47 protein-coding genes (2 of these 47 only partly in view) are annotated in these 56,829 nt (G+C 72.0%); 30 read left to right on the top strand and 17 right to left on the bottom strand.

Annotated features, from left to right (window positions below; all coding sequences use genetic code 11):
* Positions 1-661: the end of a class II fumarate hydratase gene (gene fumC / locus D466_RS0109685; protein WP_018913521.1), read on the top strand. Its footprint begins 794 nt before the window's first position; only the last 661 of its 1,455 coding nucleotides appear in the window; the start codon falls outside the window, past its left edge; its stop codon occupies positions 659-661.
* Between the two features lie 37 nt (positions 662-698).
* Here fumC and D466_RS0109680 read toward each other — a convergent pair whose 3' ends face one another.
* On the bottom strand, positions 699-1,520 hold the full coding sequence (locus tag D466_RS0109680) for an EAL domain-containing protein (RefSeq protein WP_026285101.1): 822 nt from the start codon (positions 1,518-1,520) through the stop codon (positions 699-701).
* Between the two features lie 92 nt (positions 1,521-1,612).
* Complete coding sequence (locus D466_RS0109675) at positions 1,613-2,842, bottom strand: HD-GYP domain-containing protein (protein ID WP_026285100.1); 1,230 nt, start codon at positions 2,840-2,842, stop codon at positions 1,613-1,615.
* 235 nt (positions 2,843-3,077) lie between these two features.
* On the opposite strand from D466_RS0109675, the gene D466_RS0109670 reads away from it, so the two are divergent.
* Positions 3,078-4,526: an MFS transporter gene (locus D466_RS0109670; protein WP_018913518.1), complete on the top strand. Its 1,449-nt coding sequence runs from the start codon at positions 3,078-3,080 to the stop codon at positions 4,524-4,526.
* 4 nt (positions 4,527-4,530) lie between these two features.
* Here D466_RS0109670 and D466_RS21310 read toward each other — a convergent pair whose 3' ends face one another.
* Positions 4,531-5,487, bottom strand: a complete 957-nt coding sequence (locus D466_RS21310) for a LysR family transcriptional regulator (RefSeq protein ID WP_018913517.1) — start codon at positions 5,485-5,487, stop codon at positions 4,531-4,533.
* Between the two features lie 153 nt (positions 5,488-5,640).
* Here D466_RS21310 and tcuA point away from each other — a divergent pair, with 153 nt between their 5' ends.
* The 4 genes from tcuA to D466_RS0109645 all read left to right on the top strand — a co-directional run bounded on the left by tcuA (position 5,641) and on the right by D466_RS0109645 (position 11,068).
* The gene (gene tcuA / locus D466_RS0109660; RefSeq protein WP_018913516.1) at positions 5,641-7,044 is read left to right on the top strand and encodes an FAD-dependent tricarballylate dehydrogenase TcuA; all 1,404 of its coding nucleotides are present in this window, start codon (positions 5,641-5,643) and stop codon (positions 7,042-7,044) included.
* Positions 7,031-8,212, top strand: a complete 1,182-nt coding sequence (gene tcuB / locus D466_RS0109655) for a tricarballylate utilization 4Fe-4S protein TcuB (protein ID WP_018913515.1) — start codon at positions 7,031-7,033, stop codon at positions 8,210-8,212. Before tcuA ends, tcuB begins: the two co-directional genes overlap by 14 nt.
* A gap of 122 nt (positions 8,213-8,334) precedes the next feature.
* Complete coding sequence (locus tag D466_RS0109650) at positions 8,335-9,648, top strand: MFS transporter (protein ID WP_026285099.1); 1,314 nt, start codon at positions 8,335-8,337, stop codon at positions 9,646-9,648.
* Between the two features lie 31 nt (positions 9,649-9,679).
* Positions 9,680-11,068: a CoA transferase gene (locus D466_RS0109645; RefSeq protein WP_018913513.1), complete on the top strand. Its 1,389-nt coding sequence runs from the start codon at positions 9,680-9,682 to the stop codon at positions 11,066-11,068.
* A 37-nt stretch (positions 11,069-11,105) separates the two neighbouring features.
* On the opposite strand, the gene D466_RS0109640 is transcribed toward D466_RS0109645, so the two are convergent.
* Positions 11,106-12,665 carry an acyl-CoA synthetase gene (locus D466_RS0109640; RefSeq protein WP_018913512.1) on the bottom strand — a complete coding sequence of 520 codons (1,560 nt, stop codon included), beginning with the start codon at positions 12,663-12,665 and terminating at the stop codon, positions 11,106-11,108.
* Between the two features lie 205 nt (positions 12,666-12,870).
* Here D466_RS0109640 and D466_RS0109635 point away from each other — a divergent pair, with 205 nt between their 5' ends.
* From D466_RS0109635 to D466_RS0109625, 3 genes are all read left to right on the top strand, one after another.
* Positions 12,871-14,550 (top strand): AMP-binding protein, encoded by a 1,680-nt coding sequence (locus D466_RS0109635; protein ID WP_018913511.1) that lies wholly within the window; start codon positions 12,871-12,873, stop codon positions 14,548-14,550.
* Positions 14,551-14,647: 97 nt separating this feature from the next.
* Positions 14,648-15,475, top strand: coding sequence for a DUF4197 domain-containing protein (locus tag D466_RS0109630; protein WP_038165855.1), 828 nt, complete (start codon positions 14,648-14,650; stop codon positions 15,473-15,475).
* Between the two features lie 6 nt (positions 15,476-15,481).
* A complete protein-coding gene (locus tag D466_RS0109625) occupies positions 15,482-16,342 on the top strand; it encodes an urease accessory protein UreD (protein ID WP_018913509.1) in 861 nt (286 codons plus the stop codon).
* 113 nt (positions 16,343-16,455) lie between these two features.
* Here the strand turns inward: D466_RS0109625 and ureG are convergent, their stop codons facing one another.
* From ureG to D466_RS0109595, 6 genes are read right to left on the bottom strand one after another with little or no spacing between them, the layout of a single operon-like run.
* Entirely contained in the window at positions 16,456-17,199 is a 744-nt protein-coding gene (gene ureG, locus D466_RS0109620) for an urease accessory protein UreG (protein ID WP_018913508.1), read from the bottom strand.
* 8 nt (positions 17,200-17,207) lie between these two features.
* The gene (locus D466_RS0109615) at positions 17,208-17,996 is read right to left on the bottom strand and encodes an urease accessory UreF family protein (protein ID WP_018913507.1); all 789 of its coding nucleotides are present in this window, start codon (positions 17,994-17,996) and stop codon (positions 17,208-17,210) included.
* Positions 17,997-18,000: 4 nt separating this feature from the next.
* Complete coding sequence (gene ureE, locus D466_RS0109610) at positions 18,001-18,621, bottom strand: urease accessory protein UreE (protein ID WP_018913506.1); 621 nt, start codon at positions 18,619-18,621, stop codon at positions 18,001-18,003.
* A 10-nt stretch (positions 18,622-18,631) separates the two neighbouring features.
* A complete protein-coding gene (locus D466_RS0109605; protein ID WP_018913505.1) occupies positions 18,632-20,380 on the bottom strand; it encodes an urease subunit alpha in 1,749 nt (582 codons plus the stop codon).
* A complete protein-coding gene (locus D466_RS0109600; RefSeq protein ID WP_018913504.1) occupies positions 20,377-20,685 on the bottom strand; it encodes an urease subunit beta in 309 nt (102 codons plus the stop codon). The genes D466_RS0109605 and D466_RS0109600 overlap by 4 nt, the downstream gene beginning before the upstream one ends.
* Before the next feature lie 29 nt (positions 20,686-20,714).
* Positions 20,715-21,017, bottom strand: a complete 303-nt coding sequence (locus tag D466_RS0109595; RefSeq protein WP_026285095.1) for an urease subunit gamma — start codon at positions 21,015-21,017, stop codon at positions 20,715-20,717.
* A 339-nt stretch (positions 21,018-21,356) separates the two neighbouring features.
* On the opposite strand from D466_RS0109595, the gene urtA reads away from it, so the two are divergent.
* The 7 genes from urtA (at position 21,357) to D466_RS23295 (ending at position 29,419) form a co-directional block, all read left to right on the top strand.
* A complete protein-coding gene (urtA, locus tag D466_RS0109590; protein WP_038165903.1) occupies positions 21,357-22,598 on the top strand; it encodes an urea ABC transporter substrate-binding protein in 1,242 nt (413 codons plus the stop codon).
* Between the two features lie 36 nt (positions 22,599-22,634).
* A complete protein-coding gene (urtB, locus tag D466_RS0109585; RefSeq protein WP_018913501.1) occupies positions 22,635-24,266 on the top strand; it encodes an urea ABC transporter permease subunit UrtB in 1,632 nt (543 codons plus the stop codon).
* Between the two features lie 4 nt (positions 24,267-24,270).
* Positions 24,271-25,443: an urea ABC transporter permease subunit UrtC gene (gene urtC, locus D466_RS0109580; protein WP_018913500.1), complete on the top strand. Its 1,173-nt coding sequence runs from the start codon at positions 24,271-24,273 to the stop codon at positions 25,441-25,443.
* Between the two features lie 124 nt (positions 25,444-25,567).
* Positions 25,568-26,332, top strand: a complete 765-nt coding sequence (urtD, locus tag D466_RS0109575; RefSeq protein ID WP_156004163.1) for an urea ABC transporter ATP-binding protein UrtD — start codon at positions 25,568-25,570, stop codon at positions 26,330-26,332.
* A gap of 21 nt (positions 26,333-26,353) precedes the next feature.
* Entirely contained in the window at positions 26,354-27,046 is a 693-nt protein-coding gene (urtE, locus tag D466_RS0109570) for an urea ABC transporter ATP-binding subunit UrtE (protein ID WP_018913498.1), read from the top strand.
* 704 nt (positions 27,047-27,750) lie between these two features.
* Positions 27,751-28,227, top strand: coding sequence for a carbamoyltransferase C-terminal domain-containing protein (locus tag D466_RS23300; RefSeq protein WP_081629906.1), 477 nt, complete (start codon positions 27,751-27,753; stop codon positions 28,225-28,227).
* Positions 28,220-29,419, top strand: coding sequence for an MFS transporter (locus D466_RS23295; protein ID WP_081629905.1), 1,200 nt, complete (start codon positions 28,220-28,222; stop codon positions 29,417-29,419). The genes D466_RS23300 and D466_RS23295 overlap by 8 nt, the downstream gene beginning before the upstream one ends.
* A gap of 90 nt (positions 29,420-29,509) precedes the next feature.
* Here the strand turns inward: D466_RS23295 and D466_RS0109560 are convergent, their stop codons facing one another.
* Positions 29,510-30,661: a helix-turn-helix domain-containing protein gene (locus D466_RS0109560; RefSeq protein WP_018913496.1), complete on the bottom strand. Its 1,152-nt coding sequence runs from the start codon at positions 30,659-30,661 to the stop codon at positions 29,510-29,512.
* A 174-nt stretch (positions 30,662-30,835) separates the two neighbouring features.
* Between D466_RS0109560 and D466_RS0109555 the strand changes: the two genes are divergently transcribed.
* From D466_RS0109555 to D466_RS0109535, 5 genes are read left to right on the top strand one after another with little or no spacing between them, the layout of a single operon-like run.
* The gene (locus D466_RS0109555; RefSeq protein WP_026285089.1) at positions 30,836-31,306 is read left to right on the top strand and encodes a (2Fe-2S)-binding protein; all 471 of its coding nucleotides are present in this window, start codon (positions 30,836-30,838) and stop codon (positions 31,304-31,306) included.
* 45 nt (positions 31,307-31,351) lie between these two features.
* Positions 31,352-33,736, top strand: a complete 2,385-nt coding sequence (locus tag D466_RS0109550; RefSeq protein ID WP_018913494.1) for a xanthine dehydrogenase family protein molybdopterin-binding subunit — start codon at positions 31,352-31,354, stop codon at positions 33,734-33,736.
* Between the two features lie 11 nt (positions 33,737-33,747).
* On the top strand, positions 33,748-34,542 hold the full coding sequence (locus tag D466_RS0109545) for a xanthine dehydrogenase family protein subunit M (protein ID WP_018913493.1): 795 nt from the start codon (positions 33,748-33,750) through the stop codon (positions 34,540-34,542).
* A complete protein-coding gene (locus tag D466_RS0109540) occupies positions 34,543-35,442 on the top strand; it encodes a MoxR family ATPase (RefSeq protein WP_018913492.1) in 900 nt (299 codons plus the stop codon). It abuts the gene before it with no gap.
* Positions 35,443-35,450: 8 nt separating this feature from the next.
* Positions 35,451-36,632, top strand: a complete 1,182-nt coding sequence (locus tag D466_RS0109535; RefSeq protein WP_018913491.1) for a VWA domain-containing protein — start codon at positions 35,451-35,453, stop codon at positions 36,630-36,632.
* Positions 36,633-36,654: 22 nt separating this feature from the next.
* Here D466_RS0109535 and D466_RS0109530 read toward each other — a convergent pair whose 3' ends face one another.
* The 4 genes from D466_RS0109530 to D466_RS21295 form a co-directional block, all read right to left on the bottom strand.
* A complete protein-coding gene (locus tag D466_RS0109530) occupies positions 36,655-37,251 on the bottom strand; it encodes an NTP transferase domain-containing protein (protein ID WP_038165895.1) in 597 nt (198 codons plus the stop codon).
* A gap of 105 nt (positions 37,252-37,356) precedes the next feature.
* The gene (locus tag D466_RS0109525) at positions 37,357-38,283 is read right to left on the bottom strand and encodes a DmsC/YnfH family molybdoenzyme membrane anchor subunit (protein ID WP_018913489.1); all 927 of its coding nucleotides are present in this window, start codon (positions 38,281-38,283) and stop codon (positions 37,357-37,359) included.
* A 37-nt stretch (positions 38,284-38,320) separates the two neighbouring features.
* Complete coding sequence (locus tag D466_RS21300; RefSeq protein WP_018913488.1) at positions 38,321-39,103, bottom strand: 4Fe-4S dicluster domain-containing protein; 783 nt, start codon at positions 39,101-39,103, stop codon at positions 38,321-38,323.
* Positions 39,100-42,171, bottom strand: a complete 3,072-nt coding sequence (locus D466_RS21295) for a molybdopterin oxidoreductase family protein (RefSeq protein WP_018913487.1) — start codon at positions 42,169-42,171, stop codon at positions 39,100-39,102. The genes D466_RS21300 and D466_RS21295 overlap by 4 nt, the downstream gene beginning before the upstream one ends.
* A 189-nt stretch (positions 42,172-42,360) precedes the next feature.
* Between D466_RS21295 and recC the strand changes: the two genes are divergently transcribed.
* The 9 genes from recC (at position 42,361) to ypfH (ending at position 55,487) form a co-directional block, all read left to right on the top strand.
* A complete protein-coding gene (recC, locus tag D466_RS0109510) occupies positions 42,361-45,897 on the top strand; it encodes an exodeoxyribonuclease V subunit gamma (protein WP_018913486.1) in 3,537 nt (1,178 codons plus the stop codon).
* Between the two features lie 6 nt (positions 45,898-45,903).
* A complete protein-coding gene (gene recB / locus D466_RS0109505; RefSeq protein ID WP_018913485.1) occupies positions 45,904-49,536 on the top strand; it encodes an exodeoxyribonuclease V subunit beta in 3,633 nt (1,210 codons plus the stop codon).
* The gene (recD, locus tag D466_RS0109500; protein ID WP_018913484.1) at positions 49,533-51,584 is read left to right on the top strand and encodes an exodeoxyribonuclease V subunit alpha; all 2,052 of its coding nucleotides are present in this window, start codon (positions 49,533-49,535) and stop codon (positions 51,582-51,584) included. The genes recB and recD overlap by 4 nt, the downstream gene beginning before the upstream one ends.
* Before the next feature lie 110 nt (positions 51,585-51,694).
* Positions 51,695-52,171: a MarR family winged helix-turn-helix transcriptional regulator gene (locus D466_RS0109495; RefSeq protein WP_018913483.1), complete on the top strand. Its 477-nt coding sequence runs from the start codon at positions 51,695-51,697 to the stop codon at positions 52,169-52,171.
* Between the two features lie 2 nt (positions 52,172-52,173).
* Positions 52,174-52,722: a cytochrome b gene (locus D466_RS0109490; RefSeq protein WP_018913482.1), complete on the top strand. Its 549-nt coding sequence runs from the start codon at positions 52,174-52,176 to the stop codon at positions 52,720-52,722.
* Between the two features lie 4 nt (positions 52,723-52,726).
* Entirely contained in the window at positions 52,727-53,320 is a 594-nt protein-coding gene (locus tag D466_RS0109485; protein ID WP_018913481.1) for a YceI family protein, read from the top strand.
* Between the two features lie 34 nt (positions 53,321-53,354).
* A complete protein-coding gene (locus D466_RS0109480) occupies positions 53,355-54,014 on the top strand; it encodes a YceI family protein (protein WP_018913480.1) in 660 nt (219 codons plus the stop codon).
* Positions 54,015-54,026: 12 nt separating this feature from the next.
* On the top strand, positions 54,027-54,641 hold the full coding sequence (gene gstA, locus D466_RS0109475; protein ID WP_018913479.1) for a glutathione transferase GstA: 615 nt from the start codon (positions 54,027-54,029) through the stop codon (positions 54,639-54,641).
* 96 nt (positions 54,642-54,737) lie between these two features.
* Positions 54,738-55,487, top strand: coding sequence for an esterase (gene ypfH / locus D466_RS21290; RefSeq protein WP_018913478.1), 750 nt, complete (start codon positions 54,738-54,740; stop codon positions 55,485-55,487).
* Positions 55,488-55,560: 73 nt separating this feature from the next.
* On the opposite strand, the gene D466_RS0109465 is transcribed toward ypfH, so the two are convergent.
* The gene (locus D466_RS0109465) at positions 55,561-56,364 is read right to left on the bottom strand and encodes an enoyl-CoA hydratase-related protein (RefSeq protein WP_018913477.1); all 804 of its coding nucleotides are present in this window, start codon (positions 56,362-56,364) and stop codon (positions 55,561-55,563) included.
* A gap of 39 nt (positions 56,365-56,403) precedes the next feature.
* Positions 56,404-56,829 carry the 3' portion of a helix-turn-helix transcriptional regulator gene (locus D466_RS0109460; protein WP_026285087.1) on the bottom strand. Its footprint extends 531 nt past the window's final position, so 426 of the gene's 957 nt are visible here — the last part of the coding sequence; the start codon falls outside the window, past its right edge; its stop codon occupies positions 56,404-56,406.

The raw sequence follows: 56,829 nt of genomic DNA, 5'->3' as shown, positions 1-56,829 counted from the left end.
CGGGCTGGCCGAGCTGACCGGCCAGCCCTTCGTCACCGCCCCCAACAAGTTCGCCGCCCAGGCTTCGCTGGACGCCATGGTGGGCGTCATGGCGGCCTTGCGCGGCCTGGCCGTCGCGCTGATGAAAATCGCCAACGACATGCGCTGGCTGGCCTCGGGCCCGCGTTGCGGGCTGGGCGAGCTGGTGCTGCCGGCCAACGAGCCGGGCTCGTCCATCATGCCCGGCAAGGTCAACCCGACCCAGTGCGAGGCGATGGTCATGGTGTGCATCCAGGTCATCGGGCTGGACAACGCCGTGGCCTTCGCGGGCAGCCAGGGCCAGTTCGAGCTCAACGCGATGCGCCCCCTGGTCATCGACAACGTGCTGCGCGCCCTGCGCCTGCTGGGAGACGCCGGCGAGAAGTTCCACCTGTATTCGGTGCGCGGCACCCGGCTCGACCGGGCGCGCATCCAGGCCTTCGTGGATCAGTCGCTGATGCTGGTGACCGCGCTGGCGCCGATCCTCGGCTACGACCAGGCCTCGGCCATCGCCCACCTCGCCCACGAGCAGGGGCTGAGCCTGCGCGAGGCGGCGCTGAAGTCGGGCCTGATCGACGCCGAGGCTTTCGACGCCGCCGTGCGCCCCGAGGCCATGGTCGGGCACGGGCTGGCGGGAAGCTGAGGCCCGCGCCGCTCGGCCGCGTACGGCCGCGCGCGTTTCAGCCGAGCTGCGCGGCCCCGCCGAGCTGGCGGAAGGCGGGCCGGGAAAACAGGTAGCCCTGGAACAGCGCCACGCCTTCGTGCAGGAAGAAGTCGCGCTCGCCCGGGGTCTCGATGCCCTCGACCACCAGCCGGATGTCCAGTTCCTGCGCCAGGCGCACCGTGGAACGCGCGATGGCCTGGCGCGCCCGATCGGCGTCGACGTTGCGCACCAGGTCCATGTCCAGCTTGATCAGGTCGGGCTGGAAATCCGCCAGCAGGCGCAATCCGGCGTAGCCGGCGCCGAAATCGTCGATCGCGGTGAGAAAGCCCTGGCGCTTGTACTCGCGCAGGATCTCGGCGAACCAGGGCCCGTCCTCGATGCGCTCGCCCTCGGTGACCTCGAACACGATGCTCGACACCTCCAGCCCGCGCCTGCGCGCGGCCTGCAGCGTGGTCTGGATGCACACCTCGGGGCGATACACCGCGTGGGGCAGGAAATTGATGGACAGTTTCTCGCCTTCGCGTTCGGTCAGCCCCAGGTCGCAGGCCAGGTCGATGGCCCGCACGCGGCAGGCCTGGTCGAAGCTGTAGCGGTTGCTCTCGCCGATGCGCTCGAGCACGCTGGCCGCGGACTCTCCCTGCGGCCCGCGCACCAGCGCCTCGTGGGCGTAGATGCGCCCGGCGCTCAGGTCCACGATGGGCTGGTAGGCGAAACTGAAGTCCAGTTCGCCGCCCAGGCCGTTGCCGCAGATCGCGCAGTGGTCCCGATCTCCCCCGCAATGCGGCGAACTTGCGTCCGAGGGGGCGGGCACGGGCTTAGGTGGCTGTTGCTCTGCCATCGGCAACTCCTTCTGATTCGAGCTTGGTGCAAGCGTAGCCGATGGCATGCGCGGGGCGCCGCGCTGCGTGCACGGCCGATCCCTCATCGCCCTCATTGCCAATAGGCCTCGGTGTCGGTGATGCCCCAATCCGCCGGGTTCTCGGGGCCGACGATGCGCTCGCGCGTGGCATCGGCGCCCAGGTCCACCAGCATGGGCTCGACGTAGGCGCGGGATCGGGTGCAGAAGAAGCTGCGCACGCGCGGCGTGAGCAGGGAGCCTTCGCCCTGTTCGACCACCACGCCCAGGCGTTCCGACTCCAGGCGCACCAGGCTGCCCACCGGATAGATGCCCACGCTCCTGACGAAGGCGGCGAAGATCCTCGGGTCCAGGTGCGAGCCGGTCCAGCGCGCCATGTTGCGCAGGGATTCGGCCGGATCCCAGCCCTTCTTGTAGGGGCGGTTGGAGGTGATGGCGTCATAGACGTCGCACACCGCGCCCATGCGGGCGACCAGGGAGATGGCCTCGCCGGCCAGCCCGTCGGGGTAGCCGGTGCCGTCCATCTTCTCGTGATGGTGCAGGCACACGTCGAGGGCCGCGTCGCCGATGCCTCGCACCTGGCGCAGCATGTCCCAGCCTTGGCGGGGGTGGGTCTTCATCACGTCGAACTCGCGCTCGCTGAGCTTGCCCGCCTTGTTCAGGATCGCCGGCGCGATGCGCGCCTTGCCCAGGTCGTGCAGCAGGCCCGCGGTGCCGGCCTCGCGGACCTGCTCGTCCGGGAGCTGCAACTGGCGGCCCAGCGCGATCATCAACGCGCATACCGCCACCGAGTGCATGTAGGTGTACTCGTCGCTGCTTTTCAGGCGGGTCACGCTGATCAGCGCCCAGGGATTGCGTTGCAGCGACGCGGCGATGTCCTCCACCAGGCTTGCCGCCGCCTCGGGATCGATGGCGCGCCCCAGGCGCGCTTCGGCGAACATCTCCCGCATCCTGGTTCTGGATTCCTCATACAGCTTGCGCGCGCGTCCGAGCTCGGAGGCCAGGTCGACCCTCTCCGGCAGGGCCCGCGCGACCCCGGGCGGGGCCGCCGGCGGCGCGGGCGGCGCCGCCGACGCGGGCTCGCGCGGCGCCTGCGTCTGCGCCGCCGCGGTCTCGCGCAGGTCGATGCCCTTGTCGGTGTCGATCCAGACCTCGGGGATTCCCGAGTCCAGGATCTTGCGCAGGTCCTCGGGCTCCTGCAGCAGGAAGGAGCGGCGCCAGAACGGATGCGCGAGCCACGAGCCTTCGAATCTCTGGATGAACATTCCTGGCTGCACGAGGGCGGCCGGAATCCTCTTCAACATATCCTGTTTCCTTGTCGACGCGTGGGCGGCCGGACCGGGGCCGCGCGCCGAGCCTCGGGTCACGTTCCGCCGTGGCACAGTCTCGCAGCTTGCCGGGGGGCGCGTCGACCCCGTGCGTGCGGGAAAGCGTCGCGAGTTGTTCAAAATCTCACACATTCGCTTCGTCCGACGCCGAAACCCGCGCCGGGGCTGGTCGCCTAGGATGGCTGCCAGACCCCCCACGAACCCGGCGAGCATGCAAACCCCTCCATCCCGCGCCGGCGGCACGACCGCCCGCTTCGTTGCGCCCGGCACGCTCGGCACCGTCGTCGCCGCCAGTTTCGGATTCGCGCTGGTGCAACTCGACGTCACCGTGGTCAACGTCGCGCTGCCGGCCATGGGCACGGCGCTGGGCGCGCCGGTCAGCGCGCTGCAGTGGGTGGTCGACGCCTACACCCTGTCCTTCGCCGCGCTGCTGCTCAGCGCCGGGCACCTGGGCGACCGCTTCGGCGCCAGGCGCATGTACATCGGGGGCTTCGCGCTGTTCGCGGCGGCCTCGGCCGCCTGCGGCGTCGCGCCGGACCTGGCGGTGCTGGCGGGTGCGCGCGCGGTGCAGGGGCTGGCCGCGGCGGCCATGCTGCCCTGTTCGCTGGCGCTGCTGAACCACGCCACCGCGCACGATGCGCGCCTGCGCGCGAAGGCGGTGGGCTGGTGGACCGCCGCCGGCAGCATCACCATCGCGGCCGGGCCGATCGTCGGCGGCCTGCTGCTGGGAGCCTTCGGCTGGCGCAGCATTTTCCTGGTCAACCTGCCGGTGTGTGCGCTGGGGGCGGCGCTGGCGCTGCGCCTGCCGGAGGCGCCGCGGCATCCGCCGTCGCGCGGCTTCGACCTGGTCGGGCAGTCGCTTTCGGCGCTGGCGCTGGCGGCCGTGGCCATGGCGGTGATCGAGTGGCGCCCGCTGGGCCCGGCCGATCCCCGGGTGTGGGGCGCCTTGCTGCTGGGCCTGGCTTGCGGCCTGGGCTTCGCCCGCGTGGAGTCGCGCAGCGCGCGGCCGATGATCCCGCCGGGCTTGTTCCGCCACCCGGTGTTCCGAGCCTGCCTGGCCTATGGCATCGTGGTGAACTTCACCTACTACGGCATGATGTTCGTGCTCAGCCTGTACCTGCAGCGCGTGCTGGGGCTGGCGCCGGTGCAGGCGGGACTGGCCTTCCTGCCGCTGACGGCGACCTTCTTCGCCGTCAACCTGCTCAGCGGCTGGTGGGTGGCGCGCGCGGGGTCGCGCGCACCGATGCTCAGCGGTGCGCTGATCGATGCGGCCGGCTTCGCCTGCATGTGCGCGCTGGGGGCGCACAGCCCGGTGTGGCTGATGCTGCCCATGTTCGCGCTGCTGCCCGCCGGCATGGGCCTGGGGGTGCCGGCCATGACCACCGCCGTGCTGGCCAGCGTGGACCGGCGCAGCTCCGGCGTGGTGGGCGGCGTGCTCAACGCGGCCCGCCAGGCGGGCGGCGCGATGGGGGTCGCGGTGTTCGGTGCGCTGTGCTCGGGCGGGGATGCGCAGATCCCGGCGGGACTGCATGCCTGCGCGCTGATCGCCGTCGCGCTGCTGTTGCTGGCCGCGGCCTGGGCCGCCAGGGCGGTGCGCCCGGCGCAGCCGCGCGGGACCGAAGCCGCGGGAGCCGCCGCGCAGGCGGAGCAGGGCCCTTAGCCTGTCAGCCGCCAGCGGGCTGGCCGTGCTCGAGCGGGCGCGGCGCTGGCGCGAGCCCGCAATGCTGGAACAACAGGTACAACTGCGCCGCGCTGGCCGACAGCGCCCTGGCGCGGCGGCGCAGCAGGCCCATGGTGCGCCGTACCTCGGGCTGGCCCAGCGCCACGCCCACCACCGTCGGCGCAGCCGGGGCGCCCACCCGATGCGAGGCCTCGATGGCGCTTGCCGGCATCGCGGCCACGCCCAGCCCGGCCTCGACCAGCGCCAGCGCGGCGCTGCCGGTCTGCACCTCGTAGGCCACGCGCGGGCGCAGCGCCATGCCGGCCAGCGCGCGGTCGAGCACGAGCCGGTTGCCGGAAGTGCGCGCCAGCGCGATGAAGGCATGGGCGTCGAGTTCGGCCCAGGCCACGCGCTCGCGCGCGGCCAGAGGGTGGTCGGCGCGGCAGGCCAGCACGAAGGCTTCGTCGTACAGGGGGCTGAACTCGAGGTCGCCGTCCTGCTCGTCGAGAAAACTCAGCCCGAAGTCGGCGTCCCCCTGCGCTACCGCCTGGCGCACTTCGTGGGCCTTGGCGTCGAGCACGACCACCTGCACCTTCGGGTGGCTCAGGCGGTAGCGCCGCAGCACCTCGGCGACCAGCCAGGGCACCACGCTGGGCACGCAGCCCAGCGTGACCCGCTCGCCGCGCGTGGCGGGGTCTCCGCGGATGGCCAGCAGCATGTTGTCCAGGTCGTCGAGCAGCACGCGCATCTTGCGCTCGAATTCGCGCCCCGCCGCGGTGAGCGCGACGCGCCGCGTGGTGCGTTGCACCAGCGCGACGCCGAGCGCGCGCTCGAGCTTGTCGATGCGCCGGCTGAAGGCCGGTTGCGACAGATGCACGGTCTCGGCGGCCTTGCGGAAACTGCCGAGATCGGCCAGCGCACGAAAGGCGACGAGGTCGTCGAGATCGAAGGGAAGGCGCATCGCGAGGGGTGGGAAGGGCGGGAAGCTTTGATGCGCATTTTCGATCAATCCTTGTGATCATTGCAATTGACCAAGGGTCCCGGGCCAAGCACACTGCCGGTCTATGCTTGAGACATCCCAATGCCTGCATGCAATGCCGGAGAGGCGGGCCGCATGATCGACGTGCTCGTGGTCGGAGGGGGCAACGCGGCGCTGTGCGCGGCGCTGACCGCGCGCGAGGCGGGCGCCACGGTGCTGATGCTCGAGGCCTCGCCTCGCGCATGGCGCGGGGGCAATTCCCAGCACACCCGCAACCTTCGCTGCATGCACGACGCGCCGCAGGACGTGCTGGTCGACGCCTATCCCGAGGAGGAGTTCTGGCAGGACCTGCTGAAGGTCACCGGCGGGCAGACCGACGAGGCGCTGGCGCGCCTGGTCATCCGCGCCTCCTCCACGGTGCGTCCATGGATGCGGCGCCACGGCGTGCATTTCCAGCCCTCCTTGTCGGGCGCGCTGCACACCGCGCGCACCAACGCCTTTTTCATGGGCGGGGGCAAGGCCCTGGTGAACGCCTACTACCGCAGCGCCGAGGCCCTGGGCGTGCAGGTGCGCTATGAAGCTCCGGTCGCGCGCATCGAACTCGAAGGCGAGCGCTTCGTCGCGGCCTGGGTGGGGGACGAGCGCATCGCCGCGCGCAGTTGCGTGCTGGCCGCCGGCGGCTTCGAGTCCAACCGCGAGTGGCTGCGCGAGGCCTGGGGGCGCAACGAACGCGGCGAGTATCCGTCGGAGCAGTTCCTCGTCCGCGGCACGCGGTTCAACACCGGGGTGCTGCTGCGTTTCATGCTGGACGCCGGCGCCGACTCCGTGGGCGACCCCACGCAGGCGCACATGGTCGCCATCGACGCGCGCGCGCCGCTGTACGACGGAGGCATCTGCACCCGCATCGACTGCGTCTCGCTGGGCGTGGTCGTGAACCGCGAGGGCGAGCGCTTCTACGACGAAGGCGAGGACTTCTGGCCCAAGCGCTATGCGATCTGGGGCCGGCTGGTGGCCCAGCAGCCCGGGCAGACGGCGTGGTCGATCATCGACGCCAAGGCCGTGGGACGCTTCATGCCGCCGGTGTTCCCAGGCACCCGCGCGCACAGCCTGCCCGAGCTGGCGCGCGCGCTGGGCCTGCCCGAGCAGCCGCTGCTGCGCACCCTGGACGCCTACAACGCCGCCTGTCGCCCGGGCAGCTTCGACCACACGCGGCTCGACGACTGCCGCACCGAGGGACTGGCTCCCGTGAAAAGCCACTGGGCCCTGCCCATCGACAAGCCGCCGTTCACCGCCTACGCGCTGCGCCCGGGCGTCACCTTCACCTACCTCGGCTTGCGCAGCGACGAGACCGCGGCGGTGCGCTTCGGCGGCCGCCCCAGCCCGAACCTGTACGTAGCCGGCGAGATGATGGCCGGCAACGTGCTGGGGCGCGGCTACACGGCCGGCGTGGGCATGAGCATCGGCACCGCCTTCGGACGCATCGCGGGCCAGCGCGCGGCCTGGTCGGCGCAAGGGGAGGCGCGGCATGGAGCAGCTTGAGCAACTGGTGCTGCAGGCACGCGCCACCGCCGAGGCGCGAAGCGCGGCCGATGCCGGCGCGCACGAGCGCGCCGATGCGGTGGAGGAGGCGTCGCGCATCCTGCAGATCTGCAACGCCTGCCGCTACTGCGAGGGCTTCTGCGCGGTGTTTCCGGCGATGACCCGGCGCCTGCAGTTCGACGCGCCCGACGTCGACTACCTGGCCAACCTGTGCCACAACTGCGGTGCCTGCCTGCATGCCTGCCAGTACGCGCCCCCGCACGAGTTCGCGGTCAACGTGCCGCGCACCATGGCCCGCGTGCGCCTGCGCAGCTACACCCGCCATGCCTGGCCGCGGCGCTTCGGCGCGCTGTACGCGCGCAACGGCCTGGTCGTGGCGCTGGCGCTGGCCGCGGGCATCGCCGCCTTCATGCTGCTGGCGCTGGCGCTGCACGGCAGCCTGGCCGAGGCGCCGGCCGGGGCGAATTTCTACGGCGTGTTCGCGCACGGCCTGCTGGCCTGGAGCTTCTCGGCGGCTTTCGCGTGGGCGCTGCTGGCGCTGGGCGTGGGGGTGGCGCGCTTCTGGCGCGAACTCGGGCCGGGCGCGCCCGACCCGGCGGCGCTGGGCGACGCGGCCGGCGCTGTGGCCACGCTGCGCTACCTGGGCGGCGGTCACGGCGAGGGCTGCAACAACGAGGACGATGCCTTCTCGCTGGCGCGCCGGCACTTCCACCAGGCCACCTTCTACGGCTTCGGCCTGTGTTTCGCGGCCACCGTGGTGGCCACCGGCTACCACTACCTGCTGCATCGCGAGGCGCCCTACGCCTACACCAGCGTGCCCGTGCTGCTGGGGCTGGTCGGCGGCGTGCTCATGGTGCTGGGTTGCACAGGCCTGCTCGGTCTGAACCTGCGCCGCCATCCCCTGCAGGGAGACCCCGCGCAGCGACCGATGGACCTGGGCTTCATCGCCCTGCTGCTGGCCGTCGCGCTCAGCGGTCTGGCGCTGGCCGCGTGGCGCGCGGGCCCCGCCATGCCCTCGCTGCTCGCGCTGCACCTGGGCGCGGTGATGGCGCTGTTCCTGACCCTGCCCTACGGCAAGTTCGCGCACGCGCCGTTGCGCGCGGCGGCACTGCTGCGCTGGGCCATCGAGCGGCGCCAGCCGAATCGTCTCGATTTGTCCGAGGAATGATCCAATAGCCCCTTTTCAGGCCCCGCGCGCACCGCAAGGAGCGCGGGGCACAAGCCGAAAGAGCCGTCCCCAAGCGGCCTTCGAGTTCCACTACGCGGCGTCACGCCGATCGGAGACCTTTCATGACAACAAGCACGACAGTCGCGGCCGCGCCTTCCCGCAACGACATCTACCGGGTGGCGCTGGCGAGCATCATCGGTTCCGTGATCGAACAATACGACTTCCTGGTCACCGGAATCATCGCCGCCACGGTCTGGGGGGGCGTGTTCTTCAAGCTTCCGGCGCTGGCGGCCGTCGCCGCGGCGATCGCGGTCTACGGCCTGGGCATCGTGATCCGCCCGGTGGGGGCCTTCATCTTCGGCAACATCGCCGACCGCTACGGCCGCAAGGACGCGATGGTCTGGGCGCTGCTGCTGATGGGCGTGAGCACGCTGCTCATCGGGCTGACGCCGACCTACGACTCCATCGGCGTGATCGCGCCGGTGCTGCTGATCGTGTTCCGGCTGGCGCAGGGCATCAGCTTCGGCGCCGAGTTCGGCACCGCCTCGACCTGGGTGGTCGAGCAGGCCGCGCAAAGCCCCAACCGCGCCTTCTGGGGGGCGTGGGTGGGATTCGCGATTCCCATCGGGCTGCTGCTGGGCTTCGGCTCGGTGATCATCGTGCGCTCGTCGATGGCCCCGGCGCAGTTCGTGGCCTGGGGCTGGCGCATCTTCTTTTTCATCGGTTTCGCGGTGGCCATCGTGGGCATCGTGATCCGCGCGCGGTCGATGGACAGCTTCGTGTTCGAGCGCTTCCAGAAGGACCGCCAGACCCTGGCCAGCCCGGCCGCGCAGGTGTGGAAGGAAATGCCCCTGCGCATCCTGCGCACTTCGCTGGTCAACGCGATGTTCGGCGGAGCCTTTTTCCTCAGCTTCGTGTTCGGCACCGGCTACATGAAGGCCGTGGGCTTCACCGGAACGCAGGCGGAAACGGTGGGCCTGATCGCCGCCGCGTCGATGCTGGTGTTCATGTTCATCGGCGCCAGGCTGGCCGACCGCATCAACCGCCGCACCGTGCTGCTGGTGTCCGCGGTGGTGTTCCTGGTGTGGGCGATTCCGTACTTCTACCTGATCAACGCGCACAGCTTCGCGCTGGCGGTGCTGGCCGAGGTGGTGGGATTCGGCTTCGTGTTCGGCTTCGGCTACGGCGCCATCCCGACCTTCTACACCGAGAACTTCCCCACCCGCTACCGCGCTTCCGGCGCCAGCGCGGCCTACCAGATCTCGCAGGTCTACGGCGGCGGGCTGATTCCCATCGTGGCGGGCCTGATCCTGCACGCCTACGGCATCCACAAGGCCTGGCTGTACATCGGCCTGTTCGTGATGGTCTACGCGGTACTGGCCATCCTGGCCATCCTGGCCACGCCGGAGACCAAGGGCGTGGACCTGGAGGCCTGAGCGCGCCGCGCCGGCACGCGGGGGCGCCGCGATGTTCGCACTGGCTCGCGCGCTGAGCGCGCAGATGTGGGCCGCGCTGGGCGGCGATCCGGCACGCCTGGGGCGCCTGCGCCTGCAGGGCGAGGGCGCGCTGCCCGGCGCCTTCGCGGTCAGCGACTTCGCGGCGGCGGCGGTGGCCTGCGCGGCGCTTGCGGCCGACGAGCTGCAGGGCCTGGCCAGCGGCGCGGCGGGCGGCGAGGCGCCGGCCGTGCGCGTGGACCGCCGGCTGGCCGCGCTGTGGTTCGGCGAGTCCCTGCGCCCGCAGGGCTGGAAGCCGCCTCCGGCGCGCGACACCCTGACCGGCGACCATGCCTGCGCCGACGGCTGGATCCGCCTGCATTGCAACGCGCCCCATCATCGCGCCGCGGCCTGCCGCGTGCTCGGCCTGGACACCGGCGCCGACGCCGCGCGCGCGGCGCCCGCGGTGGCGGCCTGGGCCGGAGCGGAGCTGGAGCAGGCCGTGGTGGACGCGGGGGGCTGCGCCGCGCAGATGCGCCACGCCGCGGCGTGGCGCGCGCATGCGCAGGGCGCCGCGGTGCGCGCGCAGCCGCTGGTGCTGCGCGAGGAACTGCCCGCGCCGCCGGCCGCGTGGGAGCCGGCCTCGGGCAGGCCCTTGCGCGGCCTGCGGGTGCTGGACCTGACACGCGTGCTGGCGGGGCCGGTGTCCACGCGCATGCTGGCGGGCCTGGGGGCCACGGTGCTGCGCATCGACCCGCCGTCCTGGGACGAGCCCGGACTGGTGCCCGACGTCACGCGCGGCAAGCACTGCGCGCGCCTGGACCTGAAGACCGCGCAGGGCCGCGAGCGCTTCGAACAACTGCTCGGCGCGGCCGACGTGTTCGTGCACGGGCTGCGCCCGGGCGCGCTGGATGCGTTGGGGCTGGACCCCGCGGCGCGGCAGGCCCTGCGCCCGGGGCTGGTCGACGTCTGCCTGGACGCCTACGGCTGGGCCGGCCCGTGGGCGGCGCGGCGCGGTTTCGACAGCCTGGTGCAGATGAGCTGCGGCATCGCCGAGGCCGGCATGCGCCATGCCGGCGCGAATCGCCCGGTGCCGCTGCCGGTACAGGCGCTGGACCATGCCACCGGCTACCTGATCGCGGCCAGCGTGCTGCGCGCGCTCGCCCGGCGCCTGCGCCATGGCGTGGGCACGCGCGCGCGCCTGTCGCTGGCGCGCAGCGGGGCGCTGCTGCTCGACGCGCCACCGCCCGAGCCCCGCGAGGCCCATGCCGCGCTGGACGAGGCGGACCTGGAGCCCGCGGTCGAGGCCACGGCCTGGGGCCCGGCGCGGCGCATCCGCGCGCCCTGGGCCATCGAGGGCGTGCACACCCACTGGGAACGGCCGGCGTCGCCGCTGGGAAGCGCCGAGGCGCGCTGGCCCTGAAGCCCGCGGGCGCGGCCGGCGAGGGGGCGCCGCGCGCTCAGGCCTGGTACAGGCTCGCGTAGTCGTCGCGCAGGCGGCGCTTGAGCAGCTTGCCGCTGGGGTTCTTGGGCAGCGCCTCGACGAACACGACCTTCTTCGGCGCCTTGAAATGCGCCAGCGTGTTCTCGCAATGCGCGATCAACGCCGCCTCGTCGAGCGCCTGCCCGGCCTTGAGCACGACGAAGGCGGTGACGGCTTCGATCCAGCGCGGATGGGGCAGCGCCACCACCGCCGCCTCGCTGACCTGCGGCAGCAGGTAGATGCATTCCTCCACCTCGCGGCTGGCCACGTTCTCGCCGCCGGTCTTGATCATGTCCTTCTTGCGATCGACCACGTACAGGTAGCCCTCGTCGTCCAGGGTGCCGAGGTCGCCGGAGTGGAACCAGCCGCCGTCGAAGGCGGCCGCGGTCTTCGCCTCGTCGCGGAAATAGCCGCTCATCAGCTGGGGCGAGCGGTGCACGATCTCGCCCACCTCGCCGGGCGCGAGGTCGCGCATGTGCTCGTCGACCACGCGGGTGCGCACGTTCAGCGCCGCGCGCCCGGCCGAGCCCGGCTTGCGCAACTGGTCCTCGGGCTGCAGCAGGGTGGCCAGCGGCGCGATCTCGGTCTGCCCGTACAGGTTCCACAGGCGCACCGCGGGCAGGCGCTGCGCGAGTTCGCGCAGCACCTGCACCGGCATGATCGAGGCGCCGTAGTAGCCCTTGCGCAGGCTGCCCAGGTCGGTGGTGTCGAAGTCCGGGCAGCGCAGCAGGCCGATCCACACCGTGGGGGGCGCGAAAAAGGAGCTGATGCGCTGCTGCCCGAGCAGCGCCAGCAGGCTTTGCGGCGAGGGCTGCGCGGTGATCACGTTGCTGGCGCCGACGTACACGGCGGGCCCCAGGAACACGTCGAGCTGCGCGCAGTGGAACAGCGGCAGCGCGTGCAGCAGCAGGTCCTCGGAGGCGATCTCGGCGCCCACCACGCAGCTGACGTATTCCCACAGCAGGGCCTCGTGGCTGAGCACGGCGCCCTTGGGCGCCGACTCGGTGCCGCTGGTGTAGACGATCTGCGCTGGATCCGAGCCCTGCAGCGAGGGCTGCGGCGCCTCGCCCTGCACGCGCAGCAGTTCGGTCCAGTCGATCATGCCTTGCGCGGGCGTACCCGCGCGCTCGGATTCCAGCCACACGAAGTGGCGCACCGAACTGCCGCGGGCCGCTTCGCGCGCCACCGGCGCGAACTCGCTGTCGCTGGCCAGCAGCATGGACTCGGAGTGGCGCAGGATGAATCCCGCCTCGGCCGGGCCGAGCATGAAGTTGACCGGCACCAGCACCGCGCCCAGGCGCGCCAGCGCGAAACGCATCGCCGCGAAGGCGTGGGAGTTGCGCGACAGCAGGGCCACGTGGCTGCCGCGCTGCACGCCCAGCGCGTGCAGCCCGCGCGCCAGGCGCTCGCACACCTCGGCGAACTGCGCGTAGCTCCAGCGCGTGTCGCCGCAGGCGATGGCCAGGCGCCGCGGGTGGCGCGCCGCGCTGCGCTGCAGCAGGTCGAACAGGGTCTGGCTGCGCGCGGGCAGGGTCATCGCTGGGGCCTCGTCGGGGGATCGTGCCGGGTGGGCACCGATTCTGGGTCGAGCGCGTAATTCTTGGCAACAAGGGTTGCCCCTGGGTCCTGCGCCGCATCAAAGCCTGCTAGTGTCCCGCAGGCGAAATGACAGTGATTAGCGGGACAGGACACTAGGCTGGCAAGAGACCACAATAACCCTCAGCACAAGCGAGGAGGCACCGATGAGCGACAGTCCGTCCGCGCAGGCATTCCTGCAGGCCCGGGATTTCCTGCTGCGCCACCGCAGCGACTACGAAACCGCCTACGCGGGCTTCCGCTGGCCGCGGCTGGAACACTTCAACTGGGCGCTGGACTATTTCGACCCCATGGCGCGCGGCAACCCGAGCCCGGCGCTGTGGATCGTGGACGAGCAGGGGCGCGAGGACAAGCTCAGCTTCGACCAGATGGCGCGGCGCTCCTCGCAGGTCGCCAACTGGCTGCGCGGACTCGGCGTGCGCCGCGGCGACCGCGTGCTGCTGCTGCTGCCCAACGAGGTGGCGCTGTGGGAATGCATGCTGGCCTGCATCAAGCTGGGCGCGGTGATCGTGCCCACCACCACGCTGGTCAGCGTGGACGACCTGCGCGACCGCTTCGAGCGCGGCGCCGTGCGCCACGTGATCTGCAGCGCCGCGGCGGTGGAGCGCTTCGCAGAGTTCGGCGGCCCCTACACGCGCATCGTGGTCGGCGGCCAGGCACCCGGCTGGCAGGGCTACGAGGCCTCGCTGCGGGCCGCCGAGGAATTCGTGCCCGACGGCGCGACCCGCGCCGAGGATCCGCTGCTGCTGTACTTCACCTCGGGCACCACATCGCGGCCCAAGCTGGTGCTGCACAGCCACCAGAGCTATCCGGTGGGGCATCTGTCGACCATGTACTGGATCGGCCTGCGCCCGGGCGACGTGCACTGGAACATCAGTTCGCCGGGCTGGGCCAAGCACGCCTGGAGCTGTTTTTTCGCGCCCTGGAATGCCGGCGCCACGGTGTTCATTTTCAACTACGCGCGTTTCGACGCCTGCGCCGTGCTGGACGCGCTGCGGGACCGCGGCGTGAGTTCGCTGTGCGCGCCGCCCACCGTGTGGCGCATGTTGATCCTGCAGGACCTGGAGCGCTGGAAGGTGTCGCTGCGCGAACTGGTAGGCGCGGGCGAACCGCTGAATCCGGAAGTGATCGAGAGCGTGCGCCGCGCCTGGGGCATCACCATCCGCGACGGCTACGGCCAGACCGAGACCACGGCCATCGTCGGCAACACCCCGGGGCAGCCGGTCAAGCCCGGCTCCATGGGGCGTCCGCTGCCGGGCTACCGCGTGGTGCTGCTGGACGTGGATGAACGGCCGGCCGCCGACGGCGAAGTGTCGCTGGCCCTCGACGAACGCCCGCTGGGCCTGATGCTGGGCTACGAGGGCCAGCCCGACAAGACCGCCGAGGCCTGCCGCGGCGGCAACTACCACACCTCCGACGTGGCCAGCCGCGACGCCGACGGCTACCTCAGCTACGTCGGGCGCTCGGACGACGTGTTCAAGGCCTCGGACTACCGCATCAGCCCCTTCGAGCTGGAAAGCGTGCTGATCGAGCATGACGCGGTGGCCGAGGCGGCCGTGGTGCCGGCACCGGATCCCATCCGCGCCGCGGTGCCCAAGGCGGTGGTGGCGCTGCGCGCGGGCGTGGCGCCCAGCCGCGAGCTGGCGCTGGACATCCTGCGCTTCGCGCGCGAGCGCCTGGCGCCGTACAAGCGCATCCGCGTCATCGAGTTCGCCGAGTTGCCCAAGACCCTGTCGGGCAAGATCCGTCGCGTCGAGCTGCGCAAGCTCGAACTCGGGCGCGAGCCCGGCGAGACACGCGAGCTGGAATTCCGCGAGGAGGACTGAAGCGCGATCGGGGGGGGGGCGGCCATCGCGCTGAGTCACAATGTGCGCGAAGGGCGCGCCGGCCTGCCGCGGGCGGGAGCGCGCCGGGGAGCCTGCGATGAATCCAAGGGGACGCGCGCGCCGCGCGTGGTTGGCCGGTGCACTGGGCGCGGCCAGCGCCTGGCCGGCGGCGAGCGCCTGGAGCTTCGACCTCGGACAACTGCAAAAGCAGCTCGGCGGCGCCTTGCCGGGCGCGCTGCCCGGCGGCCTGGCCGGCAGCGCGCCCGGCAGCGGCAACACCCCCGCGGGCTCCAACCCCCGGCTGGGCGAACTCAGCGACAGCCAGGTGGGCCAGGGCCTGAAGGATGCGCTGGGCCGCGGCGTGGACGTGGCGGTGTCCACGCTGGGGCGCCGCGACGGTTTCTGGGGCAGTCCGCAATGGCGCATTCCCCTGCCGCCGGCGCTCGAGCGGGCCTCCAGCCTGATGCGCATGGCCGGGCTGGGCGCGCAGGCCGACGCGCTGCAACTGGCCATGAACCGCGCCGCCGAGGCCGCGGTGCCCGAGGCGCGCAGCCTGCTGGTGTCGGCGGTGCGCCAGATGAGCATCACCGATGCGAAGAACATCCTCACCGGCGGCGACCACGCGGCCACCGACTACTTCCGCGCCAAGACCCAGACCCAGCTGCAGCGCAGTTTCCTGCCCATCGTGCACCAGCAGACGCAGAAGGTGGGCCTGGCGCAGACCTACGACCGCTACGCGGCGCAGGCGGCCCGCTTCGGCCTGGTCCAGCAGGACCAGGCCAGCATCGACCAGTACGTGACCGGGCAGGCGCTGGACCGGCTGTACCAGGCCATCGGCGACGAGGAGAAGTCGATCCGCGCCGACCCCGCGGCCGCCGGCTCGGCGCTGGTGCGCAAGGTGTTCGGCGCCGTGCAGGGAGGCTGAGTGGACATGCACCAGGCCACCCCCGCCCCGGCCGATACCGGTTGGGCCTCGCGCCTGCAGCTGCGCTACCTGCACGAGGCCGGGCGTACGCGCGCCCTGCACCGCCACGAAGGCGCGCTGCGCGTGCTGGCGGCGCTGTACCCCGAAGGCGAGGCGGTGTGCCACCACGTGCTGGTGCACCCGCCCGCCGGCCTGGCCGGCGGCGACAGCGTGCACATGGAGCTGGAACTGGAGCCCGGCGCGCACGCGCTGCTGACCACGCCGGGGGCCACGCGCTTCTACCGCAGCCTGGGCGCCGGCGCCTCGCAAAGCCTGCGGGCTCGCGTGGCCGCGGGCGCGCGCCTGGAATGGCTGCCGCTGGAAAGCCTGGCCTACGAGGATTGCATCGCCGAGAACCGCGCCGTGTTCGAGCTGGAGCCCGGGGCCGAGATGCTGGCCTGGGACATGCTCGCGCTGGGCCGGCCGGCCTCAGGCGACGCCTTCGCGCGCGGCCGTTTCACCCAGCACCTGGAAATCCCCGGCGTGTGGCTGGAACGCGGCTGCATCGACGGCACCGATCGGGTGCTGCGCGAGGCGCCGGGCGGCCTGGACGGGCGAGCCGCGATGGGCACGCTGCTGCTGGCCGCCGGAAGCCCGCTGCAGGCCGCGCGCCGCGAGGCCCTGCTGGAGACGGCACGCGCGCTGCTGGAGGACCTGCCCGAGGGCCTGCGCGCGGGCGTCACTTCGCCGCAGCCCGGCGTGCTGGTGCTGCGGGCGATGGCCCAGCGTGTCGAGCCGGTGGCGGATTTGCTGCGCGGCGTGTGGGCCGCCTGGCGCACCCAGGCCTGGGGCCTCGCCCCCTGCGTTCCCCGCGTGTGGTCGACTTGATGGACGGCCCCCACGCTCGCTGACGCTCGCTGCCCCCCGAGGGGGTCGCAGCCGCCTTGGGGCGGCCCGGCGCCGGCTGCGGGGCGGCCCTGCGATGACTTGATCTTGAATTTTCAGCCGGGCGTCAGCAGGCCGCGGGTCTCGATGAAGCGGATCACGTCCTCCAGGCCCTGCAGGGTCTTCAGGTTGGTCATCGCGTAGGGCTTGCCGGGGCGCATGCGCTCGGTGTCTGCGCGCATGATGTCCAGGTCGGCGCCGACGTGGGGTGCCAGGTCGACCTTGTTGATCACGAACAGGTCGCTGCGGGTGATGCCCGGGCCGCCCTTGCGGGGAATCTTCTCGCCCCCGGCCACGTCGATCACGTACAGGGTCAGGTCCGACAGCTCGGGGCTGAAGGTGGCGGCCAGGTTGTCGCCGCCGGACTCGATGAACACGATGTCGGCGTCGGGGTAGCGCTCGAGCATGCGGTCCACCGCCTCCAGGTTCACCGAGGCGTCCTCGCGGATCGCCGTGTGCGGGCAGCCGCCCGTTTCCACGCCCTCGATGCGCTCGGGCTCGAGCGCACCGGCCACGGTGAGCAGGCGCTGGTCCTCGCGGGTGTAGATGTCGTTGGTGATCACCACCAGGTCGTAGCGTTCGCGCATGGCCTTGCACAGCATTTCCAGCAGCGTGGTCTTGCCCGAGCCGACGGGGCCGCCGATGCCCACGCGCAGCGGCGGCAGGCGCTTGCTGCGCCCGCGCACGTGGTGCAGCGCGTGCACCTGGGAGCCGGGGTGGCGCGCGGCGGAGGAAGGCAGGGACGATGCGCCGACGGAGGCGGCGGTGGAGGCGGCGTCGGAGGCGGGCAGGGTGCTCATGGCGGGGCTCAGGATCGGAACAGACGGGAGTACTGGGTTTCGTGGCGCGCGCTGAGCACGGCCAGCATCGGGGAAAAGCTCTGCCACGACTCGGGCCGGTCGCGCAGTTCCAGCGCACGCTCCACCGCCGCGGGCAGATCCTGCGACAGCGCGTGCAACAGGCGCTGGCCGCTGCTCTGGCCCAGCGGCACGCTGCGCAGCGCGGCCTGCACCTGGTTGTCCAGCCAGGAGAAACCCAGCGCCTGCAGGGTACGGCGGGCGTCCAGGCCCAGCGCGCAGGCTCCGAGGGCGAAACCCAGCGGCCAGCAGGGCGCGGTGCCCAGCTGCGCGGCGCGATCGAGCAGCGCGTGCCCGGGCAGCAGGCGCGCCAGCCAGTCCAGCATGGAGCGGCCCATCTGCTGGCTTTGCAGGCGAAGCTCGGCGCTTTCGCGGGTCGCCAGCACCCACGACTGGACTTCGCGCAGGGCCCGCAGGTCGCCGGCGCGCCAGGCCGCGTGGGCGCGCGCGGCCGCCGGCAGCTCGGAGCGCGCCAGCACCAGTTGCAATTGCCCGCGCAGCCAGCGCAGTGCGCCGGCTTCGTCGGGCACGACCCCGGCGTCGACCGCGGCCTCCAGGCCCTCGGAGTAGCTGAAGCCGCCCACCGGCAGCGCCGGCGAGGACAGCCACATCATCGCCAGCTCGGGTGCCGGCAGGCCCGGCGCCGGCTCGGCGCAGGCGGGGATGGGGGCGGGGATGGGGGCGGGGATGGAGCCGGCGGGCGCCGTGGCCGCGTCCTGGTCCATGGTGGCCTGATCCACGCCCTCACTCCCGGCCGCGCTCGGCGCCGGGCGCGCCGGCGGCGTCGTATGCGTGGGCAGGCCCGTGCTCGTGCTCGTGCTCGTGCGCGGAATGGGCATGCGGCCTGTCGTGGCCCTGCCCCTGTCCGTGTCCATGGCCGTGGCCGTGTCCATGGCCATGCGCGGCGGAGGCACCGTCGTAGGCCCCCGCCTCGGGCTCGAAGGCGGCCAGCGTCTCCAGCACCTGCAGGCCCATGCGCCGCAGCATGTCGGCCAGCACCGGGTCGGGTTCGAGTTGCAGCAGCCCGGGGGCGACCTGCAACGGCACGTGGCGGTTGCCCAGGTGGTAGGCGGCGCGCAGCAGCGCCAGCGCGTCGTGCGCGCGCACCTGCAGCACCGGCTGTGCGGCGGCCCGCACGCGCAGCAGCGAGCCGTCGACGCCGACCAGGGCGTCGCCGTCGCGCAGCACGCTGCCGCGGGGCAGGAACACCGCCAGTTCGCGGCCCCGGCTGTCGCGCGCGCCGAAGCGGCTGCGCGAGCGCGTGTCCCAGTCCAGCACCAGCAGCGCGGCGCGTTCCAGCAGCGTGCGCGCCAGGCCCCGGCCGCCCGGGATGCGCTTGTCGACCTGCAGCCTGGTGTCGTGCATGGCCGCCTCCTCAGAACAGGAAATAGCGCTGGGCCATGGGCAGCTCCGCCGCCGGCTCGCAGCGCAGCAGCACGCCGTCGGCGCGCACCTCGTAGGTCTGCGCGTCCACCTGCATGGCCGGCGTATAGGCGTTGTGCACCATGTCGGCCTTGCGCACGCCGCGGCAGCCGCGCACCGCGCTCAAGGGCTTGCGCAGGCCCAGGCGCGCGCCGATGTCCGCGCCCAGCGCGGCCTGCGATACGAAGCTCAGTGAGGTCGCGGCCAGCGCGCCGCCGAAGGCGCCGAACATGGGGCGCGCGTGCACGGGCTGCGGCGTCGGGATGGAGGCGTTGGCGTCGCCCATCAGCGCCGCGGCGATGAAGCCGCCCTTGAGCACCACGCTGGGCTTGATGCCGAAAAAGCCCGGGCGCCACAGCACCAGGTCGGCCCACTTCCCGGGCTGCACCGAGCCCACCTCGTGCGCGATGCCGTGGGCCAGCGCCGGGTTGATGGTGTACTTGGCCACGTAGCGCCGGGCGCGGAAGTTGTCGTTGCGGGAGTCCGCGCAGACCGCGCTCAGGCCCGCGTCCGGGGCCGGCGCGAGCCAGCCTCGCTGGGCCTTCATCTTGTGCGCGGTCTGCCAGGTGCGCAGGATCACCTCGCCCACCCGCCCCATGGCCTGGCTGTCGCTGGACATGATGCTGATGGCCCCGAGGTCGTGCAGGATGTCCTCGGCGGCGATGGTCTCGCGCCGGATGCGGCTCTCGGCGAAGGCCAGGTCCTCGGCGATGGTGGCGTCCAGGTGGTGGCACACCATCAGCATGTCGAGGTGTTCGTCGATGGTGTTGACCGTATAGGGCCGGGTCGGGTTGGTCGACGACGGCAGCACGTTGGACTCGCCCAGCACCCGCAGGATGTCCGGCGCGTGGCCGCCCCCGGCACCCTCGGTGTGGAAGGTGTGGATGGTGCGCCCCTTGAAGGCCGCGATGGTGTCCTCGACGAAGCCGGACTCGTTGAGCGTGTCGGTGTGGATGGCCACCTGCACGTCGGACTCCTCGGCCGCCTCCAGGCAGGTGTCGATGGCCTGCGGCGTGGTGCCCCAGTCCTCGTGCAGCTTCAGCCCGATGGCGCCGGCGTCGAGCTGCTCGCGCAGCGGGTCGAGGCGGCTGGCGTTGCCCTTGCCGTAGAAGCCCAGGTTCATCGGGAAGGCCTCGGCCGCCTGCAGCATGCGCGCCAGGTTCTCCGGGCCCGGCGTGCAGGTGGTGGCGTTGGTGCCGGTGGCCGGGCCGGTGCCCCCTCCCAGCATGGTGGTGATGCCGCTGGCCAGGGCTTCCTCGATCTGCTGCGGGCAGATGAAGTGGATGTGCGAGTCGATGCCGCCGGCGGTCAGGATCATGCCTTCGCCGGCGAGGATCTCGGTGCCGGGGCCGATGACCACGTCCACGCCCGGCTGCACGTCCGGGTTGCCGGCCTTGCCGATGGCGGCGATGCGCTGCCCGCGCACCCCCACGTCGGCCTTCACGACGCCCCAGTGGTCGAGGATCAGCGCGTTGGTGATCACCAGGTCCATGGCGCCTTCGGCGCGCGTGGCCTGGCCCTGGCCCATGCCGTCGCGGATGGTCTTGCCGCCGCCGAACTTGACCTCCTCGCCGTAGCCGCCGGCACGCAGCGTGTAGTCCTGCTCGACTTCGATGAACAAGCCGGTGTCGGCCAGGCGCACGCGGTCGCCGGCGGTGGGGCCGAACATCTCGGCGTAGGCGCGTCGTGCGATGCGGCTCATGCCAGATCTCCCATCAGCTCGCCGCGAAAGCCGAACACGCGGCGCGCGCCGCCGTAGGGCACCAGTTCCACCGTGCGCTGCTGCCCGGGCTCGAAGCGCACCGCGGTGCCGCTGGCGATGTCCAGGCGCATGCCGCGCGCCGCGTCGCGGTCGAAGCGCAGCGCCGGGTTGGTCTCGGCGAAGTGGTAGTGGGAGCCGACCTGGATCGGGCGGTCGCCGGCGTTGTGCACCACCAGGCGCAGGCGCGGCCGTCCGGGGTTGAGCTCGAGCTCGCCGTCGGCGCAGAGGATTTCTCCGGGGGTCATGCTGGGGCTCCTCGGTTGGGGACGCGGGTTCAGGCGATGGGCTGGTGCACCGTGACCAGCTTGGTGCCGTCGGGGAAGGTGGCCTCGACCTGGATGTCGGGGATGAGTTCGGCGACTCCGTCCATCACGTCCTCGCGGCTCAGCAGTTCGCGGCTCGAGCTCATCAGCTCGGCCACGCTGCGTCCGTCGCGCGCGCCCTCGAGCACCGCCGCGCTGATGTAGGCGACGGCCTCGGGCAGGTTCAGGCGCAGGCCCCGCGCCTTGCGGCGCTCGGCCAGCAGCGCGGCGGTGAAGATCAGCAGCTTGTCCTTTTCGCGGGGGCTCAGGTCCATGGTGCGCAATGGGTGGGATGCGGGTGCATGCACCATGGCAAGAACCGTACCCGCCGTCGTGGTGCGCCGCGCAGGGGAGGGCGCACCTGCACTGGGCGTGCTCCCGCGGCGGCGCGTGGTGCGCCGACGCACGGCCCCGGTGCGCCGGCGCCCCGGGCGCCCGCCCTTGGTGCGCGGCGCGCATCGGGCGGGCGCCCTTCGAGCACGCGCGGGTCGCGCGCACGCGTGCGCCGGACGACCTTCCCCCCGGGGCGCGGGCGGATCGCGCATGCGGCGGGGTGGCACGGGACTTGCACGAGTGGCGGCATCCCTTGACCCCCCTTGAAGAGGATGACCAGCATGGACCGTCGCAATGCCATCAAAACCCTGGGCGGCGCCGCTGCCGCCGTCGCGGCCAGCAGCCTGCCGTTCCCGGCGATCGCCGCGCGCAAGTCGCCGATCAAGGTCGGCATCCTGCATTCCCTGTCCGGAACCATGGCGATCTCGGAGACCGCGCTGAAGGACGTGGACCTGATGACCATCGCCGAGATCAACGCCGCCGGCGGCGTCGACGGCCACCCCATCGAGCCGGTGGTGGTGGATCCGGCCTCGAACTGGCCGCTGTTCGCCGAGAAGGCCCGCCAGCTGATCTCGCAGGACAAGGTGGCGGCCATCTTCGGCTGCTGGACCTCGGTGTCGCGCAAGTCGGTGCTGCCGGTGCTCGACGAGCTCGACGGCCTGTTGTTCTACCCGGTGCAGTTCGAGGGCCAGGAGCAGGACCCGCACGTGGTGTACACGGGGGCCGCGCCCAACCAGCAGGCCATCCCCGCCACCGAGTACCTGATGAGCCAGGACGGCGGCGGCGCCAAGCGCTTTTTCCTGCTGGGCACCGACTACGTGTACCCGCGCACCACCAACGCCATCCTGCGCGGCTTCCTGCATTCCAAGGGAGTCAAGGACAGCGACATCGCCGAGGTCTACACGCCCTTCGGCTTCAGCAACTACCAGAACATCGTCGCGCAGATCAAGAAGTTCGCTTCCGCGGGGCCCACCTGCGTGATCTCGACCATCAACGGCGACTCCAACGTGCCCTTCTACAAGGAACTGGGCAACCAGGGCATCAAGGCCACCGACATCCCGGTGGTGGGCTTCTCGGTGGCCGAGCAGGAACTGGCGGGCATCGACTGCAAGCCCCTGGTGGGCCAGCTCACCGCGTGGAACTACTACGAGTCGCTGAAGAACCCGAGGAACGAGAAATTCGTCAAGTCCTGGAAGGCCTGGGTGAAGGCCAAGGGCCTGAAGGACTATCCGGTGACCGACGACCCGATGGAGGCCTCCTACATCGGTCTCCACATGTGGAAGCAGGCGGTGGAGAAGGCCAAGTCCACGAAGGTCGACGAGGTGCGCAAGGCGTTGGTGGGGCAGAAGTTCGCCGCGCCCGACGGCTACGCCGTGGAGGTGCTGGATAACCAGTACCTGAGCAAGCCGGTGCTCATCGGCCAGGTGCGCGCGGACGGGCAGTTCGACGTGGTGTGGAAATCCAAGGGCCTGGTTGCAGGCGAGTCCTGGAGCCCCTACATCCCCAAGCCCAAGAACGCCTGAGCGAGCCGGGTCCCGTCGACGTCCGAGTGCCACGCCATGTCCCGTTGCCCCATCGTCCCGCTGCTCGCGCGCCTGGTCCTGCCCCTGCTGATGGGCCTGGGCCTGTGCCTGGGCCTGTCGCGCCCGGCGCTCGCGCTGGACGCGGGGCAGGCGCTGGCCCTGAGTCGCGGCGGAACCTCGGCGCGTCTGCAGGCGCTGCACCAGGCGCTGCAGCACCCCGACGCCAGGCTCGCCGGATTCCTCGGCGCGCTGCTGGACAACCGGGTGCAGATCGACGGCGACACCGTGGAGCTGCAGCAGGGCGGGCAGTGGGTCGACGCGGCCACCGGCAAGGCCCTGACGCCGGGCGCGGACGCGCAGCCGGTGGTGAACAACAACTACCTGCGCAAGCAGTTCTCCGCCGCGCGCGCGGCCCTGCACCTGTTCTCCGCCGACCGCGCCGAGCGCCTGCTCGCGGTTCAGCGCCTGGAGGGCGACCCCGAGGCCCTGGACGCCGGCCTGGTCGAGCAGGCGCTGCAGCACGAGACCGACGCCGGCATCCGCCAGCGCCTGCGCCTGCTGGCGGCGGCCGCGCGCCTGCGCGCCGGGACCCCCGCGCAGCGCCTGACCGCCGCCTCGGAGCTGGCTTCCAGCGACTATCCCGCGGTGCGCGCGCTGCTGCTGTCGCGCCTGCAGCGCGACGGCCAGACCTGGGTGGAACCCGACGCCGCGGTGCGCCAGCGCATCCAGGCCTCGCTGCGCGCCATCGACTCGCGCCTGGCCTGGGGCGAGCGCGTGGGCATGCTGTTCTCGGGCATCAGCCTGGGCAGCATCCTGCTGCTGGCCGCGCTGGGCCTGGCCGTGACCTACGGGCTGATGGGCGTGATCAACATGGCGCAGGGCGAGTTCATCATGCTCGGCGCCTACGCCACCTACGTGGTGCAAAGCCTGTTCCAGACCTGGCTGCCGGCCTGGCAGAACTACGCGCTGGTGCTCGCCGTGCCCTGCTCCTTCCTGGTGGCGGGCGGTGTCGGCGTGGTCGCCGAGAGGGTGGTGATCCGGCGCCTGTACGGGCGCCCGCTGGAAACCCTGCTGGCCACCTGGGGCATCAGCCTGCTGCTGATCCAGGCCGTGCGCAGCCTGTTCGGGCCGCAGAACGTGCAGGTGGACAACCCGCCCTGGATGTCGGGCGGCCTGCACCTGATGGCCAACCTCATCCTGCCGTACAACCGCATGGTCATCCTGGGCTTCACCGCCTGCGTGCTGCTGGGCATGGCGCTGCTGATCGGGCGCACCCGCCTGGGCCTGTTCGTGCGCGCGGTGACCCAGAACCGGCCCATGGCCGCCTGCGTGGGCGTGCGCACCGCGCGGGTGGACTGGCTGGCCTTCGGGCTGGGCACCGGCATCGCCGGCCTGGCCGGCTGCGCGCTCAGCCAGGTGGGCAACGTCAGCCCCGAGATGGGCACCCAGTACATCGTCGACTGTTTCATGGTGGTGGTGCTGGGCGGCGTGGGCCAGCTCGGAGGCACCGTGGTGGCGGCCCTGGGCCTGGGGGTGGTCAACACCCTGCTGGAAGGGGTGGCCGGCGCGGTGCTGGCGAAGATCGCCGTGCTGGGCATGATCATCCTGTTCATCCAGAAGCGTCCGCAGGGCCTGTTCGCCCTGAAGGGCCGCAGCGTCGAGGGTTGAGGCCATGTCGTCGAGTCCACCGACCCTTTCCGCCGGCGCCGGCCGCGACCCGGCGGACCACGCCGCCGCCACCGTGGCCTCGCCGCGCGCCGCGCCCCCCGCGCACCGAGCCGGCTTGCTGCCGCGCTGGGGCTGGGGCGCGCTGGGCCTGTTCGTGCTGGCCAGCTGCGTGCTCGTACCCTGGCTGACGCTGGGCCTGCCGCAGGCCAGCGCATGGCATCTGTCGTCCTACTGGGTAGGCCTGGCGGGCAAGATCCTGTGCTACGCCATGGTCGCGCTGGCCATGGACCTGGTGTGGGGCTACGGCGGCATCCTGTCGCTGGGCCACGGGCTGTTCTTCGCGCTGGGCGGCTACGCCATGGGCATGTACCTGAACCGCGCGATGAACGCGGCCAGCGGCACCTTGCCCGACTTCATGCAGTTCATGCAGTGGACCCGCTTTCCCTGGTACTGGGCCGGCACGGGGCACTTCGCCTACGCCCTGTTCCTGGCCGTCGCGGTGCCCGGGCTGCTGGCCTTCGTGTTCGGCTTCTTCGCCTTCCGCTCGCGCATCCGGGGGGTGTACTTTTCCATCATCACCCAGGCGCTGACCTACGCGGCCATGCTGCTGTTCTTCCGCAACGAGACGGGCTTCGGCGGCAACAACGGGCTCACCGATTTCAAGGTGCTGCTGGGCTGGCCGGTGGGCACGGCCGGCATGACGGTGGCGCTGTTCGCCGCCACCAGCCTGAGCCTGGCGGCCTGCTTCCTGCTGCTGCGCTGGCTGGTGCAGGGGCGCTTCGGGCGCCTGCTCAGCGCCATCCGCGACGCCGAGAGCCGGGTCATGTTCTGCGGCTACGAGCCCTTGTGGTTCAAGCTGTTCGCGTGGACGGTCTCGGCCATGGTCTGCGGCCTGGCCGGCGCGTTGTACGCACCCCAGGTGGGCATCATCAACCCCGGCGAGATGTCGCCCGCCAATTCCATCGAGATCGCCATCTGGGCCGCCGTCGGCGGGCGCGGCACGCTGGTCGGGCCGATGCTGGGCGCGGTGCTGGTCAACGCCGCCAAGAGCTGGCTGACCGTGGCCTTCCCGCAGTTCTGGCTGTACCTGCTGGGCGCGCTGTTCGTGGTGGTCACGCTGTACGCCCCCGGCGGCATCGCCGGCCTGTTGCTCGCCTGGAGGCGCCGCCGTGGCTGAAGACTCCCCGCGCGCCCGCCCGCCTGCGGGCACCGCCGCCACGGACCCGGTCGCCGTGGACTGGCGCGACGTGGTGTTCCGCGAGGCGCCCGAGGCGGGCGAGGCCACCGGCGGACTGGCGCGCATGCGCCCGCGCGGCGTGGACCTCAGCCATGGCGTGGCGCTGTACCTGGACGACATCAGCGTGAGTTTCGACGGCTTTCGCGCGCTCGACCGCCTGAGCCTGTCCATCGACGCCGGCGAGCTGCGCTGCATCATCGGCCCCAACGGCGCCGGCAAGACCACGATGATGGACGTGATCACCGGCAAGACCCGCCCCGATTCGGGACAGGCCTGGTTCGGCCAGACCATCGACCTGCTGCGCCTGCGCGAGGCCGAGGTGGTGGCCGCCGGCATCGGGCGCAAGTTCCAGAAGCCCACGGTGTTCGAGAACCTGAATGTGCTGGAGAACCTGGAGCTGGCGATGAAGGCCTCCAAGCGCGTGCGCGACGCGTTGTGGGCGCGCCTGAGCGCGCAGCAGCGCCTGCGCATGCAGGAAGTGCTGGAGACCATCGGGCTGCAGGAGCAGGCGGGGCGCCGTGCCGGCGACCTGTCGCACGGCCAGAAGCAGTGGCTGGAGATCGGCATGCTGCTGATGCTCGAGCCCCAGCTGCTGCTGCTGGACGAGCCGGTGGCGGGCATGACCGACGCCGAGACCGAACGCACCGCCGAGCTGCTGTTGTCCCTGGCCGGGCGCCACACGCTGATGGTGGTGGAGCACGACATGGAATTCGTGCGCGCCATCGCGGGCCGGGTGACCGTGCTGCACGAGGGCAGTGTGCTGGCCGAGGGCAGCCTGGAGGACGTGCAGGCCGACGCGCGCGTGGTCGAGGTCTATCTCGGACGCTGACCGGGCCAGGGAGCAGGACGCATGCTGAGCATTCAAACCATCGACCAGTTCTACGGCGGCAGCCACATCCTGCGCGGGCTCAGCCTGCAGGTAGGGCGCGGCCAGGTGCTGGCGCTGCTGGGACGCAACGGGGTGGGCAAGACCACGCTGCTCAAGTCGCTGATGGGCCTGGTGCCCATCCGCGCCGGCAGCATCGAGCTCGACGGCCGGCGCATCGACCAGCTGGCCCCCGACGTGCGCGCGCGCCTGGGCATCGGCTACGTGCCCCAGGGGCGCGAGATCTTCGCGCGCCTGAGCGTGCTGGACAACCTGCGCATGGGGCTGGCCGGGCTGCCCGGGCGCCCGGAGATCCCCGCCGAGCTGTTCGAGCTGTTCCCGGTGCTGCGCCAGATGCTGGGCCGGCGCGGGGGCGACCTGTCGGGCGGCCAGCAGCAGCAGCTGGCCATCGCGCGCGCGCTGGCGGCGCGCCCGAAGCTGCTGGTGCTGGACGAGCCCACCGAGGGCATCCAGCCCTCGATCATCAAGGACATCGAGCGGGTGATCCGCCTGCTCGCCGCGCGCGGCGACATGGCCATCCTGCTGGTCGAGCAGTACTTCGACTTCGCGCGCGCGCTGGCCGATCACTACTGCGTGATGTCGCGCGGCGAGATCGTGCGCGCCGGGCGCGGCGAGGACATGGAAGCCGACGGCGTGCGGGCGCTGATCTCGGTCTAGGACCGTGGGCGGCGCATCGCCCCGCGTGCGAGCGGCAGCCGCGCCCCGCGCTGCGCCGGCGACGGGGTGGTCGGCCCAGGGGGGCCGACTCCGCCTGCGCTGCTCGGCAATCAGGCGCGCGGCAGAACTCGCTTCGCGCTGGCGCGCTGCGCTCGGACAGCTGCCGCAAGCATGATGTTGGAAGCGCGCTGCGCGCGCCGCCTGCCTGCCTGCGCCGCTCAGCCACCCCGAAACGCCGGCTTCGCGCGGCGCGCGGCCGCCGCTCGCAAGCACCGTCCATGGCGTGCGCTGGCGATCCACCGCGATTCTTCCCAGAAGGGCTGACCATGGGGGGCGCAGGATGCGCACGCCGTCGATTTCGACGCCTACTTGCGATCTTCTCGGGGCGGGCGATCTACCGGCCCGGGTTCACCACGCCGCGCCCAGCGCTGTCCGTTTCGTTTGCTCAAGAACTGCCGCCCTCGCGGACAAAAGGGCCATTATGAAAACGCGCTTTTGACAGCGTGGCTACCCGCCCATCTGCGGGCAGCGTATCTTGCAATCCGCGCAGAACGCGCCTTGACCAATACCGGTCATCTTTACCCTACGGAGAAAACGTCATACGTCGAATCTACCTGGAGCCAAGCCTCTCCCATCAATCGAATGATGCCTACAACAAGTTGATCCAACCGACAAGCGAGCAGGCTCAGTAATCCCCAACAGGCATGGGGCCTAGAGCGCTTGGAAATCGGTCAATATTGGCGGCTCCGTTTTTGAGTGGTACGCGAGATCGCTTAAACCGGATCAAGCAGCGTGAAAGCTTTCGCCCCATTGCTCCGGTATGCATGGAAGAGGACCTCATGGAGCATTTTGAGATAGGCGGAACGAGTCCTTACATGCTGCAATTCGCAAATGTCAGTTCACCAAAGCTAGGGGCCATCACTCATGTCGACGGAACGGCGCGTCCGCAATCAGTTTCGCGGGCGCAAAACGCGCTTCTTCACGACCTGCTGTTCGAATTTCGTAAAATAAGTGGCTACGGGGTGCTTTGCAATACGTCGCTGAACTTCAAGGGCCGCGGATTTATAAATAGAAGTACAGATCTTTTTCGGTTCGCGCGGGAGTTCGGGCTTGATGGGGTAGTCATCGAGGGGGCGCTTTTTCTCCGGGCCGAATCGATGATAGAGAGTGGGCATGTCTGATCCAATCCCTGCTGGCGCGGTACGCGCACTGCTAGTGACGCGATGCATAAGCAGCATCATACTTTGGATGGATTTTACATTGGTCTTTTCCATCCTCGCGTTTACTCGCGGCGCCTCCACGGCAACGATTGGGCTCGCAGCCAGTCTTTACGGATTTTCCAGCCTCTTCCTTGGTCCATGGATCGGCGCGCTGGCCGATAGGGTGCCTCCGATAACGGCGCTTTCGTCCAGCTACCTGCTTCGCGCTATCGCTTCCCTGGGGATCATTTTTTCGACCAAGCCAGCGGCGATGCTCGCGATGGTTTTTCTCCAAGGCGTATCAAATATTTGCGCAATGCCTGCCGAGCAGGTTCTCGTCAAGAGGCTGCTCCAGCGCGGGCAAATGATTTCCAACATACAAATAGTGACCGTGATCGATCAATCGGCCAAGATAGGAGCTCCCATCCTTGGTGGTCTGATCGCACAAAGGTTCGGGGCATCGGCGGGGTTTTGGCTTTCGGCCTGGCTTGTCGTCCCTGCGCTTGCTTGCCTCGAACTTCTTCGACGGACGGCTGCTGACCGTATGCGCCTGCGCAACCCACCACCAAGATGTCTGGCGGTCGGCGGGCAAATTTGGCAACTGCTGCGAAATGATGGGATGTATAGGCTAGCCTTCACCGCCATGTTGACCCAGACCGCTGTCTTGGCGCTTTATGATCCCCTGCTTGCGCTGTTTCTGAGGGGCCTAGGCTGCGGACCGGCGGTGTTTGGGCAGATTGTCTCGGCGACTGCCCTTGGTGGCATTGGTGGGGCGATCATCTTCAAATCGGTCAGTGATAGGGCGGGGCGGCGGCTCGCGCTGTTGTCGCTTGCAGGTTTTGGGGCGTCTGTACTGATTCCCGGCCTTCTCGCTTGGCTTGGAGCCAGCGTGTCCACGATCGGTTTGCTTGGTTTCTGGATCATCAACGGTTGCTGCTACGGGATCACAGCCATGTATTTTGGCGTCACACAACAGTTGCGTTGCCCGGCCGAGACCATTGGCGCAGTAGCCTCTACCGCGCGCAGTGCGCAGCTTGCAGTGCTGGTTGCGGGGCCTTTGCTCGGCGCGGCTCTTGCATCCTTGCTCGGCATCGGCGGAGTGCTCACTCTCGCGGGAGCCGCGGCCATCGCCTTGGCGCTAGGCGCCTCATGGGCCCGGCTCTGGAATGCGTGAAAGGAGACAAGCGTGACGAAGGCCGTGCTGTTCGACCTTTACGGCAGCGTTGTGAGCACCAGACCAGACTATCGCTAGGACCCTGGGCGCTTATTTCCGCGCTCCCGGACGAGTGCCGAGCTTGCGGTACACGGTGGCGCGGCTGACGCCGAGCGCGCGTGCCGCCTCCGCCACGTTGCCGCGCGCGCTGGCCACGGCCTGGCGCACCAGCGCGTCCTCCAGCTGCTGCAGGGACATGCGGCTGCGCGCCGAGGCCAGCGGGCCGCGGCCCTCCTGCCCCGGGCGGCGCGCGCGCAACTGCACCAGCAGCCCCGACCACAGGGCCAGTTCCATGGGCCCGGTGTCCAGCAGTTCGGAGGCCCGCGCGTGCTCGAACAGGCGCTGCGGCGCCAGCGCGAAGACCTCGCCCGCGTGCACCGGCGCTCCCAGCCCGGCCAGTTGCGGCAGCAGGGCGCGCGCCGCGCGATTGGCGGCGACGATCCAGCCGTCGGCGTCCAGGCCCAGCAGCGCGTCGGACTCGCCGCCCAGCCCGTGCCCGGGCCAGTTCAGGCGCAGGCTCAGCGCGTGCGGGCGGGCCAGCACCAGCGCGTTCTCGATGCCCCGGGCCGCTTGCGCGGCCAGGTCGGCCAGTTCCGGACGCTCCAGCGCGTCCACGCCGGTGAGGTCGAGCATGCCCGCGCAATGCCCGTCGGGCGCGAACAGCGGCGCGCCGGCGCAGCTGTAGGCCGAGGTGTCGCGGTAGAAATGCTCGCCGCGGTGCAGCCACACCGGTTGCAGTTCCCCGAGCGCGGCGCCGATGGCGCTGGTGCCGATGCTGGCCTCCGACAGATCCACCCCCACGCGGGCGATGTTGCGCACGCGCCGGTCGCCGCGGTCGGCCGCGCCGCGCACGTCGATCACCATGCCCTGCGCGTCGGTGAGGATGGCGAAGTAGTGGGTGCGGGCGATGGCGCGCGCCAGCTCGTCGAGCAGCGGCGCCGCCACCGCCAGCAGCTCGTGGTGGCGTTCCTCGCTGGCCTTGAGCTCGGACCTGGGCACGCAGTCGAACTCCACGCGCTCCTCGGGGCGGCGCCCGCGCTGCAGGCAGCGCCGCCAGGAGCGCTCGATCCATGCGCGCTGGGCTCCCAGCACCTGCGGTGGAAGCTCCCGACCCTCGGCCATGACCAGGCGCCGCGCCTGCGCGATGTCGTCCAGGCGAGCTTCAGCGGGCGGTGCGGTGAGGGCGTGCTGGGTCGATGGCATCGCGGATCGCAGGCAGTGTTCCATTTTGAGAAATTTCGAGGCAGCAGGGCTCGAACTCGGTGTTTTCCCTGAAATCCCTGACTTGAGACGGTCATGCGGGACTCCAACAATGGTTCCGTTCAGCATAACCGCGTGCCGGCGCTTTGTCCGCACGCTGCCACGAGGAGAGCCGCGATGCAAGTCACGTTGACCGTCAATGGGCGCCGGGCGTCGATCGACGTCGCCCCGAATACCTTGCTGGTGCAGGCGCTGCGCGAGCACCTGCGACTGACCGGAACCCACGTCGGATGCGACACCGCGCAATGCGGCGCCTGCACCGTGCTGATGAACGGCGACGCGGTCAAGTCCTGCAACCTGCTGGCGGCGCAGGCCGACGGGGCCGAGATCACCACCATCGAGGGTCTGGCCGCCGCCGACGGCACGCTGCACCCGATGCAGGCGGCGTTCAAGGAGTGCCACGGCCTGCAATGCGGCTTCTGCACGCCGGGCATGGTGATGAGCTCCCTCGACCTGTGCCGCAAGCATCCGCAGGCCGGCGAGGCCGAGGTGCGCGAGCTGCTCGAGGGCAATCTGTGCCGCTGCACCGGGTACCACAACATCGTGAAGGCCGTGCTCAAGGGCCGCGAGGCCATGTCCGGGTCCTGAACCCGCTCACCGCGCGACCGCCACTTTTCTCCGAGGAGACACGACATGGGTGCATCCGATTTCGCCAAGCTTCCGCATATCGGCGAGGCCGTCCGCCGCAAGGAGGACTACCGCTTCCTCACCGGCGGGGGCCAGTACACCGACGACATCCGGCTGGACGGCCAGCTGTACGCGGTGTTCGTGCGTTCGCCCCACGGGCACGCCGTGATCCGCTCCGTCGACACCGCCGCGGCGAGTGCCGCACCGGGGGTGCAGGGCGTGTTCACCGGCGCCGACGTGGCCGCCGACAAGATCGGCGGCCTGCCTTGCGGCTGGCTGATCACCAGCACCGACGGCACGCCGATGAAGGAGCCCCCGCACCCGGTCCTGGCGCAGGGCAAGGTGCGCTACGTGGGCGACCACGTGGCCATGGTGGTGGCGCAGACCCTGGAGCAGGCGCGCAACGCCGCCGAGATGGTCGAGGTCGACTACGAGGTGCTGCCCACGGTGACCCAGGTGGCCGACGCGGCCGCCGGCAAGGGCGCCGCCCTGCACGACGCGGCCCCCGACAACCATTGCTACAAATGGGCGCTGGGCGACAAGGCGGCGGTGGACGCGGCCTTCGCCAAGGCCGCGCACGTCACCCGGCTGGATCTGGTGAACAACCGCCTGGTGCCCAACGCCATCGAGCCGCGCTCGGCCATCGGCAGCTACCACCGGGCCACCGACGAGTACACGCTGTACGTGGCCAACCAGAACCCGCACGTCGAGCGCCTGCTGATGACGGCCTTCGTGATGGGCCTGCCCGAGCACAAGGTGCGCGTGATCGCCCCCGACGTGGGCGGAGGCTTCGGCTCCAAGATCTACCTGTACGCCGAGGACGTGGCCCTGACCTGGGCCTCGAAGAAGCTCGGCGGGCGCCCGATCAAGTGGACCGCCGACCGCAGCGAGGCCTTCCTCAGCGACGCGCACGGCCGCGACCACGTCAGCCATGCCGAGATGGCCATGGACGCGCAGGGCCGCTTCCTGGCGCTGCGCGTGCACACCGACGCCGCGCTGGGCGCCTACCTGTCGACCTTCGCCACCGCGGTTCCCACCATCCTGTACGGCACGCTGCTGGCCGGGCAGTACAAGACTCCGCAGATCTACGTCGAGGTCGATGCCTGGTTCACCAACACCGCGCCGGTGGATGCCTACCGCGGCGCCGGGCGTCCGGAGGCCACCTACCTGCTGGAACGCCTGGTCTCGCGCTGCGGCTGGGAGCTGGGCCTGGGGCAGGACGAGATCCGCAGGCGCAACCTGATCGACCAGTGGCCCTACCAGACCCCTGTCGCGCTGCAGTACGACACCGGCGACTACCTTGCCTGCCTGAGCCGCGCGCAAGAACTGGCCGACGTGGCCGGCTTCGCCGCGCGCCGCGCGGCCAGCGAGGCCAGGGGGCTGCGCCGGGGCCTCGGCTACTCCAGCTACATCGAGGCCTGCGGCCTGGCGCCCAGCAACATCGCGGGCGCGCTGGGAGCGCGCGCCGGCCTGTTCGAATGCGGCGAGGTGCGGGTGCATCCGACCGGCAGCGTCACCGTGTTCACGGGTTCGCACAGCCACGGCCAGGGCCACGAGACCACCTTCGCCCAGGTGGTGGCGGCGCGCCTGGGCATTCCGGTGGACAACGTGGACATCGTGCACGGCGACACCGGGCGCGTGCCCTTCGGCATGGGCACCTATGGTTCGCGCTCGATCAGCGTGGGCGGCGCGGCGATCATGCGCGCGCTGGACAAGATCGAGACCAAGGCCAAGAAGATCGCCGCCCACCTGCTCGAGGCCAGCGACGCCGACATCGAGTTCTCCGGCGGCAACTTCACGGTCAAGGGCACCGACAAGTCCATCCCCTTCGCCCAGGTGGCGCTGACCGCCTACGTGCCCCACAACTATCCGCTGGACAAGCTCGAGCCGGGCCTCAACGAGACGGCCTTCTACGACCCCACCAACTTCACCTATCCGGCGGGCACCTACATCTGCGAGGTCGAGATCGACCCCGCGACAGGGGTCACGCGCGTGGACCGTTTCACCGCGGTGGACGACTTCGGCACCATCATCAACCCGATGATCGTCGAAGGCCAGGTGCAGGGCGGCATCGCCCAGGGCATCGGCCAGGCGCTGCTCGAGCAGTGCGTGTACGACCCGGGCAGCGGCCAGTTGCTGACCGCTTCCTTCAGCGACTACGCCATGCCCCGCGCCGACGACATGCCGACGCTGAAGCTCGACACCGTGTGCACGCCCTGCGTGCACAACCCGCTGGGCACCAAGGGCTGCGGCGAGGCCGGCGCCATCGGTTCGCCGCCGGCCGTGATCAACGCCGTGCTCGACGCGCTGGCCCCGCTGGGGGTGAAGGACTTCGACATGCCCGCCACGCCGCTGCGCGTGTGGGAAGCCATCCGCCGCGCGCAAGCCTGAGGAGACACGCCATGTATGCCTTCGAACTGCAACGAGCCACCAGCGCCGCCGACGCGGCGCGCCACGCCGCCGCGGGCGCGCGCCCGCTGGCCGGCGGCCAGACCCTGCTGGCGGCGATGAAGCTGCGCATCGCCCAGCCCGACGCGCTGGTGGACCTGGCCGGAGTGCGCGAGCTCGCCGGCATCGCCCGCCAGGGCGCGGCGCTGCGCATCGGCGCCATGACCCGCCACGCCGAGGTGGCCGCCAGCGCCGAGGTGGGCCAGGCCATCCCCGCGCTGGCCGACCTGGCCGCGCACATCGGCGACCGCCAGGTGCGCGCGATGGGCACGCTGGGCGGCTCGGTGGCCAACGACGACCCCGCCGCCTGCTACCCGGCGGCGGTGCTGGCGCTGGGCGCCACCGTGCACACGACCAGCCGCGCCATCGCCGCCGACGACTACTTTCTCGGGCTGTTCACCACGGCGCTGCAGGAGGGCGAGCTGATCACCGCGATCGACTTCCCCATCCCGCGGCGCGCCGCCTACATGAAGTTCCGCCAGCCCGCATCGCGCTTCGCGCTGATCGGGGTGTTCGTCGCCCAGCGCGACGACGGCGTGCGCGTGGCGGTGACCGGCGGGGGCAACGGCGTGTTCCGCCATGCCGGCCTGGAGCAGGCGCTGAGCGCCAGCTTCACGCCGCAGGCCGCGGCCGGCGTGCGCATCGACGCCTCCGAGCTGGCCACCGACCTGCACGCCACCGCCGAGTACCGCGCCAACCTGATCGGCGTGATGGCGCAGCGCGCGGTGGCCAAGGCCCTGGGGAGCTGAGTGAGCAAGCGCGCCCCGGACAGCATCGACGCGCTCTGCGCCGAACTCGAGCGCGCGGGCTATTACGCCGACCGGCGCCTGGCCACGGCGGTGTTCCTGGCGCTGCGCCTGCAGCGCCCGCTGCTGCTCGAGGGCGAGCCCGGCGTGGGCAAGACCGAACTGGCCAAGGCGCTGGCGGGCGTGCTCGGGCGCCGGCTGCTGCGCCTGCAGTGCTACGACGGCCTGGAGCTGCGCGAGGCACTGTACGAGTGGAACTACTCGGCGCAGTTGCTGCACATGCGCGCCGCCGAGGGGCATGCGCAGGCCGAGCAGATCGAGCGCGAGGTCTACCAGGAGCGCTACCTGATCCACCGCCCGCTGCTGCAGGCGCTGCAGACCCCGGCGCCCGGCGCCTTGCTGCTGATCGACGAGGTGGACCGTGCCGACGAGCCCTTCGAGGCCTTCCTGCTGGAGTACCTCGGCGAGTATCAGGTGAGCATTCCCGAGCTCGGCACGGTGCGCGCCGAGCTGCCTCCGGTGACCGTGCTGACCAGCAACCGCACGCGCGAGCTCAACGACGCGGTCAAGCGCCGCTGCCTGTATCACTGGCTGGACTATCCCGAGCGCGAGCGCGAGCTGGCCATCGTGCGCGCGCAGGTGCCGCAGGCCGGGCCCGAACTCACGCGCCAGGTGGCCGAGTTCGTCTCGCGCCTGCGCAGCGCGCCGTATTCCGGCGGCTTCCAGCGCATGCCGGGCATCGCCGAGAGCGTGGAGTGGGCCCGCGCGCTGGTGGCGCTGGACACCCTGGACCTCGACCCCGAGGTGGTCAGCGACACCGCCGGCATCCTGTTCAAGCAGCGCGAGGACGTGGCCGCGCTGACCCGCGAACTGGCGGGCGAGCTGCTGGCGCCGCCCGCCTAGGCGCCGTCATGTTGCTGGGCGACGCGCGCCAGGGCAAGCTGCTGGGCAACCTGGCGGCCTTCGCGCGCACCCTGCGCCGCGCGGGGCTTCCGGTGGATGCGTCGCGCATGGCCCTGGCCGCGCAGGCGGTGCAGGAGGTCGGCATGCAGCGCCGCGACGACCTGGGCGCCGCGCTGGAGGCGGTGCTGGTCGGCCGCGAGCGCGACCGCGCAGTGTTCCGCGAGTTGTTCGACGCCTTTTTCCGCGACCCCGACGTGGCTTCCAAGCTGCTGGCGCAGATGCTGCCCAGCGCCGAGGGGCGCGCGGATCCGCCGCGCCAGCGGCCGCGGGTGCGCGAGGCGCTGGCCGCGCCGCGCACGGCGCGGGGCGCGCTGGAGCCGCCCGAGCAGGCGCTCGAACTCGACGCCTGCATGAGCGCCAGCGACCGCAGCCGCCTGCGCCACGCGGATTTCAACGCGCTGGGCGCGCAGGAATACCAGCTGCTCGAGCGCCTGGCGCGCGAAGTACCGCTGCCGCTGCCGCGCCTGCCCGCGCGCCGGCTGCGGCGCGGCCTGCGCGGGGCCCGGCCCGACTGGCCCCGGCTGCTGCGCGAGGCCTCGCGCAGCGCCGGCGAGTGCGCCTGGATTCCCCGCCTGCGGCGGCGCGGCGAGACCGTGCCGCTGCTGGTGCTGGTGGACGTGTCGGGCTCCATGGAGCGCTACGCGCGCCTGCTGCTGGCCTTCCTGCACGCCGCCACGCGGGGCCTGCGCCGGCGCGACGTGTTCGCGCTGGGCACCAGCCTGACCGAGCTGACGCCGGCCTTCGCGCTGCCCGATGGCGACGACATGCTGGCCGCCGCGGGCGCCGCGGTCGCCGACTTCGCCGGCGGCACGCGCCTGGGCGACTGCCTGGCCGAATTGCGCCGTCACCATGCCCGCCGCCTGGTGGGGCGCCGCAGCCTGGTGCTGCTGATCAGCGACGGGCTGGACACCGGCGAGCCGCAGGCCCTGCGGGAGGAACTGCAGTGGCTGCGCCGGCGCAGCCGGCGCCTGCTGTGGCTCAATCCGCTGCTGCGCTTCGAGGCCTACCAGCCCAGCGCGCGCGGCGCCGCGGCACTGCACGCGGCCAGCGACGCGATGCTCGCGGTGCACAACCTGGCCAGCCTGGAGCAGCTGGCCGGCAGCCTGGCGCAGCTGCTGGGCAGGCGTTGAAGCGCCTCGCGCGCAAGGCTGCTCAGACCTTCTGCCGCGCGGCCAGCGCCAGATGCGCCGGTTCGTCCACGTCCAGCAGCAGCCCGGGATCCTCGAGTTCCAGCCATTGGAGTGCGTGGCGGTGCGCCTGCAACACGCTGCGCGCGCCGCTATCGCCGCGCAGCGCGAGCAGCTCCTGCGCGAAGTCGCGGCCGAAGCCCACCGGGTGTCCGCGCAGGCCGCCGTGGGTGGGCAGCACGATGCCGCCGGGGCGCAGCGCATGGGCGACGGCGCGGATGCTCGCGGGCTGCAGCGCGGGCATGTCCCCCAGGCCGACCAGCCAGCCCTCGGCGCGCGGGGTCTGCAGCACGCCCCAGGCCAGGGAATGGGCCATGCCCAGGCCGGATTCGGCGCAGAAGGTGCTGGCCACGCCGAGCTCGCGCAATTGCGCGGCCAGCTCCTGTTCCTGCGGGTCGGGCTCGCGCAGCACCACCAGCAGCTGGTCGAGCACCTCGTCGCGCGCTTCCAGCCAGCGCTGCACGGTGCGCAGCAGCAAGGGCTGGCCGTCGAGGTTCGCGCGTCGCTTGTCGGTACCGAAGCGGCGCGATCGCCCGGCGGCCAGCACGATGCCCTGGATCATGCAGGCATTGTCGGGGCCCGTGCCGGCCCCGCGCAAGCCCGGGCGGGGCGGGGTTTCCCTGCAGGGACGGCCCGTTGCCGGTGTGCTGACGGGAAGCTCGCGGAGTTATTGCGCCGCGGTGTAATAGTGGTTCTGGGGATGGTCGACCTGGGCGAAGAAGTCCCAGCGCTCACCCAATAGTGCGGCGAATTGCACGATCAACAGCGGAAGCAGCCATGGCCACTGCGGCCGCGACCAGGCGATGGCCCCGAGCACCAGCGTGGGCAGCGCGAAGCCGGCCAGCATGTACAGGCTGCGCAGGCGGCGCAGCAGCAGTGCGCCGGCGTGCAGGCCGAATTCCTCCAGATTGGAGCTGCCCGCCGTGAAACCGCGCGAGACCTGGCGCACCGGGCGCGAGCCCGCGCCGATGGCCCCCTGGGTGCTGCCGGCGCGGCGCAGGCGGCGCAGGCGTGCCAGCGCGCCGGCGCGCGACATCCACGCCAGCAGCGACCACAGCAGCGCCAGGCGCTGCAGCCAGGCGGCCGCCGGCGCCTGCTGCCAGGCCAGCCAGGCGGCGCCCAGCAGGTGCCCGCTGGCCAGGCCCATGAGCGCGAAATTCAGCGGGGTCAGCGGCGTGGCCCATTCGCGGATGAAGGCGATGGCCGCGTACACCTTGCCGGTGCACAGCCACAGCAGCAGCGCCGCCAGCAGCGTCAGCGCGCGCAGCCAGCCCGGCCAGGCGCCGTTTCGGTCGAGCAGCAGCGCGGAGGCCAGGGTCAGCGCCAGGAAGGCCGGCACGGCGAGGACCTCGCGCGACAGCCAGGACGTGCGCCACATGGCCGCCGCGCGCCAGGCGCGCCGCGGCTGGCCCAGGTGCGCGAAGGAGCAGCCCAGGGCCACCGTGCCGAGCGCGAAGGCCAGCAGCAGGCCGTCGCGCAGCGCGTGGACGGAGGCGCCGCCGGGCACCACGCCGGCCAGCACCAGCGCGACCACCAGCCCCTGGGCGCAGCCGAGCAGGGTGGTGAACCAGATCACGGACCAGGCAGGACGCATGGCAATTGTCTCGTCGGGGAAGGGTGGATGTCGCGGTTCAGCGTCTTGCCGGCGCGGCGTCGCGGATCGCGTGGGTGGGGGCGGCGGCCGGTTGCGCGGCCTCGCCGGCCAGGCCGATCAGCGCGCCCAGCCAGTCGAGCACGCCGGCGCCTCGCGGCGCTGCTGCCGGCTGCTGCGCGGTCTGCGCCTCGGGCGTGGCCTCGCGCATGCTGCGGCGCGGCAGGTATTGGTTGGCCGGGCGCGTGCCCAGCTCCGGCATGGGCGCGAAGCCGCCGCGCTCGGCGATGGCCCGCGAGACCTCCGAGTCCGGGTCGTCCACGTCGCCGAACAGGCGCGCGTTGGTCGGGCAGGCGTTCACGCAGGCCGGCTTGCGGCGGCTTTCGGGAATCGAGTTGTCGTGCACGCGGTCCACGCACAGCGTGCACTTGGTCATCACGCCGCGGGGCTCGTCGAATTCGCGCGCGCCGTAGGGGCAGGCCCAGGAGCAGTACTTGCAGCCGATGCACTTGTCGGCGTCGACCAGCACGATGCCGTCCTCGGCGCGCTTGTAGGAGGCGCCGGTCGGGCACACCGGCACGCAGGGCGCGTCCTTGCAGTGCAGGCAGCTCTTCGGGAAGTGCAGCACCTCGGTGGCCGGGAAGGTCCCGAGCTCGAAGGTCTGCACGCGGTTGAAGAACACCCCCGAGGTGTCGGGGCCGAAGGGGTCGATGTCGCTCAGCGGCCCGGCCGCGCCCGAGGTGTTCCACTGCTTGCACGAGGTCACGCAGGCGTGACAGCCCACGCAGACGTCGAGGTCGATGACCAGCGCGAGCTGGGTCATGGCTGGGTCCTTTCACGAAGTTCCCCGGAGGCCTCCGGGGTGGCCTGCGAGCGATTGCGCGCGCCGGCCATGTATTGCAGGATGCGCCGCGCCGTGCCCTCGCCGCGCAGCTGGCCCGGTGCCGCGGGGGGCGCCTCGTGCGAAGGCCAGGTGCGCTGCGCCGCCAGCGGCTGCAGGTCGTCGCGCGACGCGCGCAGCGCCTCGCCCTGCACGCTCGCGTAGCGGGCGGGGTCGGCGTCGGCGCTGGTCTCGTCGGCGCGCGCCGGGTAGATGCGCACGCGCAGGTCGTACCAGCCGGCCTGGCCGGTCACCGGATCGCTGTTCGACAGCGGGCCGTGGCTGGCCGGCAGCTCGTCGGTGATCACGTGGTTGAGCAGGAAGCCGCGGCGCGACTCGTCGGCCCCGGGCTCCAGGCCCCACATGCCGCCCGCCTTGCCGATGGCGTTCCAGGTCCACACCGTGCCGGGTTCCACCGCTTCCGAGTACTGGGCCAGGCAGCGCACCTTGCCCCAGGGGGATTCCACCCACATCCAGGCGCCGTCGTCGATGCCGGCGTCGCGCGCCGTGGACGGATGCAGGTGCAGGCGGTTGTGGCCGTGGATCTGGCGCAGCCAGGCGTTCTGCGAGTCCCAGGCGTGGTACATGGCCATCGGACGCTGGGTCACCGCGGCCAGCGGGAAGGCCTCGAGGTCCACCGCCTGGTGTTCCAGCGGCTCGCTCCAGCGCGGCAGCGGATCGAAGTGCTCGAACACCCGCTCGCGCAGGTGGTGCGGCGGCTGGCGCCCCTCGGCCTGGCCGCCGGCGGCGAGCCGGAAGGACTGCAGGATGTCGCTGTAGATGGCGATCACCGCGGGCAGCTCCAGCTTGCGCCAGCCGTGCTCGCGGGCGTACTTCAGGTAGTCGCGGTTGACCCCGCGCATGTAGCGCATGGCGTGGGGCAGGTGGGTCAGGTGCACGCAGTCGTGGCTGGCGTACTCCTCCCACTGGCGCGGGTTGGGCTCGCCCTTGAGCGACTTGGAGCCGTCGGCGCCGCGCCAGCCGCTGAGAAAGCCGATGCCCGAGCCCGGCGCCGTCTCGTAGCCGACGATGAACTCCGGGTAGCCGGCGTACTTGCGGCCGCCGTCCGCTTGCGTGAAGGAGGGCAGGCGCAGGCGCGAGGCCAGCTCGATCAGCACCTCCTGGAAGGGCTTGCACTCGCCCAGCGGCGGCACCACGGGCACGCGCACCGAATCCATCGCGCCGTCGTACTCGGAGATCGGCCGGTCGAGCATGGACATCGCGTCGTGCCGTTCCAGGTAGGTGGTGTCGGGCAGCACGAGGTCGGCGAAGGCCGTCATCTCGCTGTGGAAGGCGTCGGCCACCACCAGGAAGGGAATGCGGTACTCGCCGGACTCGTCGCGGTCGCTGAGCATGCGGCGCACCCGCTGCGTGTTCATCGACGAGTTCCAGGCCATGTTGGACATGAAGATCATCAGGGTGTCGATGGGGTAGGGATCCCCGCGCCACGCATTGGTGATCACGTTGTGCATCAGCCCGTGCACCGCCAGCGGGTGTTCCCACGAGAAGGCCTTGTCGATGCGCATGGGCCGCCCCTGCTCGTCGACCATCAGTTCCTCGGGGCGCGTGGGCCAGCCCAGCGGCGCCGCCGGCAGCGGGGTGTTCGGGCGCACCTGATCCCAGCTGTTGATGGTGCGAACGCTGGGCGGGATTTCCTTCGGATAGGGCGGCTTGTGGCGAAAGCCCCCGGGCACGTCGATGGTGCCCAGCAGGCTCATCAGCACGGCCAGGCCGCGGATGGTCTGGAAGCCGTTGGAATGCGCGGCCAGGCCGCGCATCGCGTGGAAGGCCAGCGGGCGCGCGCGCACGCTGGCGTGTTCGCGGCCCCACCAGTCGGTCCAGGGCTGCGGCTCGTCCCAGGCTTCGTCCAGCGCGCAATGGGCCATTTCCTCGGCCAGGCGCTCGATGCGCCCGGCGGGAATGCCGGTGATGCCGGCCGCCCACTCCGGGGTGCAGGTCTCGGTCTGCTCGCGCAGCAGTTGCAGCGCCGTGGCCACGGGGGTGCCGTCGGGCATGGTGTGGCGCCCCCACAGCGCGGGCTGCACGCCCTCGGTCCAGGCCGGCACCGGGGCCTGCGCGGCCTCGTCCCACCACCAGAAGTTCAGCGGAGCGTCGGGCGAGCCCTCGTCGGCCTGCGGGTTGCGCAGCAGCATGCCGTCCTGCGCATGCCCGGGCTGCACCCGCACGAGTTGCGCGGCGTTGGTGTAGCGCACCGCGAAGTCGCGGTCGAAGCGTTCGCGGCGCAGCAGCAGGTGCAGCAGCGCCATGAACAGCGCGCCGTCGCTGCCCGGGCGGATGGGAATCCATTCGTCGGCCACCGCCGAGTAGCCGGTGCGCACCGGGTTGATGGAGATGAAGCGCCCGCCGCGGCGCTTGAATTCCGAGATCGCGGTCTTCAGCGGGTTGCTGTGGTGGTCCTCGGCGGTGCCGATCATCACGAACAGCTTCGAGCGCTCCAGGTCCGGACCGCCGAACTCCCAGAAGCTGCCGCCCACCGTGTAGATCATGCCGGCCGCCATGTTGACCGAGCAGAAGCCACCATGCGCGGCGTAGTTGGGCGTGCCGAACTCGCGCGCGAACAGGCCGGTGAGGGCCTGCATCTGGTCGCGCCCGGTGAACAGCGCGAAACGCTTCGGATCGGTGGCGCGCAGATGCCCCAGGCGCTGCTCCAGCAGCGCGAAGGCCTCGTCCCAGGAGATGGGCTCGAACTCCCCGGCCCCGCGTTCCGAGCCCGGCTTGCGGCGCAGCGGTCGGCTCAGGCGGGCCGGCGACACCTGTTTCATGATGCCGGCCGAGCCCTTGGCGCAGATCACGCCCTTGTTCAGCGGATGGTTCGGGTTGCCTTCGATGTAGCGCACCTCGCCGTCGCGCACGTGCACGTGGATGCCGCAGCGGCAGGCGCACATGTAGCAGGTGGTGGAGCGCACTTGCGTGTCGCCGGGAGGCTTCGCCTGCGGATCGTGCAGCGCTTCGCCGATGGAGAACACGCGGTTCCAGAGTTTGTCGATCATGGCCGGGATTTCGGGTGCCGGAGGGCAGTGCATGCGAATTTAGGAATCTTTCGTTCCGAAATCCAACGAATGCTTTGTGTAGCATCCAGCGATTTTTTCGATCAATGGGGCTCCGCGGCCCTGCCGGGCACGCCAGCGCCTACACTGCCTGGGCCTCGCCAGCCGCCCCGGAATCCCCGCCCGACCGCCTTGCCCGCCGCGCCCTCCGCACCCCCCGATGCCCCTTCCGGCCTGCCTCCGCGCGGGCTGCTGGTGCTGCACGGAAACCGTCTGGAAACCCTGCACGAACTCCTGCTGCACTGCCAGCAGCGCTGGCCGCTGGAGCCCATGCGCACGGAGCTGGTGCTGGTGCAGAGCAACGGCGCCGGCGAGTGGTTCAAGGCCGCGCAGGCCCAGGCCCAGGGCATCAGCGCCGCCTTGCGCGTGGAGCTGCCCTCGCGCTTCGTGTGGCAGACCTGCCGGGCCGTGCTGGGCGCGGCCGAACTCGGAGCGCGTTCCCCGCTGGACCGCCAGGCCCTGGTCTGGCGCGTGCTCCGCGTGCTGCCGCGCCTGGCGCGGGCGCCCGGTTTCGAGGCCATCGCCGCCTTCCTGGCCGATGGCGAGGCGCTGCGCATGCTGCAACTGGCGCAGCGCCTGGCCGGGCTCTACGACCAGTACCAGGTGTACCGGGCCGACTGGCTGGAAGCCTGGTCGCGCGGCGAGGACCTGCTGATCGACGCCGCGGGCCGGCACCAGGCGCTACCCGAGGGGCAGCGCTGGCAGGCTGCGCTGTGGCGCGAACTGCTCGAGGGCCTGGGGGCGCAGGCGCGGCTGCTGGTGCGTCCGCAGGTGCAGCAACGCGTGCTGGAGCGCCTGCATGCCGCGCCCCCCGGCAGCCTGGATCTGCCGCCACGGGTGAGCCTGTTCGGCGCCGCCACGCTGGCGCCGGCCGTGCTGGAGCTGCTGGTGGCCCTGTCGCGCCACGCGCAGGTGCTGATCGCGGTGCCCAACCCCTGCCGCTACCACTGGGCCGACATCATCGAGGGGCGCGAGCTGCTGCGCGCGCCGCGCCGGCGCCAGCCCCTGCGTGGCGGGCGCGACCTGGGTGCCGTGCCGCTGGAGTCCATGCACGCGCACGCCCACCCGCTGCTCGCCGCCTGGGGTCGCCAGGGCCGCGACTTCATGCGTCAACTGGAAAGCCATGAAGACCATGAGGCCCGGCCGCGCGGCGCGGCGCCGCAGGCCGCGGAACTGCCGCGCACCGACGTGTTCGACGAGTCCGAGCCGCGCAGCCTGCTCGGGCAGGTGCAGGCGGCGATCCGCGACCTGCTGCCGCTGTCCGAGCACGCCGCGCCGCCGATCGCCGCCGAGGACGACTCCATCCAGTTCCACGTCACGCACGGGGCGCTGCGCGAGGTCGAGGTGCTGCACGACCGCCTGCTCGAACTGCTGGCCCGCGATGCCGGAACCCAGGCCGCGCTGCGCCCGCGCGACATCGTGGTGATGGTGCCCGACATCGAGGTCTTCGCCCCCGCGGTGCGCGCGGTGTTCGGGCAGTACGGCGGCGGCGATGCGCGCCACGTTCCCTTCGACATCGCCGACCTGCGCCGGCGCAGCGGCAGCTCGCTGCTGCTGGCGCTGGAATGGGTGCTGGGCATCGCGCGCCACCGCGCCGCTTTCAGCGAGATCTGCGACCTGCTGGAGGTTCGGGGCATCGCCGCCCGCTTCGGACTCGACCCCGACGGACGCGCGCTGCTGCTGCGCTGGATGGCCGAGTCGGGCGCGCGCTGGGGCCTGCACGAGCGCCAGCGCGCCAGCTTCGGCCTGCAGGCCTGCGGCGAGCAGGGCAGCTGGGCCTTTGCCTTGCGCCGCATGCTGCTGGGCTACGCCAACGGCGAGACGCCGGCCTGGCTGGGCACCGAACCGATGGGCGAACTCGGCGGGCTCGATGCCGCGCTCGCGGGCTCGCTGCACGCCTTGCTGGAAGTGCTGCAGGGCTGGTGGGAGACCTCGCGCGAATCGGCCACGCCCGAGCGCTGGGCGCGGGCCGCGCGCGAACTGCTCGAGGCCCTGGTGCTCGCCGCCGACGAGTCCGAGACCCAGGCGCTGGCGGCGATGCACGAGGGCCTGGCCCAGTGGCTGCTGGACTGCGAGTGCGCCGGATTCGAGCAGGCACTGCCGCTGGAGGTGTTCGCCCAGGCATGGCTGGCGCGCATCGACGACACCAGCGTGGCCGGCCGCTTCCTGGCCGGCGGCGTGACCTTCTGCAGCCTGCTGCCGCTGCGCGCGATTCCTTTCCAGGTGGTGTGCCTGCTGGGCATGAACGAGGATGCCTACCCGCGCACCGCGCAGCGCAGCGACTTCGACCTGATGGCCTTGCCGGGGCAGTACCGCCCCGGCGACCGTTCGCGCCGCGACGACGACCGCTACCTCATGCTCGAGGCGCTGCTGTCGGCGCGCCGCGTGCTCTACATCAGCTGGTGCGGGCGCAGCGCGCGCGACAACTCGGAGCTGGCGCCCTCGGTGCTGGTCTCCCAGCTGCGCGACTACCTGGCCGCCGGCTTCGCCGCGGCGCAGCCCGGGCCGGGCGAGCCGCCGGGCCAGGCGCTGCTGCGCCAGCGCAGCACCGAGCACGCGCTGCAGCCCTTCGGCCGGCGCTACTTCGAGCCGGGCGGCCCGCGTACCTATGCCCGCGAATGGTTCGCCCTGCATGGCTCGCCCGCCGAGACCGGCGCGGCCACGCTGCGGCGCCCGGCCGAGGCCGAGGCGGCTCCGGCCGCCACGCTCGCGGACCTCGCCGCCTTGCTGCGCAATCCGGCGCGCCTGTACCTGCGCAGCGCGCTGGGGGTGGTGTTCGACGACGCGGACGAACTCGCGGACGACGACGAGGTGTTCGAGCTGGCGGGCCTGCAGCGCCACGGCCTGCTGCAGGAGCTGCTGCGCGACCCCCGCCAGCTGCTGCAGCAGCAGCGGCCGGATCCCGAAGCCCTGTTGCATGCCCGCCTGCTGCGCGCGGCGGCCGCCGGGCGCCTGCCCATCGGCGGCCCCGGCACGCGGGCGGCCGAGCAACTGCGGCGCGAACTCGCGCCGCCGCTGCGTGCCTGGGCCGAGCTGGCGGCGCGGCACGCGCACGAACTCCCGCGTGCCGCGCTGCGCCTGGACCTGGACGCCGCGCAGCTGGGCGGCGGCACCGGCGACGCGCCCGCGCTGGACGACTGGATCGACGGCCTGCGCCAGATCGACGGCTCCGGCGCGGCGCTGCGCCTGGAGCTCGGCGCCTCGCGCCTGCTGCGCGACGGCCGGCCGCGCGTGGACCGGCTGCTGCCCACCTGGCTGGGCATGCTCGGCGCCTCGGCCGCGGGCCTGCGCTGCGAGGGCTGGCTGCTCGGCCCCGATGCGGCGCTGCACTGGAGCGCGGTGGAGCCGGACACGGCGCGCGCGCGCCTGGGCGAGCTGCTGCGGGCCTGGCGCCTGGCCCGCCTGGAGCCCTTGCCCTGGGCCCCGCGCACGGCCATCGAGCATGTGCGCGGCAAGCCGGCGCGCGCCGTCTACGAGGGCTCGCGCCACGCGCGCGGCGAGGCCGAGGACGCCAGCCTGGCGCGCCTGTATCCCGACTTCGGCGCGCTGTGCGCCGACGGCCGTTTCGAGACCTTCGCGCGCCAGCTGTTCCTGCCGGTGTGCGAATGGGCGAGCCAGGGGGTGCAGGTGCTCGACCCCGCGGAACTGGAGCACGGCGCGGGCCGTTGAGCTGCCATGTCCGACACCGTCCATCCGCTCGACGCGCTGTGCCTGCCGCTGTGGGGCAGCCGGCTCATCGAGGCCAGCGCCGGCACCGGCAAGACCTGGACCATCGCCGCGCTGTACCTGCGCCTGGTGCTGGGGCACGGCGAATCCGGCAGCGCATGGCGCGAGCCGCTGGCGCCCGCGCGCATCCTGGTCATGACCTTCACGCGGGCGGCCACGCAGGAGCTGCGCGAACGCATCCGTGCACGCCTGGCGCAGGCGGCCGCATGTTTTCGCGGCGAGGCCGAGCCCGCCGCCGACGACGAGTTGCTGCGCCAGCTGCTGCACGCTGCCGGCGACGCCGCGCAACGCGAGACCGCGGCGTGGCGCCTGGCCCTGGCCGCCGATTCGATGGACGACGCCGCGGTGTTCACCATCGACGCCTGGTGCCAGCGCATGCTGCGCGAGCACGCCTTCGACAGCGGCAGCCTGTTCGACGAGGAGTTGCTCGCCGACGACACCGCGCTGCGCCAGCGCGCGCTGCGCGACGTGTGGCGCCGCGAGATCTATCCCTTGCGCGGGGAGGAACTGGGCGGGCTGCTGCGCCTGTGGCCCGAGTACCCGGCCTTCGAGGCCGCGGTGGGTGCCCGCCTGGCGCGGCGCGCCGCCACCGGTTCGGCGCGCGAACTGGAGCAGGCGGGCGCCCTGGGGCCGGCCTGGAGCCGCGTCGACGCGCTGCGCCGCGAGGCCATGCGGGGCCTGCGCGCGGCCTGGCGCGAGCAGCTCGGGCCCATGCGCGCCTGGATCGAGGCCCAGTGCGCGCAGGACTCCCCCTTCAACGCCCGCATGGTCTCGCCAGCGCGCCTGGCGCCGTGGTTCGACGCCCTGCAGCAATGGGCGCAGGCCGACGACGGCGAAGCCGTGGAGCTCGAGGACAAGGCCTGGCAGCGCCTGCAGGCGCAGGGCCTGCGCGAGGCCCTGAAAAAAGGCCGCGAGCTGCAGCCGCCGGAAGGCTTCGAGGACCTGGCCGGCCTGCGCGAGCAGCTGCGCGCCCTGCCGCGCGCCGATGCCGAGCTGGCCGATCGCGCCTGCGCGGCCGCGGAGCGGCAGCTGCTGGAGCTCAAGCGCCAGGCGCGCAGCTTCGGCTTCGTCGACCTGCAGCAGCGCCTGGCGCAGGCCGTCGAGGGCCCCGGCGGCGCAGGCCTGCGCCAGCGCATCCGCGAACAGTATCCGGTGGCCCTGCTGGACGAATTCCAGGACACCTCGGCCCTGCAATACCGGCTGTTCGACAGCCTGTACCGCGTGGGCGCGAACGACCCCGAGGCCGCCCTGCTGCTGATCGGCGATCCCAAGCAGTCCATCTACGGCTTCCGCGGGGCCGACATCGACAGCTACATCCGCGCGCGCCGCGCCACCGCCGGGCGCCACTACGCGCTGGACACCAACTACCGCTCCACGCAGGCGCTGGTGCAGGCGGTCAATCGCCTGTTCGAGCGCGCCGAGGGCGAGCAAGGCGGCGCCTTCGGCTATCGCGACGGTAGCGACGACCCGCTGCCCTTCGTGCCGGTGCGCGCCCGCGGACGCGAGGAGACCCTGTGCACGGCGGCGGGCGAGCTGCCCGCGCTGTGGATCGAGTACGACACCGAACTGCGGAACTCTTCCGAGGCGCTGGCGGACTACGCGCGCGCCTGCGCCGAGACCGTGGTCGGGCTGCTCGGCGATGCGCACTGCGGCTTCCGCGGCCCGGCGGGGCTGCGGCGCCTGCGCCCGCGCGACATCGCGGTGCTGGTGCGCACGCGCGAACAGGCATGGCAGGTGCGCGCCGAGCTGGGGCGCAGGCGCGTGGCCAGCGTCTACCTGAGCGAGCGCGAATCGGTGTTGGCCAGCGCCGAGGCGCGCGACCTGCTGCGCTGGCTGCGGGCGGTGGCCGAGCCGCGCGATGCGCGCCTGGCGCGCGCGGGCCTGGCCAACGCCAGTTTCGGACTCGAGCTGGCGGAGCTGGAGGCGCTGGCGCGCGACGACGAGGTGTTCGAGGCGCACGCCCAGCTGCTGCTGGAACTGCACGAGCTTTGGCGCTCCCAGGGGGTGTTGCCGATGCTGCGCGCCACGCTGCACCGGCTGGGGCTGGCGCGGCGCTGGCTGGCGCGCGACGGCGGCGAGCGGCGCCTGACCAATGTGCTGCACCTGGCCGAGCTGCTGCAGCAGGCCAGCTCCGGCGTGGACGGCGAGCAGGCGCTGCTGCGCTGGCTGGAGCAGGCCGTGGCCGGGCGTGCCGGCGCCGCCGACGAACAGGAGCTGCGCCTGGAAAGCGAGGCCGACCTGGTGCGCGTGGTGACCATCCACAAGTCCAAGGGACTGGAGTACCCGGTGGTGCTGCTGCCCTTCGCCACGCATTTCCGCAGCGCCGACGGCGACGACCAGGACGAGAGCGAACCCGATGGGGACGATGCCGGCGGCGGCGAGGGCGGCGACGCCGAGTCGCGGCGCCTGCGCGAGGACCTGCGCCTGCTCTACGTGGCGCTGACCCGCGCGCGCCATGCCGTGTGGATGGGGGCCGCGCCGCTGCGCCGCGGGCGCGCCTCGCAGTGCCTGCTCGCGCGCAGCGCACTGGGGTGCCTGCTCGGCGCCTTGCCCGGTGGCGGCCCCGAGCAGCTCGAGACCCTGCTGCGCGCGACCTGGGGCTCGCTGCCCCGGCTGCGCCTGCAGCCGCGCCGCCCGGTGGAGCCGCCGAGCCTGCTGCGCGCCGAAGCGCGGGCCGTGGAGCTGCGCGAGCCCGAGGTGTACGACGCCCGTTTCGAGCGCGACTGGCACATCGCCAGCTTCAGCGCGCTGGCGCGCAACCTGGCACCGCTGCGCGCGGCCTTCGGGGCGCGCCAGCACGCGTCCGACGACACCGCGCAGGAGACACAGCCCGCCGGCGTGCGCGGCGCCGCGGCGCGTCACGCCTTCGCGCGCGGCGCGCGCGCCGGCAGCTTCCTGCACGAGCAGCTGGCCTGGCTGGCCGAGCAGGGCTTCGCCGACGACGCCGCCACGCGTAGCGCCTTCGCGCAGCGCTGCGCGCGCCAGGGCTGGGAAGCCGAGGCCGACGAGGCCTGGGTCTGGCTGCAGCAGGTGCTGCGCACCGCGCTGCCACCCCTGGGCGCCAGCCTGCGCCAGCTGCGCGCCAGCCTGGCGGAAATGGAATTCTGGTTCCCCGTGGACGCCGCCAGCGCGGCGGCGCTGGACCGCCTGTGCGCGCAGGCCTGGCTGGGCACCCGCGAGCGCGCGCGCCTGGACGAGCGCCGCGTGCACGGGCTGGTCATGGGCTTCGCCGACCTCGTGTTCGAGCACGAAGGGCGCTACTGGGTGCTGGACTACAAGTCCAACGCGCTGGGCGATCGCGATGCCGACTACCACGCCGAGGCGCTGGCGCAGGCGATGGCCGCGCATCGCTACGACGTGCAGGCCATGCTGTACCTGCTGGCGCTGCACCGCCTGCTGCGCCAGCGCCTGGGCGCCGCCTACGAGCCGCGGCGCCAGCTCGGCGGCGCGCTGTGCCTGTTCCTGCGCGGCATCGAGGGGCCCGAACGCGGCTGTTTCGCCATGCCGGCCGACGTGGACTGGCTGGACCGGCTGGATCGCCTGCTGAGCGAGGGCGAGACCCTGGAGGAGCCGCGGCGATGAATCTGCCCCTGTTCGCCGCGGCCGAGCGCGAGCGCGTGCTGCGCTGCCTGCGCGCCTGGGCGCAGGCCGGATGGTTGCGCCATCTGGACGCGGGCTTCGCCGGCTTCGTCGCCGAGGCCGCGCCGCGCGACGACCCGCAGGTGCTGCTGGCGGCCGCGCTGGTGGCGCAGCTCGAAGGTCTCGGGCATGTCTGCCTGGACCTGCACGGGCCGGCCTGGGCGGAACTGGGCCTGCAGCCGGCGCTGGCCGCGCAGCTGCTGGAGCTGGCGGGCGAGCTGGCACCGGCGGGCGAGGACCCGGCGACGGCGTGGACGCGCGCGCTGCGCGACGCCGAGGCGGTGTGGTGCGTGGATGCGGGCGACGGCGCCGACCGGGGCCAGCCGCTGGTGTTCGAGCAGGGGCGCCTGTACCTGCGGCGCTATCGGGAGTACGAGCGGCGCCTGGCCGGGCAATGGCTTGCGCGCGCCCGGCGCCGCGAGGCGCCGGGCGCGCCGCGCACGGCGGCGGCGCTGCGCCTGCTGTTCGGCGAAGCGGGCGCCGCGTGCGCCGCAACCGACGCCGCAACCGACGCCGCAACCGACGCCGCAACCGACGCCCCGGCCGATGCGCCTGCCGATGCGCCGCTCGACTGGCAGCGCATCGCCTGCGCGCTGGCGCTGCGCTCCGGGGTGGGCGTGATCACCGGCGGGCCCGGCACGGGCAAGACCTTCACCGCCGCGCGCCTGCTGGTGCTGCTGTTCGCCACCGCGCCCCGGCCCGAACAGTTGCGCGTGGCGCTGGCGGCGCCCACGGGCAAGGCCGCCGCGCGCCTGAAGCAGTCCATCGACGGCGCGCTGCGCGAGCTCGCCGGCCGCCTGGGCGAGCACGAGTCCGCGCTGCGCCTGGCCTCGCGTATCGCTCCCGCGCGCACCCTGCACGCACTGCTGGGCGCGCGCGGCGACACGCGGCGTCTGCGGCATCACGCCGGCAACCCGCTGGACCTGGACGTGCTGCTGGTGGACGAGGCCTCCATGGTGCACCTGGAAATGATGGCCGACCTGCTCGATGCGCTGCCCGCGCATGCGCGCCTGGTGCTGCTGGGCGACAGCGACCAGCTGGCCAGCGTGGAGGCGGGTGCCGTGCTCGGCGAGTTGTGCGCGCATGCGCGCGATGGACACTACCGGCCGCAGACGGTGTGCGAGGTACGCGAACTGTGCGGGCAGACCATCCCGCCGGAGTTGCAGGACGCGGCCGGGCCGCTGCTGGCCCAGCAGGTGTCGATGCTGCGTCGCAGCCGGCGTTTCGGCGGGGGCATCGCCGCGCTGGCCGACGCGGTCAATCGCGGCGATGCGGGCCTGGCTCAGACGCAACTGCGCGGGCATGAGGACCTGCGCTGGCACGCCGAGGCGCAGCCGCGCGATGTGTGCGAGGCCGTGCTGGCCGACGCGGGGCTGCGCGCCTGCCTGCAACTGGCGCGTGCCGGCGTCGAAGGCGAGCGCGGACAGGCCGATGCCTGGGCCCTGCGCGTGCTGCAGGGTTTCGATGCGCTGCGCGTGCTGTGCGCCTTGCGCCAGGGGCCCTGGGGGGTCGAGGCGATGAATCGCCAGATCGAGCAGGCGCTGCGCGCACGTTCGCTGCTGGGCGAGGGCGCGCCGTGGTACGAGGCACGTCCGGTGATGGTCACGCGCAACGATCCCGAACTGGGCTTGTTCAACGGAGACGTGGGCATCGCGCTGCGCGGGCCGGCAGGCGCGCTGCGCGTGGCCTTCGCGCAGGCCGCGGGGGTGCGCTGGGTGTCCCCCGGGCGCCTGGCCCACGTGGAGACGGCCTTCGCCACGACCGTGCACAAGTCGCAGGGTTCGGAGTTCGCGCATGCCCTGCTGGTGCTGGGCGACGGGCTGGGCGTGACCCGCGAACTGGTCTACACCGGCGTGACCCGCGCGCGCTCGCGCCTGAGCCTGTTCACCGCGCAGGAGGGCGCGCTGCGCCAGGGCCTGGAGCGCGTGACCCGGCGCAGCAGCGGCCTGTCGTGGCGCCTGGGCCCGCGGGCCGAGGACACGGAGGCCTGATCCGGGTCAAAAGCCCTACGAAATATCGGGGCATTACATATTGTTCTAACGCGAACTAGTATCTGCTATCCCTTCCTTGCATGCATCCCTCACCCCCGCCTGGCCCCGCGATGTGCTCCGCCCGCGCCCACCTGCCGCTGCTGCGCGAACTCGTGCGCGCCTACCAGGCTTTCGAGCGCTATTCGGCCGCGCACGTGGCTCAGCTAGGCCTGACCCCGGCCCAGTTCGACGTGCTGGCCACGCTGGGCAACACCCCGGGCATGAACCCCAAGACCCTGGGCGCCAGGACCCTGATCACCAAGGGCACGCTGACCGGGGTGGTGGACCGTATGCTGGCGAAGGGACTGGTGCGCCGCGATCCGGACCCGCAGGACGGCCGCGGCCAGATCGTGTGCCTGACCGAGCGCGGGCAGGCCCTGTTCGAGCAGGTGTTCCCGGCGCACGGCGCCCACGTGGGCCGGGTCTTCGAACGACTTTCCGATGTCGACTTCGCCCGCGCCACCGAACTGCTGCACGCGATCCGGCTGGCCTTCGAGCAGGCGCAGCGCGCGCAACCCGGCCCTGCCGGCCCTCACGAGGAATCCTGACCATGGTCCAGCCGTCCCGGCGCTACACCGGTATCGCCATGCTGTTGCACTGGCTCGTCGCCCTGCTGATCTTCGGGATGTTTCCCCTCGGCCTGTACATGCACGGGCTGCAACTGTCGCCGCGCAAGCTCGAGCTGTATTCCTGGCACAAGTGGTTCGGCATCACCGTGCTGCTGCTGGTGGTGCTGCGCATCGTCTGGCGCGTCGGCCATCGGCCTCCGCCGCTGCCCGGCTCGGTGCCGCGCTGGCAGGCACGTGCCGCCGAGTCCCTGCACGGCCTGCTGTACCTGCTGATCCTGGCCATCCCCCTGTCCGGCTGGGCGCTGAGCTCGGCCGCGGGCGTCCAGGTGGTGTGGTGGGGCGTGCTGCCGCTGCCCAATCTGCTGGCGCCCGACCACGCGCTGGCCCGCGACCTGGCGCGCCTGCACGGCCTGCTGAACTACACGATGGCCGCGGTGGTCGCGGCCCACGTGGGCGCGGCTCTGAAGCACCAGTTCATCGACCGCGACGGCGTGCTGCTGCGCATGCTGCCCGGCCCTTCCAAGGAGTGAGGTGATGTACGACTCGGCCTTCCCGTGTGTCGCGCGGGCTCTCGCGCGCCCCTTCATCGTCCCGCTGGCCGCGCTCGGCCTTTCCGCCGCAGCGCAGGCCGCTCCCGCGGTCTATGCGCAGGTGCAGCCCGGCGCCCAGGTGGACTTCCAGGCCACGCAGATGGGCGTGGCCATGAAGGGGCATTTCGGCACCGTGCACGCGCAAGTGCATTTCACGCCGCAGGATCCGAAGACCAACAGCGTGCAGGTCTCGGTGGACACGGCCAGTGTCGACGCCGGCAGCGGCCAGACCAACGAGCTGTTGCGCGGCGCCGACTGGCTCGACGCCAAGGCCGACCCCCAGGCGCGCTTCGTGTCCAGCGCCTGGAGTGCCGCCGGTCCGGGGCGCTACTGGGTGGACGGGCAGTTCACCGTGCGCGGGGTCACGCACCCGCTGCGCGTGCTCGTGAGCACCCATGCGCAGGGCCAGGCGCTGGCCATGGACGCCGATTTCAAGCTCCAGCGCGGCATCTGGGGCCTGGGCAGCGGCAGCTGGGCCGATACCAGCGTGGTGGCGGCGGACATTCCGGTGCACGTGCACCTGGTGGTCGCCCCCTGATCTCCCTTCCCCCATGACAAGCAGGAAATCTCCGATGAACATCCTTTCCCGACTGAGTCTCGCGCTGGGCTGCGGCGCGTTTTCGCTGGTCGCGCTGGCGGCACCCGCCGGCGCGGCCGACGCGCCCGCGCCGGTGCAGGCCTATACGGTGCAACACGCCGATGCGGCCGGCAGCTACACGATCGACCCCGACCATTCGAGCGTGCAGTTCAGCATCGGCCACGCCGGCGTCGCGCTGGTGGACGGCGCTTTCACCAGGCTCAGCGGCAGCTTCCACTTCGACCCGCGCGACCCGAAGGCCGACAAGGCCGACATCACGGTGCAGGTGGACAGCGTCACCACCTATCTGCCGGCGCGTGACAAGATGGTCGCCGGCGCCGGCTTCCTCGACGCCGCGAAGTACCCGACCATGCACTTCGTCGGCACCCGCTACGTGCCGCACGGCCCGCGCGGCGGCGTGCTGCACGGCGAGCTGACGCTGCACGGCGTGACCCGTCCGGTGAGCTTTCGCGTGCGCCTGATCGGCGCCGGCGACGTGCCTTCGCTGCCCAAGCCCTGGGGCGGCTATCTCAGCGGTTTCGTCGCCGACGGCGTGATCGACCGCACCCAGTTCGGCATCGACACCTACTCGGCCGGCATCGGCCACAAGATCCACGTGCGCGTGGCCCTCGAATCCGTGCGCAACCCCTCCTGAGGAGCCCTTCCCATGAAACTGTATTTCTCCCCCGGCGCCTGCTCGCTGTCCCCGCACATCGTGCTGCGCGAACTCGGCCTGCCGGCCGAGCTGGTGAAGGTGGACCTGGGCGCCAAGACCTATGACGGCGGCCAGGACTTCCGCGCCGTCAACCCCAAGGGCTACGTGCCCGTGCTGCAGCTCGACGACGGCTCGGTGCTCACCGAAGGCCCGGCCATCGTGCAGTACCTGGCCGACCAGAAGCCCGCGTCGGGCCTGGCGCCGGCCAACGGCAGCCTCGAACGCTACCGCCTGCAGGAGTGGCTCAACTTCATCTCCACCGAACTGCACAAGCAGTACAGCCCGCTGTTCAATCCCCAGTTCTCCGAAGAGGTCAAGGAACTGCAGCGCCAGCGCCTGTACGGCCGCTTCGACTACCTGGCGCAGGTCCTCGGCGCCCAGGACTTCCTGATGGGCACGCAGTTCACGGTGGCCGACGCCTACCTGTTCACGGTGCTGGGCTGGTCGGACCACGTGAAGCTGGACCTGTCGCGCTGGCCCGCGCTGCAGGCCTACCTCGAGCGCGTGGCCCAGCGCCCGGCGGTGGCCGCCACGCTGGCCGCCGAGCGCGAGGCCAGGAAGTCCTGAGACCGCCGGCAAAACCCCTGCCGCGACGCGCTACTGGCCGGGCGGCGTGCACTATGGCATGCTGGGCATGCACGCACGCCCGGACCCTGCACTGACATGCCGCCTTCCGCCTCGACCCCGACTTCGGCCCCTGCCGCCATCCCCGCCCAGGCGCCTGCCTCGCGGGTCATCGCCCGCCCCGCCGGCCAGGCGCAGCAGCTGGTGCTGCTGTTCCACGGCTACGGTGCCGACGAAGCCGACCTGGAACCCCTGGGGCGCAGCCTGGCGGCCGAATTCCCGCAGGCCTGCGTGGTCAGCCTGCGTTCCCCCGAGCCCTGCGCCGCCGGGCGCGGCTACCAGTGGTTCGAGCTGCAGGGCATCACGGAAGCTAACCGGGCCGAGCGGGTGGCCCGGGCCATGCCCGGTTTTCTCGACGCGATCCGCCACTGGCAGCGCGAGACCGGCACCACGGTGGCGCAGACCGCGCTGGTCGGTTTCTCCCAGGGCGGCATCATGGCGCTGGAATCCACGCGCGATCGCGAGGCGCCGGCCGGGCGCGTGGCCGGCATCGGCGCGCGCTTCGCGCTGCTGCCCACGCGGCCCAGCGCCGGCACCACGCTGCACCTGCTGCACGGCAAGCGCGACCCGGTCATGCCCTACGCGCTGACCGTCGAGGCGGCCGAGCACCTGGTGCGCCTGGGCGCCGACGTCACCGCCGACGTGCTGCCCTTCGTGGGCCACGAAGCGGGGCCGGAGGTGGCGCGCTGCCTGCTGCAGCGCCTGCGCACCTACGTGCCGCTGCGCGTGTGGCGCGAGGCCATGGCCGCCGACCCGGGCACGCCGGGCGAGGGCGGCACCTTTCACTGAAGGCGGCCCCCGACGGGGTCGGAAAGCGTCTGGGCCAAGGCGCCTGGGCCGGATCTCCCGCGCCGGAACGGCCTCAGCGTCCTCCGGTGCCGGGCGGCGCCCACGGCGCCGGCTGCTTGGCGAGGAAGGCGGCGAAGCCCTTGCGCGCCTCCTCGGTGCCGCGCACGCGGCTGATGGTGCGGGCGGTGAGCTCCACCACCTCGTCGCTCACCGGGCCCACCTCCAGCGCGGCGAACAGCTGCTTGATCTCGCGCTGCGCCTGCGGCCCGCCTTGCAGCAGTTCGTCCACCGTGCGCTGCACCGCGGCGTCCAGCGCGTCGGGCGCCACCACCTCGTGCACCAGGCCGATGGCCAGCGCCTCGGCGGCGCCGATGCGCCGCATGCTCAGGGCCAGGCGCCGCGCCTGGCGCCGGCCCACGGCGTTGACCACGTAGGGGCCGATGACCGAGGGCAGGATGCCGAATCGCGCCTCGCTCACCGCGAAGCTGGCCTGCTCGGAGGCGATGGCGATGTCGCACACGCAGGCCAGCCCGAAACCGCCGCCCAGCGCCGCGCCCTGGATGCGTGCCAGCGTGGGCTTGGGGCAGGTGTCGATGCGCCGCAGCATCGCGGCGAAGCGCCGCGCGTCGGCCAGGTTCCACGCCTCGTCGGCCTCGCTGGCGCGCTGCATCCACTTCAGGTCGGCTCCGGCGCTGAAATGCTTGCCCTCGCCCGACAGCACGACCACGCGCACCGCGGGGTCGGCCGCCGCCTGCGCGAAGGCGGCGTCGAGCTCGGCGATCATGGCCTCGTCGAAGGCGTTGAACACCTGCGGGCGGGCCATGCGCAACTCGGCGACGCCGCCGGCGTGGCGGAGGACGGACAGGGTATCGGGCATCGAAGGAACTCCGTGGGAAAGGGGGGGCGGCGTGCGGACTCAGGCCAGGTGCAGGGCTTCGCGCGCCAGCGCGCGCAGCGCGACGAAGGTCGGCTGCAGCGCCTGGGCGCTGGTGTCGAGCGAGAACTCGGCCTTGGCGTAGAAGGGCTCGCGTCCGGCCAGGATGGTACGCAGGTCCCCCATGGCCTCGGCGCTGGCGGCCATCGGGCGCAGGTCGCCCTGGTTGATCACGCGCTGCATGTGGTCCTGCGGCGTGGCGCGCAGCCAGATGGTCGTGCAGTGCGCGAGCAGCAGATTGAAGGTGGCGGGTTCGGAGACCAGCCCGCCCGGCGTGGCGATCACCGCCTCGGTGTACAGCTGGACGGTCTCTTCCAGCGCGCGGCGCTCGTAGCGCCGGTAGGCGTTCATGCCGTACAGCGACTGGATCTCCGCCACGCTGCAGCCGGCGAACTGCTCGATCTCCCG

The sequence above is a fragment of the Thiomonas sp. FB-6 genome, from assembly GCF_000377645.1.
In the GTDB taxonomy this organism is placed as follows: domain Bacteria; phylum Pseudomonadota; class Gammaproteobacteria; order Burkholderiales; family Burkholderiaceae_C; genus Thiomonas_A.
The sequence above is the reverse complement of the archived record's forward strand: the minus strand, read 5'-3'. Positions and strand labels throughout refer to the sequence as shown.

Coding starts and splice junctions, on each gene's coding strand:
- D466_RS0109680 (WP_026285101.1), bottom strand. CDS start 1,520: ATGGCAGAGCAACAGCCACCTAAGCCCGTGCCCGCCCCCTCGGACGCA.
- D466_RS0109675 (WP_026285100.1), bottom strand. CDS start 2,842: ATGTTGAAGAGGATTCCGGCCGCCCTCGTGCAGCCAGGAATGTTCATC.
- D466_RS0109670 (WP_018913518.1), top strand. CDS start 3,078: ATGCAAACCCCTCCATCCCGCGCCGGCGGCACGACCGCCCGCTTCGTT.
- D466_RS21310 (WP_018913517.1), bottom strand. CDS start 5,487: ATGCGCCTTCCCTTCGATCTCGACGACCTCGTCGCCTTTCGTGCGCTG.
- tcuA (WP_018913516.1), top strand. CDS start 5,641: ATGATCGACGTGCTCGTGGTCGGAGGGGGCAACGCGGCGCTGTGCGCG.
- tcuB (WP_018913515.1), top strand. CDS start 7,031: ATGGAGCAGCTTGAGCAACTGGTGCTGCAGGCACGCGCCACCGCCGAG.
- D466_RS0109650 (WP_026285099.1), top strand. CDS start 8,335: ATGACAACAAGCACGACAGTCGCGGCCGCGCCTTCCCGCAACGACATC.
- D466_RS0109645 (WP_018913513.1), top strand. CDS start 9,680: ATGTTCGCACTGGCTCGCGCGCTGAGCGCGCAGATGTGGGCCGCGCTG.
- D466_RS0109640 (WP_018913512.1), bottom strand. CDS start 12,665: ATGACCCTGCCCGCGCGCAGCCAGACCCTGTTCGACCTGCTGCAGCGC.
- D466_RS0109635 (WP_018913511.1), top strand. CDS start 12,871: ATGAGCGACAGTCCGTCCGCGCAGGCATTCCTGCAGGCCCGGGATTTC.
- D466_RS0109630 (WP_038165855.1), top strand. CDS start 14,648: ATGAATCCAAGGGGACGCGCGCGCCGCGCGTGGTTGGCCGGTGCACTG.
- D466_RS0109625 (WP_018913509.1), top strand. CDS start 15,482: ATGCACCAGGCCACCCCCGCCCCGGCCGATACCGGTTGGGCCTCGCGC.
- ureG (WP_018913508.1), bottom strand. CDS start 17,199: ATGAGCACCCTGCCCGCCTCCGACGCCGCCTCCACCGCCGCCTCCGTC.
- ureE (WP_018913506.1), bottom strand. CDS start 18,621: ATGCACGACACCAGGCTGCAGGTCGACAAGCGCATCCCGGGCGGCCGG.
- D466_RS0109605 (WP_018913505.1), bottom strand. CDS start 20,380: ATGAGCCGCATCGCACGACGCGCCTACGCCGAGATGTTCGGCCCCACC.
- D466_RS0109600 (WP_018913504.1), bottom strand. CDS start 20,685: ATGACCCCCGGAGAAATCCTCTGCGCCGACGGCGAGCTCGAGCTCAAC.
- D466_RS0109595 (WP_026285095.1), bottom strand. CDS start 21,017: ATGGACCTGAGCCCCCGCGAAAAGGACAAGCTGCTGATCTTCACCGCC.
- urtA (WP_038165903.1), top strand. CDS start 21,357: ATGGACCGTCGCAATGCCATCAAAACCCTGGGCGGCGCCGCTGCCGCC.
- urtB (WP_018913501.1), top strand. CDS start 22,635: ATGTCCCGTTGCCCCATCGTCCCGCTGCTCGCGCGCCTGGTCCTGCCC.
- urtC (WP_018913500.1), top strand. CDS start 24,271: ATGTCGTCGAGTCCACCGACCCTTTCCGCCGGCGCCGGCCGCGACCCG.
- urtD (WP_156004163.1), top strand. CDS start 25,568: ATGCGCCCGCGCGGCGTGGACCTCAGCCATGGCGTGGCGCTGTACCTG.
- urtE (WP_018913498.1), top strand. CDS start 26,354: ATGCTGAGCATTCAAACCATCGACCAGTTCTACGGCGGCAGCCACATC.
- D466_RS23300 (WP_081629906.1), top strand. CDS start 27,751: ATGGGGCCTAGAGCGCTTGGAAATCGGTCAATATTGGCGGCTCCGTTT.
- D466_RS23295 (WP_081629905.1), top strand. CDS start 28,220: ATGTCTGATCCAATCCCTGCTGGCGCGGTACGCGCACTGCTAGTGACG.
- D466_RS0109560 (WP_018913496.1), bottom strand. CDS start 30,661: ATGCCATCGACCCAGCACGCCCTCACCGCACCGCCCGCTGAAGCTCGC.
- D466_RS0109555 (WP_026285089.1), top strand. CDS start 30,836: ATGCAAGTCACGTTGACCGTCAATGGGCGCCGGGCGTCGATCGACGTC.
- D466_RS0109550 (WP_018913494.1), top strand. CDS start 31,352: ATGGGTGCATCCGATTTCGCCAAGCTTCCGCATATCGGCGAGGCCGTC.
- D466_RS0109545 (WP_018913493.1), top strand. CDS start 33,748: ATGTATGCCTTCGAACTGCAACGAGCCACCAGCGCCGCCGACGCGGCG.
- D466_RS0109535 (WP_018913491.1), top strand. CDS start 35,451: ATGTTGCTGGGCGACGCGCGCCAGGGCAAGCTGCTGGGCAACCTGGCG.
- D466_RS0109530 (WP_038165895.1), bottom strand. CDS start 37,251: ATGATCCAGGGCATCGTGCTGGCCGCCGGGCGATCGCGCCGCTTCGGT.
- D466_RS0109525 (WP_018913489.1), bottom strand. CDS start 38,283: ATGCGTCCTGCCTGGTCCGTGATCTGGTTCACCACCCTGCTCGGCTGC.
- D466_RS21300 (WP_018913488.1), bottom strand. CDS start 39,103: ATGACCCAGCTCGCGCTGGTCATCGACCTCGACGTCTGCGTGGGCTGT.
- D466_RS21295 (WP_018913487.1), bottom strand. CDS start 42,171: ATGATCGACAAACTCTGGAACCGCGTGTTCTCCATCGGCGAAGCGCTG.
- recB (WP_018913485.1), top strand. CDS start 45,904: ATGTCCGACACCGTCCATCCGCTCGACGCGCTGTGCCTGCCGCTGTGG.
- recD (WP_018913484.1), top strand. CDS start 49,533: ATGAATCTGCCCCTGTTCGCCGCGGCCGAGCGCGAGCGCGTGCTGCGC.
- D466_RS0109495 (WP_018913483.1), top strand. CDS start 51,695: ATGTGCTCCGCCCGCGCCCACCTGCCGCTGCTGCGCGAACTCGTGCGC.
- D466_RS0109490 (WP_018913482.1), top strand. CDS start 52,174: ATGGTCCAGCCGTCCCGGCGCTACACCGGTATCGCCATGCTGTTGCAC.
- D466_RS0109485 (WP_018913481.1), top strand. CDS start 52,727: ATGTACGACTCGGCCTTCCCGTGTGTCGCGCGGGCTCTCGCGCGCCCC.
- D466_RS0109480 (WP_018913480.1), top strand. CDS start 53,355: ATGAACATCCTTTCCCGACTGAGTCTCGCGCTGGGCTGCGGCGCGTTT.
- gstA (WP_018913479.1), top strand. CDS start 54,027: ATGAAACTGTATTTCTCCCCCGGCGCCTGCTCGCTGTCCCCGCACATC.
- ypfH (WP_018913478.1), top strand. CDS start 54,738: ATGCCGCCTTCCGCCTCGACCCCGACTTCGGCCCCTGCCGCCATCCCC.
- D466_RS0109465 (WP_018913477.1), bottom strand. CDS start 56,364: ATGCCCGATACCCTGTCCGTCCTCCGCCACGCCGGCGGCGTCGCCGAG.